General features: G+C 70.3%; 48 protein-coding genes and 2 pseudogenes. 22 read left to right on the forward strand and 28 right to left on the reverse strand.

What is annotated here, in order from left to right; translation table 11 throughout:
• The first annotated feature begins 59 nt into the window (after window positions 1-59).
• Window positions 60-545, forward strand: coding sequence for a MarR family winged helix-turn-helix transcriptional regulator (locus ACFWVC_RS21455; protein ID WP_384288145.1), 486 nt, complete (start codon window positions 60-62; stop codon window positions 543-545).
• 89 nt (window positions 546-634) lie between these two features.
• On the opposite strand, the gene ACFWVC_RS21460 is transcribed toward ACFWVC_RS21455, so the two are convergent.
• The 3 genes from ACFWVC_RS21460 to ACFWVC_RS21470 form a co-directional block, all read right to left on the reverse strand.
• Entirely contained in the window at window positions 635-1,345 is a 711-nt protein-coding gene (locus ACFWVC_RS21460) for a methyltransferase domain-containing protein (RefSeq protein ID WP_384288147.1), read from the reverse strand.
• A 222-nt stretch (window positions 1,346-1,567) separates the two neighbouring features.
• Window positions 1,568-2,287: a DinB family protein gene (locus ACFWVC_RS21465; protein ID WP_384288149.1), complete on the reverse strand. Its 720-nt coding sequence runs from the start codon at window positions 2,285-2,287 to the stop codon at window positions 1,568-1,570.
• A gap of 10 nt (window positions 2,288-2,297) precedes the next feature.
• Window positions 2,298-2,624, reverse strand: a complete 327-nt coding sequence (locus ACFWVC_RS21470; protein ID WP_384288152.1) for a hypothetical protein — start codon at window positions 2,622-2,624, stop codon at window positions 2,298-2,300.
• Between the two features lie 236 nt (window positions 2,625-2,860).
• Between ACFWVC_RS21470 and ACFWVC_RS21475 the strand changes: the two genes are divergently transcribed.
• Window positions 2,861-3,883: an LD-carboxypeptidase gene (locus tag ACFWVC_RS21475; RefSeq protein ID WP_384288154.1), complete on the forward strand. Its 1,023-nt coding sequence runs from the start codon at window positions 2,861-2,863 to the stop codon at window positions 3,881-3,883.
• Window positions 3,884-4,275: 392 nt separating this feature from the next.
• Window positions 4,276-6,882 (forward strand): rifamycin-inactivating phosphotransferase, encoded by a 2,607-nt coding sequence (gene rph, locus ACFWVC_RS21480; RefSeq protein WP_384288156.1) that lies wholly within the window; start codon window positions 4,276-4,278, stop codon window positions 6,880-6,882.
• An 18-nt stretch (window positions 6,883-6,900) separates the two neighbouring features.
• On the opposite strand, the gene ACFWVC_RS21485 is transcribed toward rph, so the two are convergent.
• From ACFWVC_RS21485 to ACFWVC_RS21505, 5 genes are all read right to left on the reverse strand, one after another.
• Window positions 6,901-7,803 carry a Rieske 2Fe-2S domain-containing protein gene (locus ACFWVC_RS21485; protein WP_384288158.1) on the reverse strand — a complete coding sequence of 301 codons (903 nt, stop codon included), beginning with the start codon at window positions 7,801-7,803 and terminating at the stop codon, window positions 6,901-6,903.
• 92 nt (window positions 7,804-7,895) lie between these two features.
• On the reverse strand, window positions 7,896-8,531 hold the full coding sequence (locus ACFWVC_RS21490) for a fasciclin domain-containing protein (protein ID WP_384288160.1): 636 nt from the start codon (window positions 8,529-8,531) through the stop codon (window positions 7,896-7,898).
• 96 nt (window positions 8,532-8,627) lie between these two features.
• The gene (locus ACFWVC_RS21495) at window positions 8,628-10,214 is read right to left on the reverse strand and encodes a molybdopterin-dependent oxidoreductase (protein ID WP_384288163.1); all 1,587 of its coding nucleotides are present in this window, start codon (window positions 10,212-10,214) and stop codon (window positions 8,628-8,630) included.
• A 174-nt stretch (window positions 10,215-10,388) separates the two neighbouring features.
• A complete protein-coding gene (locus ACFWVC_RS21500; RefSeq protein WP_384288290.1) occupies window positions 10,389-12,857 on the reverse strand; it encodes a SpoIIE family protein phosphatase in 2,469 nt (822 codons plus the stop codon).
• A gap of 177 nt (window positions 12,858-13,034) precedes the next feature.
• Complete coding sequence (locus ACFWVC_RS21505; protein ID WP_384288166.1) at window positions 13,035-13,721, reverse strand: nitroreductase; 687 nt, start codon at window positions 13,719-13,721, stop codon at window positions 13,035-13,037.
• A gap of 697 nt (window positions 13,722-14,418) precedes the next feature.
• On the opposite strand from ACFWVC_RS21505, the gene ACFWVC_RS21510 reads away from it, so the two are divergent.
• Window positions 14,419-15,021, forward strand: coding sequence for a TetR/AcrR family transcriptional regulator (locus ACFWVC_RS21510; RefSeq protein WP_384288168.1), 603 nt, complete (start codon window positions 14,419-14,421; stop codon window positions 15,019-15,021).
• Between the two features lie 43 nt (window positions 15,022-15,064).
• On the opposite strand, the pseudogene ACFWVC_RS21515 reads toward ACFWVC_RS21510, so the two are convergent.
• From ACFWVC_RS21515 to ACFWVC_RS21530, 4 genes and pseudogenes are all read right to left on the reverse strand, one after another.
• Window positions 15,065-15,724: pseudogene (locus ACFWVC_RS21515) on the reverse strand (sigma-70 family RNA polymerase sigma factor); the annotation flags it as partial.
• Window positions 15,725-15,801: 77 nt separating this feature from the next.
• Entirely contained in the window at window positions 15,802-17,046 is a 1,245-nt protein-coding gene (locus tag ACFWVC_RS21520; protein ID WP_384288171.1) for an ABC transporter permease, read from the reverse strand.
• A 189-nt stretch (window positions 17,047-17,235) separates the two neighbouring features.
• Entirely contained in the window at window positions 17,236-18,411 is a 1,176-nt protein-coding gene (locus ACFWVC_RS21525; RefSeq protein WP_384288173.1) for a YbhN family protein, read from the reverse strand.
• 349 nt (window positions 18,412-18,760) lie between these two features.
• Window positions 18,761-19,978 carry a serine hydrolase domain-containing protein gene (locus ACFWVC_RS21530; protein ID WP_384288176.1) on the reverse strand — a complete coding sequence of 406 codons (1,218 nt, stop codon included), beginning with the start codon at window positions 19,976-19,978 and terminating at the stop codon, window positions 18,761-18,763.
• A 404-nt stretch (window positions 19,979-20,382) separates the two neighbouring features.
• Between ACFWVC_RS21530 and ACFWVC_RS21535 the strand changes: the two genes are divergently transcribed.
• From ACFWVC_RS21535 to ACFWVC_RS21565, 7 genes are all read left to right on the forward strand, one after another.
• Complete coding sequence (locus ACFWVC_RS21535) at window positions 20,383-20,793, forward strand: cupin domain-containing protein (protein ID WP_384288177.1); 411 nt, start codon at window positions 20,383-20,385, stop codon at window positions 20,791-20,793.
• A 467-nt stretch (window positions 20,794-21,260) separates the two neighbouring features.
• A complete protein-coding gene (locus ACFWVC_RS21540; protein WP_384288180.1) occupies window positions 21,261-22,058 on the forward strand; it encodes an alpha/beta fold hydrolase in 798 nt (265 codons plus the stop codon).
• A gap of 130 nt (window positions 22,059-22,188) precedes the next feature.
• Window positions 22,189-23,286 carry a ketopantoate reductase family protein gene (locus tag ACFWVC_RS21545; protein ID WP_384288182.1) on the forward strand — a complete coding sequence of 366 codons (1,098 nt, stop codon included), beginning with the start codon at window positions 22,189-22,191 and terminating at the stop codon, window positions 23,284-23,286.
• A 101-nt stretch (window positions 23,287-23,387) separates the two neighbouring features.
• A complete protein-coding gene (locus tag ACFWVC_RS21550; protein ID WP_384288184.1) occupies window positions 23,388-24,716 on the forward strand; it encodes a hypothetical protein in 1,329 nt (442 codons plus the stop codon).
• A 177-nt stretch (window positions 24,717-24,893) separates the two neighbouring features.
• On the forward strand, window positions 24,894-25,496 hold the full coding sequence (locus tag ACFWVC_RS21555) for a hypothetical protein (protein ID WP_384288186.1): 603 nt from the start codon (window positions 24,894-24,896) through the stop codon (window positions 25,494-25,496).
• 240 nt (window positions 25,497-25,736) lie between these two features.
• Window positions 25,737-26,294, forward strand: a complete 558-nt coding sequence (locus ACFWVC_RS21560; RefSeq protein WP_384288188.1) for a hypothetical protein — start codon at window positions 25,737-25,739, stop codon at window positions 26,292-26,294.
• A gap of 203 nt (window positions 26,295-26,497) precedes the next feature.
• A complete protein-coding gene (locus ACFWVC_RS21565) occupies window positions 26,498-26,929 on the forward strand; it encodes a VOC family protein (RefSeq protein WP_384288190.1) in 432 nt (143 codons plus the stop codon).
• Window positions 26,930-26,997: 68 nt separating this feature from the next.
• Here the strand turns inward: ACFWVC_RS21565 and ACFWVC_RS21570 are convergent.
• Together ACFWVC_RS21570 and ACFWVC_RS21575 are read right to left on the reverse strand one after the other, a co-directional pair.
• Window positions 26,998-27,408 (reverse strand): annotated as a pseudogene (locus ACFWVC_RS21570) (transposase); the annotation flags it as partial.
• A gap of 82 nt (window positions 27,409-27,490) precedes the next feature.
• The gene (locus tag ACFWVC_RS21575) at window positions 27,491-27,943 is read right to left on the reverse strand and encodes a hypothetical protein (protein WP_384288192.1); all 453 of its coding nucleotides are present in this window, start codon (window positions 27,941-27,943) and stop codon (window positions 27,491-27,493) included.
• A 415-nt stretch (window positions 27,944-28,358) separates the two neighbouring features.
• On the opposite strand from ACFWVC_RS21575, the gene ACFWVC_RS21580 reads away from it, so the two are divergent.
• The 3 genes from ACFWVC_RS21580 (at window position 28,359) to ACFWVC_RS21590 (ending at window position 30,399) form a co-directional block, all read left to right on the forward strand.
• The gene (locus tag ACFWVC_RS21580; RefSeq protein ID WP_384288194.1) at window positions 28,359-28,550 is read left to right on the forward strand and encodes a hypothetical protein; all 192 of its coding nucleotides are present in this window, start codon (window positions 28,359-28,361) and stop codon (window positions 28,548-28,550) included.
• A gap of 392 nt (window positions 28,551-28,942) precedes the next feature.
• A complete protein-coding gene (locus tag ACFWVC_RS21585) occupies window positions 28,943-29,455 on the forward strand; it encodes a hypothetical protein (RefSeq protein WP_384288196.1) in 513 nt (170 codons plus the stop codon).
• Between the two features lie 110 nt (window positions 29,456-29,565).
• Window positions 29,566-30,399, forward strand: coding sequence for an isoprenyl transferase (locus tag ACFWVC_RS21590; protein ID WP_384288198.1), 834 nt, complete (start codon window positions 29,566-29,568; stop codon window positions 30,397-30,399).
• Between the two features lie 121 nt (window positions 30,400-30,520).
• Here ACFWVC_RS21590 and ACFWVC_RS21595 read toward each other — a convergent pair whose 3' ends face one another.
• From ACFWVC_RS21595 to ACFWVC_RS21610, 4 genes are all read right to left on the reverse strand, one after another.
• Window positions 30,521-31,612, reverse strand: coding sequence for a PP2C family protein-serine/threonine phosphatase (locus tag ACFWVC_RS21595; protein WP_384288201.1), 1,092 nt, complete (start codon window positions 31,610-31,612; stop codon window positions 30,521-30,523).
• A 139-nt stretch (window positions 31,613-31,751) separates the two neighbouring features.
• The gene (locus ACFWVC_RS21600) at window positions 31,752-32,114 is read right to left on the reverse strand and encodes an aldo/keto reductase (RefSeq protein WP_384288204.1); all 363 of its coding nucleotides are present in this window, start codon (window positions 32,112-32,114) and stop codon (window positions 31,752-31,754) included.
• Window positions 32,115-32,184: 70 nt separating this feature from the next.
• Window positions 32,185-34,497 (reverse strand): FdhF/YdeP family oxidoreductase, encoded by a 2,313-nt coding sequence (locus ACFWVC_RS21605; RefSeq protein ID WP_384288206.1) that lies wholly within the window; start codon window positions 34,495-34,497, stop codon window positions 32,185-32,187.
• A 35-nt stretch (window positions 34,498-34,532) separates the two neighbouring features.
• A complete protein-coding gene (locus ACFWVC_RS21610) occupies window positions 34,533-35,051 on the reverse strand; it encodes an SRPBCC family protein (RefSeq protein ID WP_384288208.1) in 519 nt (172 codons plus the stop codon).
• A gap of 476 nt (window positions 35,052-35,527) precedes the next feature.
• Between ACFWVC_RS21610 and ACFWVC_RS21615 the strand changes: the two genes are divergently transcribed.
• Window positions 35,528-36,040: a cupin domain-containing protein gene (locus ACFWVC_RS21615; RefSeq protein ID WP_384288210.1), complete on the forward strand. Its 513-nt coding sequence runs from the start codon at window positions 35,528-35,530 to the stop codon at window positions 36,038-36,040.
• A 90-nt stretch (window positions 36,041-36,130) separates the two neighbouring features.
• Here ACFWVC_RS21615 and ACFWVC_RS21620 read toward each other — a convergent pair whose 3' ends face one another.
• From ACFWVC_RS21620 to ACFWVC_RS21655, 8 genes are all read right to left on the reverse strand, one after another.
• Window positions 36,131-37,216: a hypothetical protein gene (locus tag ACFWVC_RS21620; RefSeq protein ID WP_384288212.1), complete on the reverse strand. Its 1,086-nt coding sequence runs from the start codon at window positions 37,214-37,216 to the stop codon at window positions 36,131-36,133.
• Window positions 37,217-37,399: 183 nt separating this feature from the next.
• Complete coding sequence (locus ACFWVC_RS21625) at window positions 37,400-40,444, reverse strand: AAA family ATPase (protein ID WP_384288214.1); 3,045 nt, start codon at window positions 40,442-40,444, stop codon at window positions 37,400-37,402.
• Between the two features lie 143 nt (window positions 40,445-40,587).
• The gene (locus ACFWVC_RS21630; RefSeq protein ID WP_384288218.1) at window positions 40,588-41,826 is read right to left on the reverse strand and encodes an ATP-grasp domain-containing protein; all 1,239 of its coding nucleotides are present in this window, start codon (window positions 41,824-41,826) and stop codon (window positions 40,588-40,590) included.
• Window positions 41,827-41,892: 66 nt separating this feature from the next.
• Window positions 41,893-43,173 (reverse strand): MDR family MFS transporter, encoded by a 1,281-nt coding sequence (locus tag ACFWVC_RS21635; RefSeq protein ID WP_384288220.1) that lies wholly within the window; start codon window positions 43,171-43,173, stop codon window positions 41,893-41,895.
• 271 nt (window positions 43,174-43,444) lie between these two features.
• Entirely contained in the window at window positions 43,445-43,648 is a 204-nt protein-coding gene (locus ACFWVC_RS21640; RefSeq protein ID WP_384288225.1) for a cold-shock protein, read from the reverse strand.
• 197 nt (window positions 43,649-43,845) lie between these two features.
• Window positions 43,846-45,030: a PP2C family protein-serine/threonine phosphatase gene (locus tag ACFWVC_RS21645; protein ID WP_384288229.1), complete on the reverse strand. Its 1,185-nt coding sequence runs from the start codon at window positions 45,028-45,030 to the stop codon at window positions 43,846-43,848.
• 170 nt (window positions 45,031-45,200) lie between these two features.
• Window positions 45,201-46,823 (reverse strand): phytoene desaturase family protein, encoded by a 1,623-nt coding sequence (locus ACFWVC_RS21650; RefSeq protein ID WP_384288235.1) that lies wholly within the window; start codon window positions 46,821-46,823, stop codon window positions 45,201-45,203.
• Window positions 46,824-46,897: 74 nt separating this feature from the next.
• Window positions 46,898-47,353 carry an SRPBCC family protein gene (locus ACFWVC_RS21655; RefSeq protein WP_384288238.1) on the reverse strand — a complete coding sequence of 152 codons (456 nt, stop codon included), beginning with the start codon at window positions 47,351-47,353 and terminating at the stop codon, window positions 46,898-46,900.
• 118 nt (window positions 47,354-47,471) lie between these two features.
• Between ACFWVC_RS21655 and ACFWVC_RS21660 the strand changes: the two genes are divergently transcribed.
• From ACFWVC_RS21660 to ACFWVC_RS21675, 4 genes are all read left to right on the forward strand, one after another.
• On the forward strand, window positions 47,472-48,338 hold the full coding sequence (locus tag ACFWVC_RS21660; RefSeq protein ID WP_384288243.1) for an SDR family oxidoreductase: 867 nt from the start codon (window positions 47,472-47,474) through the stop codon (window positions 48,336-48,338).
• Window positions 48,339-48,464: 126 nt separating this feature from the next.
• Window positions 48,465-49,655: a zinc-dependent alcohol dehydrogenase gene (locus ACFWVC_RS21665; protein ID WP_384288247.1), complete on the forward strand. Its 1,191-nt coding sequence runs from the start codon at window positions 48,465-48,467 to the stop codon at window positions 49,653-49,655.
• Between the two features lie 108 nt (window positions 49,656-49,763).
• Complete coding sequence (locus ACFWVC_RS21670) at window positions 49,764-50,270, forward strand: DUF6328 family protein (protein WP_384288250.1); 507 nt, start codon at window positions 49,764-49,766, stop codon at window positions 50,268-50,270.
• A gap of 89 nt (window positions 50,271-50,359) precedes the next feature.
• Entirely contained in the window at window positions 50,360-50,920 is a 561-nt protein-coding gene (locus ACFWVC_RS21675) for a hemerythrin domain-containing protein (RefSeq protein ID WP_384288254.1), read from the forward strand.
• 89 nt (window positions 50,921-51,009) lie between these two features.
• Here ACFWVC_RS21675 and ACFWVC_RS21680 read toward each other — a convergent pair whose 3' ends face one another.
• Window positions 51,010-51,207 (reverse strand): hypothetical protein, encoded by a 198-nt coding sequence (locus tag ACFWVC_RS21680; protein WP_384288257.1) that lies wholly within the window; start codon window positions 51,205-51,207, stop codon window positions 51,010-51,012.
• Between the two features lie 464 nt (window positions 51,208-51,671).
• Entirely contained in the window at window positions 51,672-52,040 is a 369-nt protein-coding gene (locus tag ACFWVC_RS21685) for a DUF6479 family protein (RefSeq protein ID WP_384288264.1), read from the reverse strand.
• Between the two features lie 287 nt (window positions 52,041-52,327).
• Between ACFWVC_RS21685 and ACFWVC_RS21690 the strand changes: the two genes are divergently transcribed.
• From ACFWVC_RS21690 to ACFWVC_RS21700, 3 genes are all read left to right on the forward strand, one after another.
• Entirely contained in the window at window positions 52,328-53,719 is a 1,392-nt protein-coding gene (locus ACFWVC_RS21690; RefSeq protein WP_384288267.1) for a hypothetical protein, read from the forward strand.
• A 53-nt stretch (window positions 53,720-53,772) separates the two neighbouring features.
• Window positions 53,773-54,336, forward strand: coding sequence for a DUF4232 domain-containing protein (locus ACFWVC_RS21695; RefSeq protein WP_384288270.1), 564 nt, complete (start codon window positions 53,773-53,775; stop codon window positions 54,334-54,336).
• A gap of 700 nt (window positions 54,337-55,036) precedes the next feature.
• Entirely contained in the window at window positions 55,037-56,692 is a 1,656-nt protein-coding gene (locus ACFWVC_RS21700; protein WP_384288275.1) for an alpha-keto acid decarboxylase family protein, read from the forward strand.
• Window positions 56,693-56,743: the final 51 nt, after the last annotated feature.

Genomic DNA, 56,743 nt, shown 5'->3' on the forward strand with positions numbered 1-56,743 from the left:
TAATCCATCTAACTAGATACATCAATCTCGATGCATCTGGTTCGATGTATGTTGGGCGTGTGAACGGAGTCGAGCTGTTCCTCCTGGGACGCACCCTGATGAAAATCGGCGAGGAGGCCCTGCCCGAGCCTCCGGGCGGCGCCGGGCGTTATGCCGGCAGCGCTCGGCTGGTGCTGATCGTGGCGAGTGACATCGCCGCCCATCCCGACACCGCCGTCGGTGAGATCGCCGCCCGCACCGGTCTGCCGCAGAGCCAGGTGTCCTCCGCCATCGCCCGGCTCAAGGAAGCCGGTTCGGTGCAGACGGCTCCGGATCCCGTCGACCGGCGCAGGGTGCTGGTGCGTCAGGCCGCCGAGGTGTCCGAGCGGGTGGCGCAGGTCCGCGCCGCCGGCATCGCGGATGCTCTCACCAACGCACTGGGATCCGATGACCCGCAGCGGCTGAGGGAGGTCTCGCGGGCGCTGGATGTGCTCGCCCGGAACCTCCTGCCGTCGTCAGCGGGACCGGAGTTCCGCCGTGCAGACACCGCCGCACCGTCGGAGTAGGACTGCGGAAGACAACCGTGCCGACAGCCCGGGTGATGTCTCTTGGCGCACCTGGCCGGCCGGACCCCGCCCCGCACAGGGGCCCGCCGTCACGCCTTGCGGGCCAGGACCAGGCGGCAGTACGGGGCACCGTCCGTGCGGCGGCCGAAGTCGGGCAGCACGGCGGTCCGCACGGTGAAGCCCGCCGCGGCCAGCTCTGCGCGTACCGCGCGGAGCGGGAAGGTGCGGTAGTACATGACGAAAGGCGGCCGCCAGACCGCGTTCCGTATCCGCATTGCCGCGTCGAACCCGGCCGGCATCCAGTAGCTCCGGGAGGCGACGCGAGGCGGTGCGAAGACCGGGAAGGCGAAGATCCCACCGGGCCGCAGGGCGCGGTGCACCCCGGTGAAGAGGGCCGGCCGCTCGGTCGCCAGGAAGTGCCCGAAGGCGCCGAAACTCACGGCCACGTCGAACTCCGCGGCGAAGGGCGGCTTCCGCGCGTCCGCGCGTATCCATTCCCCGTCCGGGTGGGCCCGGCGCGCCTCGGCGAGCATGCCCGCGCTGAAGTCCACTCCCGCGACCCGGTCCCGGCACAGTGGCCGCAGGACGCGCAGGCCCGCTCCCGTGCCGCAGCACACGTCCAGCCCGTCACCGAAGGGGCCGAACGGGCGCAGGGCGGCGGCGGTCGCGTCGAGGATCCGGTTCGAGGTGCGGAACGGCGTGTGGTCGAACCTCGGTGCAAGCAGGTCATAGCCGCGCTCGACAGAAGACAGAGCCTGGACGGCCAGCTCGCGCAGCGAGGGCCCTTCGGGTGAGAACACCGTCCCAGGGTAGGGCCGTTGGGCCGGTGAGACTGTCGCCCGACGGTCGGAGCCGGAGATTCCGCGGAATCGGAACACGACGCGAGCGGCGACGGCGACAGTGACGCCCAACTGTCCACGGCCGCCGGCCGGCTCCCCGCGGCAGGCCTTGCGCCCCTCCGAGGCGATACTTCTCGAGTATCCGTCAACGTCCAGCTCTGGGCCCAGCGGCTCGGCACCGCCCTACTCGGCGTCCTGTGCCTCGATCAGGTCAAGGTCGCGGACGCAGAAGCCGTGGTGTTCGAAGGTCTCGTTGAGCACCGTGCCGAGGCACTGCCGCACCGAGCGGCCCCTGGCGTACGGCGGCCAGACATCGTCGTCGGGCACCGGCGCTCGCGCTGCGAGCTGCTCAGCGGTGACCTCGTCGAGCCAGGCCTCGAGCTCGGCGGCCTGTGCGTCACGCACGCTCACGATCTCGTCGAGGGCCGGATCGAGCGAGAGGTCAAGCCCGTGCGCTGCACGGTAGGGCTCGACGGTCGTCCCGATGCCCATCGGCGTGAACAGCTCCGTCGAGCCCAGGCAGCAGCGGCGGAACCACGAGTCGTGGACGAAGACCAGGTGGCGCATCGTCTGCACCGCCGACCACTCGTCGTTCACGCTGCGGCGCTCGATGCCGGGCGTACGGCGGATTCGCTCGATCGTGGCGGCCCAGCCGGCATGGAGCTGACGCGATGCCTCGCGCAGATCGGCTGGGTCCTCGGAACGGATCAGCACCCGCACGGGATGACGCCGGTCGAGCTCTGCCTCGACGTACTCGGTGACCTCGACCCCGTTCACCACGAGGTTGGTGATGAGCCCGTCGATCACGGCATCCTGCATGACGACGCCGATCAGGCGTGCCCCGGTCAGGTCGCACTCGCGGAACTCCGCACCGTTCAGATCCTCGTCAACATACCGCGTCATGCTCCGCATACTAGGTCCGAGCACCGACAACCGCGCTGCCCTTGCAGTCAGGCCCGTCGGCGTAGTCGTATCCGCAGCGTTCGACCGCGTGGCGCCCGATGCCGACCGGCAACTTGACGATCGAGGCCCGGCCAGGCGTGGTGGGTTCGTCGGCCAGAGCGAAGATGAAGGGCAGGCTCGCCGTGGTGCTGGCGTAGACGTCCCCGAGAGCTTCTTCGCGGGTCTCGGCGTCCGGAGGGGTCATGGCCCTCAGCCACGTCGGAACCTCGTCCGCCGGGCCATACGCGTGGTGCATGGACGACCAGTCGATGCCGTCGAGTTCTCGTTCGTCGATCATGGGCGGCACTCCGTGGTGGTGCCGGGCGGCTGGTGGCGCCCGGCGCACCGGGTTGCGCTCTTCGAAGTCTGCCGAGTCAGTGAAGGTGGAAGTCGGCCGGAGCATCTGCGACTTCTGTCCGGCGTGCCCTTCGCCGACTGCACGGTTACGGAGGCCAAACCACTGTCTTGCGCCTGCTGAGCGGTCGATCGGCAAATGCGTAGCGTGTCCGTTGTGCGCGTTGGGACACTGCGTCGATGACCGGTACCGCGCTGCCTCAACTGCTTCGCCCCCGTGCCCTGAGGCCCGGAGATCTCGTCGTTGTCGCATCGCTGTCCGGGCCGCTCCATGCCGCTTACGAGCCCGACCTCAAGCAGGCGGTGGTCGTGCTCGAGCGGATGGGATTCCGCGTGCGTCGGGCACCGCTCCTCGAAGCAGGGCGGCACCATTGGTGGAGCGCGGCTCGGCCGGCGGAGATCGCCGAGGAGTTCAACGGACTACTGCGTGATCCGGAAGTACGCGCGATCATCGCGCATGACGGCGGCCAGACGGCGCTCGGATACCTCGACCTGATCGACTTCGAGGCGATCACTGCCGACCCCAAGCCGATCCTCGGCTACAGCGACATCTCGCTGCTGCATCTGGTGCTCTACGCGCGCACGGGTCTGGTCGGCTTCCATGCCGACTTGGCCACCCCTGGACTCGGCGGGCACTGGCAGGCCGCTCCCGCAGCACGCAGAGCGGAACTTGAAAGGCTCTACTCGACGCTGCTGAGCGGCAACGAGGCGATCGGTGCGCTGCCGACCACCCCGTCGTGGGAGTGCTGGCGCGCCGGCCGCGCCGAAGGACGGCTGATCGGCGGGGTGATCAATCGCATCGTGCTCGCGCAGGCGACGCCTTACGCGCTACCGCTCGAACGGTTCGACGGAGCGGTGCTGTTCTGGGAGGAGATGGGCGGCCAGGCATCATACGTATGGAGCTATCTGCAGGTACTGCGGCACTGCGGCATCCTCGATCGGATCTCCGGCATGGTCGTGGGCGTCCCGTACGCGATCGACGGGCTCGACTCGCCCGGCGCGTCCCCGACGCTGCCCGAGATGGTCCTCGACGTCCTCGGCGACCGTGACATCCCTGTCCTGGGCAACGTCGAGTTCGGACATGCCGGCCCGAATCTGCCGATGCCGGTCGGCATCCGGGTCGCGCTCGATGCGCAGCAGCGGACGTTGTCGCTGCTCGAACCGGCGGTACGGCCGCACGCGATGACGGGACCGGTCGGCTGAGACGGCTTCGGCAGCTCGATCTGCCCGTCCTGCTGGGCGACCGCGCGCACCCATACGCGGCACGCCACCGCTTCGCGGGAAGCCTGCCGGTTTCAGCGGACGGCAATAGGAAAGGCAAGGAGATCGACCTCTCTCCTTGCCACTCTTAACTTATAGCGCACTGGGGGGCTTGCGGCAAGGCCCCGGTCACGGCGCAGAATCGTCGGCCGAGGCCACAACCTGCGGAAATGGGAGCACGGAGTGCGTATGTCGTCGATGCCTGGGGGACGCAGTGACGTCGAACCAGCGGTGGGACCGGCAGTGCGGTCGCAACTGCTCGGCACGCCGCCCGACTGGGCGGATCGGCCGGCCGCCGGGGGGCAATGGAGCACGGCTGAGTCTGAGGTGTCGCAATGATCGAGCAGTACGTGTTGGATCTTCAAGAGGTTGACGAGACGCAGGTCGCGGTCGTCGGCGGCAAGGGCGCGCACTTGGGCGGGCTGTCGCGGATCGACAGTATCCGCGTGCCGGCCGGCTTTTGCGTGACGACGGACGCCTTCCGGCGGATCATGGCGGAAGCGCCGTCGATCGGTGATCTGCTCGATCACCTGTCGCGCCTGAACCCGGACGACCGGGAGTCAGTCCGCACGCTCAGCGCGCAGATTCGCCGGACCATCGAAGGGATCAGCATCCCAGATGATCTCGCGGCGGCGATCACCCGCGCGCTCGGCCGGCTCGGCGAGGAAGCCGCCTACGCCGTCCGATCCAGCGCGACGGCAGAGGACCTGCCGACGGCCTCCTTCGCCGGCCAGCAGGACACGTATCTGAACGTGGTGGGGCCGACGGCGATCCTGCAGCACGTCAGCCGGTGCTGGGCCTCGCTGTTCACCGAGCGGGCCGTGACCTACCGGCAGCGGAACGGCATCGACCACCGTACGGTCCACATGGCCGTGGTCGTGCAGCAGATGGTCTTCCCACATGCGGCCGGCATCCTCTTCACAGCCGACCCCGTCACGGGCAACCGGAAGGTCGCCACCGTGGACGCCGGATTCGGCCTCGGCGAGGCCCTGGTCTCCGGCCTGGTGAACCCGGATGTCTTCAAGGTGCGGGACGGCGAGGTCGTCGCCAAGGCGATCGCCGCCAAACAGCGCGCCGTTCACGCCCTGCCGGCCGGCGGTACGCAGGAAGTGGCGGTCGACGCACAGCGGCAGGAGCAGCCGGCGCTGACGGATGCTCAGGTCGTGCGGCTCGTGCAGCTCGGGCGCCGGATCGAGGCGCACTTCGGCCGTCCGCAGGACATCGAATGGTGCCTCGTCGACGACGGCTTCCGGATCGTTCAGAGCCGGCCGATCACGACGCTCTTCCCGATTCCCGAGGCCGTCGACGAGGAGAATCACGTCTACGTCTCCGTCGGCCATCAGCAGATGATGACCGACCCCATGAAGCCTCTCGGGCTCTCCATGTGGCAGCTGACGGCCATGGTGCCGATGCACGCGGCCGGCGGGAGGCTGTTCGTCGACGCCACCCGGCGCCTGGCCTCGCCCGCGAGCCGCGCCGCTCTCCTGGACGTCATGGGGAGAGGCGATCCGCTGGTCAGGGACGCGCTGGAGACCGTCCTCGACCGCGACGACTTCGTCCCGTCGCTCCCTGACGCGGGTCCCGGCGGGCCGCCGGCAGGCGGTGCGTCCGCCCCGATCGAGCCCGATCCGGCCATCGTCACCGAGCTGACCGAGCGCAGCCAGGCGTCCGTCGCCGCCCTGGAGCGCGACATCCGGACGAAGACCGGCCCGGCCCTCTTCGACTTCCTGCTGGAGGCCTTCGAGGAGCACAAGCGCGCACTCGGTGATCCGCTGAACATGCAGGCGATCATGGCCGGGATGGAGGCCACATGGTGGCTCAACGACAAGCTGCAGGAGTGGCTGGGCGAGAAGAACGCGGCTGACACGCTCACGCTGTCCGCCCCCGACAACATCACGTCGGAGATGGGACTGGCGCTGCTCGACGTCGCGGACGTGATCCGCCCGCGGCCGGAGGTGGTGGCGTTCCTGCAGAGCGTCGCGGACGTCGAGGACGACGCCTTCCTGGACGAACTGGCCAAACTCCCGGGCGGGACCGAAGCGCGCGACGCCATCGAGGCCTACCTCGACCGGTACGGCATGCGCTGCGTCGGGGAGATCGACATCACGAGGCCACGTTGGCGTGAGCGCCCCACCACGCTCGTGCCCGTGATCCTCGACAACGTCAGGAACTTCGAGCCGGGCGCCGCCGGGCGGCGCTTCGAGCAGGGGCGCCAGAAGGCGGAGAAGAAGGAACAGGAGGTGCTGTCCCGCTTGCGGGCCCTGCCGGACGGGGACCGGAAGGCCGACGAGACCAAGCGCATGATCGACCGGGTCAGAAGCTTCATCGGGTACCGGGAGTACCCGAAGTACGGCATCGTCAGCCGCTACTTCGTCTACAAGAAGGCCCTGCTGGAGGAGGCCGAGCGCCTCGTGCGGGCCGGCGTGCTCCCTGAGAAGGAGGACATCTTCCACCTCACGTTCCAGGAACTCCACGGCGTCGTGCGCTCGAACCAGGTGGACGACCGGCTCATCCGGCAGCGCAAGGACGCGTTCCGGTCGTACCAGGCGCTCACACCGCCCCGGGTCCTCACCTCGGACGGTGAGGCCGTCAACGGGTCCTACCGGCGCGACGACGTGCCGGCCGGCGCCCTGATCGGACTGCCGGTCTCCGCGGGGACCGTCGAGGGAAGGGCCCGTGTCATCCTCGACATCGCGGAGGCCGATCTCGAAGCGGGCGACATCCTGGTCACGACCTTCACGGACCCCAGCTGGTCGCCGTTGTTCGTCGGAATCGCGGGCCTGGTGACGGAGGTCGGCGGCCTGATGACCCATGGCGCAGTGATCGCCAGGGAGTACGGATTGCCGGCCGTCGTGGGCGTGCAGCAGGCCACCCGCCTGATCCTGGACGGTCAGCGGATCCGCGTGCACGGAACCGACGGGTACGTCGAGATCCTGTCCTGACCGTCCGCACTGTTCGGCTCAGGTCTGCTCGAGGCGGATCTCGACCTGTCCGTCCGGGGAGATCCGGCAGTCGAACGTGGGTTGCGGCGCGGTCGCGGGGCCCTGGACGTTCACGCCGTCCGAAAGCCGGAAAGCGCTGCCGTGCCAGGGGCATTCGAGGCAGCCCTCGAGGACCTTGCCCTCGTGGAGGGGGCCGTCCATGTGGCTGCAGCGATCGGCCAGGGCGTAGAACCGCCCGTCGTCGGCCCGGACCACGACCACCGCGACCTCGTCGGCCATCCGCCGCACCGGCTCACCGAACGGGAAGTCCTCCGGCACCCCGATCCGGTGCCAGCCGGGCTCCACCAGTACGGACACCGCCTCCGCGTGGTTGACGCCGGCGCCCTGCCGGTAGGCGAGGTGGCCGCCGAGCACACCGCCGACCGTCGCGACGGTCATGCCCCCGAAGCCCAGGGCGCGGCCGAGCATGGGGCGGCCCTTGATCCGGGCCGCCAGGGAGCCGGCGTACACGGTGACGGCCACGAGGTTGGCCGCGGCGTGGACCAGGCCCACCCGGGCCTGCCGGGGGCGCTGCTCCGCCCAGTCCACCCATCCGGCGAGGGCCGCGGGTCCCGCGGCGGCCAGGCCCACCGCCACCAGACGGCGGGCGGCGCGGCTCTCGCCCGGGAACAGGTCGAGAATCCCCGCGCAGGTCCAGGCACCGATCGGCACCTGAACCAGTACCGGGTGCAGGGGGTGGCCGAGCCACAGCCCGCGCAGCACGTCCCGTTTCCGGCCCAGCGGTATCGCGCGCACGGCCTTGCGGACGGCCCCGGCGAGCCCGTCCAGGCGCTCCTGGTCCTCGAGGGCGTCCATCGCTTTGGGCAGCGCGCCGCTGAGGACGGGGTTCTGCGATTCGCTCGTCAGATTCGTCAGCCTCATGTGGAACGGCTCTCCCTTCCAGCGATGGACAAACCCGTCATCTTTCGCGAAGCCGGCCCGCCGCTTGCTGGGCCCGGACAGGGAGAGCTCGTCTACTTGGGCATGAGGACGGTGTCGACGATGTAGACGGTGGCGTTGGAGGTGGTCACGTTGCCGCACACCACGTGCGAGGAGTCGTTGACCGTGTAGTCCGCACCGGAACCGGCCGTGGTGAGCTTGCCCTTCTCCAGCGTGCTGAACGAACCGTTCGCCAGCTGCGCGGGCGTCAGCCGCTGCCCCACCACGTGGTACGTGAGGATCTTGGTGAGGGTGGCCTTGTCGTTCAGGACCTTGTCCAGATCGGCCTTCGGGATCTTCGCGAACGCGTCGTTCGTCGGCGCGAACACCGTGATGTTCTGGGCGCCGTTGAGGGTGTCGACCAGACCGGCCTTCTTCACCGCGGCCACCAGCGTGGACAGCACCGGGTTGTTCGACGCCGCCGTCGCCACCGGGTCCTGAGCCATCCCGTCGAAACTGCCCGACCCGTCCTTGGGCACCGCCGAACACGCCGCACCGAACGGCCCGTTCATCGCCATCGCATCCCCCGGACCCTGGCCCGCGGACGGTGTCGTGGACGAGGCGTCAGAAGCCTTGTCCTTGCCGTCGTCGCCGCAGGCGGTCAGCGCGAGGGGCAGGACCGCGGCGGTGGCGACGGCGACAGCGGCACGGCGAAAACGCAGGGTCTTCATCAGGGAGTCTCCTTGATTGCTTCTCTTCGAGGGAAGGCCGGCTCGGGGAGCCATGCCTTGCGATGCGCTGGTTCGGGGTCCGGGCGGCGGGCCGGGTCAGTCCACGGTGATCACCACCGAGTGCCGGCCGCTGGCGCCGTCGGGGATGGTCCGTGTACGCCGGGCGGTCTGGACCGCGCCGGTGCCGTCGGTGGCCCGTACGGTCAGGGTGTGCGGCCCGGGGGTGGCCTCCCAGGGCAAGGACCACTGGCGCCAAGTGTCGGTGCCGGCCTGGACCGCGAGGTCGGCGTCCCGCCACGGGCCGTCGTCGACGCGCACCTCGACCCGTTCGATCCCCCGGTGCTGGGCCCACGCGACGCCCGCGATCATCACGGTCCCGGCCTTCGGGCGGGCGAAGGGCTTGGGCGTGTCGATGCGGGACTGCGTCTTGATCGGTGCCTGGCGTGCCCACTTGCGTCGGACCCAGTACGGGTCGTAGGCGTCGAAGGTCGTGAGCTCGAGGTCCTCGATCCACTTGCAGGCCGAGACGTAGCCGTACAGGCCGGGGACGACCATGCGTACCGGGAAACCGTGCTCCAGCGGCAAGGGCTCGCCGTTCATACCGACCGCGAGCAGCGCGTCCCGCCCGTCCATGACCTCCTCCACGGGCGTCCCGAGCGTCATGCCGTCCACGGACCGGGAGACCAGCTGGTCCGCCGGACCGCCCCGTGAGGGCGGCCGTACGCCGGCCTCGCGCAACACGTCGGCGAGACGCACACCCAGCCAGCGGGCATTGCCCGCGTAGGGGCCGCCGACCTCGTTGGAGACGCAGGTCAGGGTGATGTCCCGCTCGATCAGCTCACGGCGCAGCAGATCCTGGAAGCCGAGGTCCAACGGGCGGGTGACGCCGCGTCCGTGGACGCGCAGCCGCCACCGTGTCGCGTCGATCTTCGGGACCACCAGGGCGGTGTCCACCCGGTAGAAGTCGGCGTTCGACGTGACGAAGGGGCTGATCTCGGCGACGCGCAGGGCCGCACCGCGCGGCACGGGCCGTGCGGGCGACCCCGGCAGCGGCAGCCGGACGGCGGCCCGGGACGCCACCGCCTCCTTGCCGGCGGAGGAGGTGAGCGCACGTCCCAGTGCCCCGGCCGCGGCGGACGCGGCGGCAGCCGAGGCGGCAGCGGCCAGGAAGCCGCGGCGGTCCCAGGCCGAATCCGACTCGGACTCGGACTCGGCGCTGGGCGCGCCGGCGGGCGTCAGGCGCCCGGCCAGAATCCACAGCAAGGCCGCGCCGGCAAGGGCGCCCACCAGGGACGGCAGCGCGTCGAGGACACCGGCGGAGTCCGGCCTGCTCAGCGCGGCCGCCGCTCCCACCGCGCCGAAGACGAGCACGCCCGCCGCCCCGGTGCGACGGTGCCGCAGGGCCAGCAGCCCCAGCGCGACCGCCAGCATGCCCAGCACGACGAGAATGCCAAGTTGCAGCACCAGCTTGTCGTTCGTGCCGAACGAGCGGATCGCCCAGTCCTTGACGGCCGCCGGTGTCCGGTCGATCGCCGCACCGCCCACCGCGACCACCGGGCCGGCCTGCGGCCGTACCGCCCCCGCCGCCGACTCGGCGGCCGCCAGAGCGGCACCGGCGGCAAGCAGTCCGGACAACGCCCCCAAGGCGCCGCGCGTCAGTTGGTGCCTGTCGAAGTTGCTCACACCGGTGATTCGTCGCCCCGGCGGGCACCGATGGGTGGCTCACCCGATCGAGTGGCATGCCCTGGTGTCGACGCATAGAACGCCGCTCACGGGGCATTGCAGGATGCCCGCAACCAAGTGCCGCGCCACACCGGGCCGGCCGGCTCCCAGCGGTGCCCCGGGGCGGCACCGAGGTCATCGGACGCGGCGTGGCGCATCGCGGGCGCGTGCGGGTGCGGCAGGCAGTGCTTGCTCGGCCCAGACGACCTTTCCTTCAGGGATCAGGCGGTATCCCCACCTGCGGGACATCTGGGCGACCAGGAAGAGGCCGCGGCCGTTCTCGTCGGCGGTGCGTGCGCGGCGCAGATGCGGGGAGAAGGCGTCGCTGTCGGACACTTCGCAGGTCAGGGCTGCGTGCCGGATCAGGCGCAGGCCGATGGGCCCGGTGCCGTGGCGGACGGCGTTGGTGACCAGTTCGCTGACGATCAGCTTCGTGGGGTCCTGAAGACCTTCCAGGCCCCATTGCGTCAGTTGACCGGCGACCAGGTCCCGGGCAGTGCCGACGGCGGTCTGATCGCCGGGCAGTGTCCAGGAGGCGACCTGGGTGGGCTTGAGGGAGCGGGTGCGCACGAGGAGCAGGGTGACGTCGTCGCACGGCGACTGTGCCGGGAAGGACGCCGTCGCGAGGTCGCAGAGCTCTTCCAGGGACCGGCCCGGTTGTGCCAGGGCGGCACCGAGGCGGCGCATGCCTTCCTCGATGTCCTGGTCGCGGGTCTCGATCAGGCCGTCGGTGTACAGGGCGAGGAGACTTCCCTCGGGCAGCTCCATCTCCACGGACTCGAAGGGTTCCCCCAGGCCGATGCCGAGGGGGGTCCCGGTGGGGAGGTCGGGGAAGGTGACCCGGCCCTGAGGGTCGATGATCGCGGGCGGGGGGTGCCCGGCCCCTGCCATGGTGCACCGGCGGGTGAGGGGGTCGTAGACGGCGTACAGGCAGGTGGCGCCCTCGACCGCGAGTGTCTGTTCCGCGGTGTCGGAGTCTTCCTCGGCCAGTCGCTGGACCGTGTCGTCGAGATGGGCCAGCAGTTCGTCGGGGGGCATTTCCAGGTCGGCGAGCGTGCGCACGGCGGTGCGCAGCCGGCCCATGCCCGCCGCCGCGTTGATGCCGTGTCCCACCACGTCGCCGACGACGAGGGCCACGCGGCCGCCGGAGAGCGGGATCACGTCGAACCAGTCGCCGCCGACTCCGTGCTCCATGTCGGCGGGCAGATAGCGAGAGGCCGTCTCGACCGCCGCTCCGCCCCGCAAACGACGGGGAAGCAGATTGCGCTGGAGTGCGAGGGCCGCGGCGTGCCGGCGGGCGTACTGGCGCGCGTTGTCCAGCGACAGCGCGGCACGGCTGACGAGTTCTTCCGCCAGCAGCAGATCGCTCTCCTGGAACGGCACCGGGTGCTTCGTGCGGACGAACACCGCGATGCCGAGCAGGGTGTGGCGCGCACGGATGGGAACGATCATCAGGGAGTGCATGCCGTTCTCGTGGATCTTCCGCGCTCGAGCCGGGTCGTGGTCGGTCCATGTGCCCGGAGCGGGGTCGAGGGTCCGCTCGATGTGGGCCCATCCCGTCCGCAGCACGTGGGCGAAGGGTGAGGCGGGCGACACGGGAACCGGCTCGCCGTGCAACCACGCGGATTCCGGGACGCCTTGGCGGACCGAGGCCAGGCCGGCACGTCGCAGCCGGGGCAGGCGCTCCCCCGCCGAGCCGATACGGACCGGCGGCCCCTCGCCGAACGGAACCGACTGCTCAAGATCCACGGCCACGAAGTCCGCGAGCAAGGGCACGCCGAGGTCGGCCAGTTCCTGACCGGCCTGCATGACGTCCAGGGTGCTGCCGAGGCGCGTACTGGCCTCGCTCAAGAGGGCGAGGCGCTCGCGGGCCTGCCGGCTCTCCGACACATCGACGCTGATGGTGCAGACCCCCACCGGCCGGCCGTCGGCGTCCTTGAGGCAGAAGAACGAAACCGCGAGTGTGCGCTCCCGGCGCGGGTTCGTCGGCAGCCAGACCCGGTGCTCACGGACCCTGGCGGTGCCGCTCCGCAGCACCTGCCGCATCACCGCCTCGACTGCCTCGGTCTCGAAACCGGGCTGCGTGTCGATGGGGCGACGTCCGAGCCGTCGCGTGCGGGAAAGGCCGTCGTGGCTCTCCATCGCGTCGTTCACCCAGGTGCAACGCAGCTGCCGGTCCCGCACGGCGATGCCGACCGGCGCGCGGGTGACAAGCGAATCCCGCGGCCGGCCGCTCACCGCGTGCCTGGCAGGCGGATCGATGATGTCGGTCACGGACACAAGCCATCGGACCGCACCGTGCCGCCCTCGCAACATCGAGATCCGCCGGCTGACGTGGAGAATGCGGCCGTCCCGGCTGCGCACCGCCGTCGTGCCCGACCGTCCGTTCCGGGTACGGCAACGTTCGACGTAGGCCGAGATCGTCGGCGCTTCCTCGGAGGGCGGCACCACCAGGGCTGCGGAGCGGCCCACCACGTCCTGCGCGGAGTAACCGATGAGGCGCTCCGCAGCCTGCGTCCATCCGACCACCGTTCCGTGGTCGTCGAGCATCGCGATCGCAGAGTCCGTGATCTCACGCGCGTTCACATGCCCGCTCAAGGCCATTTCTCCGGTACTGGGCATTCGACTCTGGTCCTCCAACGAAGGCGATCTGTCTGCGGCAAGCGACGGGGGTCCGAGCCGAGCCGTGGTGGCACTCGGCCCCACACGGCAGTCACATAGTGCTTCTGCCTCGATACACACAGCCATGCCTGTCGGGCACGGCCCGGTCCGCTTGCCGGCTCACGCGGCTGCCGCGGCTTGCTCGTCCTGGACGAAGGTCACCGTCTCCCTGAGCGGCGCCCGCCCGGTACGGGGGTGACCCGCTGTGGCGTCGTCGAATCCGATCGCCATGCCGCAGAAGAGGATCAGCTCGTCCGGGGGTTTCAGGATCTCCGCGACGGTCGTGCGGTACTTCGCCCACGCCATCTGCGCGCAGCTGTGCAGCCCTTCGGCACGCAGCAGCAGCATGACGGTCTGCAGATACATTCCGACGTCGGACCACTGGGCCGGGCCCATGTCGCGGTCGATGTAGCAGAAGAGGGCGACGGGGGCGCCGAAGCAGTCCCAGTTGGCGGCGGCGGCCCTCTGGCGGGCCTCCAGGTCCCCGCGGGGGATTCCGAGTGCGCCGTACCGCTGCTCGCCGAAGGCGGCTCGGCGCTCGTAGTACGGCGACTTCAGTGCCGCCGGGTACTGCGTGTACTCGGGTTCGTCCCAGGGGTCACCCGAGGCCACCCGTTCGCCGGCGCGCTTCTTGAGCTCGGCCAGCGGCCCGCCGGTCAGCACGAAGACGTGCCACGGCTGGAGGTTCGACGCGGACGGCGCCCGGGCCGCGCCGCACAGCACACGCTCCAGTACCTCGCAGGGGACCTGCCGGTCGGTGAACGCGCGCACTGCCCGTCGGCTTGCGACTGCCTCATAGATGTCCACAACGGCCCACCTCCATTTGTTCTCGCATAGTCGACAGCAAATGGGGGCTATTTGTGACAAGCCGCCACCACCTCGCAGCGAGAGATCCGTACCGGCCGCGCCCGCGGCACGGCCTTCAGGCGGTTACGCGGCGTCGGTCTGCGGGGTCAGCGCCCCTCGGGATGGAGCCGCTCGACCCGGTCGCGCCGGGTGTACAGGCCCCAGTGGCACTCGGCGAGGTGGTCCGGGCGCGAGCTGCGCGGCAAAGGCGTCCAGCCGCTCCTTGACCCAGGGGTCGAGGTGATCCCGCCGGGTGATGCGACCATGGAGGCCGGCACTCGCGGACCAGGAGGAACCATCGGATGCGGGCCGACGCGCAACGAAACGCGGACAAGCTGCGGGCCGCGGCGGCCGAAGTCCCGGCGTCGCCTTCCTGCTCGACGGCCTGCGCACCGAGGCCGCCCGACGGGCGTCCACCGCAGGCCCGCTGACACCACATCAGATCCATGAAGTGCCGGACGGGCTCACCGGCACGGCGGAGCGGGTCACGCGCCATGGGTGGAACGTCCGTCGCGCGCCGGCGACGCGATCGAGGACTGCGCAGGCCGGCCGCCGATGGCCGCCGACACAGCACTCACGGGGAGCAGAACAGGCCCGGTTGAGAGCTCGGCGTGCTAAATTAACATGAAGGTTCGTTTTTTTGCGAATAGGACGGTCCATGCCCAAGGTCACCCATGAGTACATGGAGGCCCGCCGTGAGCAGATCTTGGACGCGGCGCGCCGATGCTTCCTGCGCGACGGATTCCACTCGACGTCCATGCAGGATCTGTTCGCCGAGTCGGGCCTCTCGGCCGGCGCGGTGTACCGGCACTTCGCCAGCAAGAACGAGATGATCACGGCGATCGTCGAGGAGAGCATGCGTGACGTCCTCGCGATGGTCCACACCGTCGCCAGGAATCGGCCCAGCAGGTCGATCGGGGCTCTCATGGCCGACGTCCTCGAAATCGTGAAGACCAAGACATCCGAGCAGAACATCGCCGGACTGTCCGTGCTCGCCTGGTCCGAATCCCTGCGGAACCCCTCGCTGGCCGAGCAGTTCGACGACCTGATGGCGCAGATGCGCTCCGCTCTCGCCGATGTCATCCGGGAGCACCAGGAGAGCGGCAGGCTCACGCGCGAGGTGTCCCCCGAGGCGATCGCCGCCACATTCATGTGCATCCTGCCGGGCTACATCCTCCAATTGGCCATGGGCGACTCCAAGAAGCTGGAGGGGGTTCCCGACTCCCTGCGAGCGCTGTGGCCCGATTCGACCACGCCCTGACGCAGGTTGGCGGCAGGATGACCGCGGCCCCGACGGGGAACTACGAAGCCCGCACGACGCTTCGAGGGTCGGAGCCGGATACCACGTCTTCCATGAAGACCTTTTCCAGTACGGCCACGTTCCCGCCCTGGGCGGCCGCCACGAATGCCGTCAGGAGCCGCCGGTGGTCGGCGGCCGTGACCCGGGCACGTTTCTCCGCCGCCAAGTGCTTGCGGGCCCGGCTGACGAGTTGCCGCGCGTTGGCCTGGGACTGGCCGATGATCTCGGCGATCTCCTTGTACGAGTAGTCGAACGCCTCCCGGAGTACGTACGCCGCCCGCTCCGCCGGCGTGAGTCTTTCCATGAGCATCAGCACCGCGACCTCCAGTGCCTCCCCGTTCATGGCGCCCAGCGCGGGGTCGCTCATGGTGTCGACCTGCTCCGGCAGCCACGGGCCGACGTAGGTCTCCCGGCGGACTCTCGCGGACTGCAGGACGTTGATCGCAAGCCTGCTCACCATCGTCGTGAGGAAGGCCTGTGGGTTCTTCACCTGTGCCCGGTCGCAGGTCTGCCAGCGGATCCAGGCTTCCTGGAGGACGTCGTCGGCCTCGCCGACGCTGCCGAGCATCCGGTAGGCGATCCCGAACATGAGGCTGCGGGCGTCATGGAACGTCGCCTCGGCTTCCCGGAGGTCCTCGGTGTGCTCCGCGGACTTCGACGGCATGGTTCTCGTTCCTTGCTGGCGCTACGTCGGCCGGACACCGCGGCCTCATGGGTGGGACACGAGGAGGAACCTCTGGGTCATTCGTGGGCCGCGTGCCGGGCGTGCGCGTGCGGGCGGTTCACCGCCGGCGAGAACGTCAGGGCCGTCGCGGTCTCGTTGACGGCCGGAGATTCCGTGCTCGTGCCGTCGTCCCCGGCGACGTCCTGCGCGGAGGGGCCGTCCACGACGGCGGGAGACCGGCGGCCGAGGACGATGGTCGTCAGCCCCAGCGCGCTCCACAGGACGAGAACGGCGACATGGCTTCCGGATCCGTTGCCTTCGAAGTAGGCGGTGCTGCGCAGAAGGTTCGCGCCGGCGCCGGGCGGCAGCCACTGGCCGATGTCGGCAACCGCCTTGGGCAGCAGTTCAGGTGCGGACGTGCTGCCGGAGAACGGGTTTCCCACGAACACCATGAGCACCGCGCTGAGTCCGAGCCCGGCGTTGCCGAGGAGTGTGATCAGACCGACGCTGGTGGCGCTGATGGCGAGCATGGTGAGGGACAGTGCGGCCCAGGTGGCCACGTGCTCGTGCGGCAGGGCGCCGAGGAGGCCCTGAGCGATCAGGTAGGCGGCGAGCCCTGTCACGGCGCACGCGGCGAACAGGTCGATCAGCCGTCGCCACACCGGGATCCGGCCACCCGACAGGGCGATGAGCGCCGCGATGGCGATGCTGCACATGGTGAGAGGGAGAAGCGCCGAACTGAAGACGACTCCCCGCGGGTCGTTCGCCGAGATCGGGACGACGTCGAAGGTCTTGAACTTGACCTTGGCCGCCTTTTTGGCGGCCGCCTTCCGCGCCGCGGCCTTCTTGGCGGCGGCCTTCGAGGTGGTGTCCTTCGAGGTGGTGGACCCACCGTGTGTACTGAGCGACGGCCCGGCGTCCTGCGATGACAACTTCGCCGCCTGGGCGGCGAGACGCTGTCCGGAGGTGGTCAGCAACTGGGCCACCGACGTACTGGCCGCAGTGGTCTCCAGCACGGTGACCGTGCCGGGGGTGACGACGAAGGCGCCGTAGATCTCCCGGGACTTGATCGCGGAACGCGCCGACGCCTGGTCGGGATACAGGTGGAAGTCGAATCCGCCCGGCTTGCCGTGATCCAGAGCCTCGACCGCCTTCTGGCTGGCCGCGCTCGTGCCCACGACCCCTACGGACAGATCACGTGGCGCGATACGCGATGCGGGCCATGCGTACGCCATCACGGCCAGCGAGATCACCAGCGGCAACGCCACTGTCGCGATGACGGTCCGATGCCATGACCGGAGTCCGGCCGGCGAGTTCTCCACGATCTCTCCTCGTAAAGACGAATGTTCGTTTTGTTGAGTCTACACACGAACAAGAACGTTCGTTTTTTCCTTGCCGGCCCCGGCGTGAATGTCCGCGCCGACGCCAGGCGGCGGCCCAGGCGCTTGCGCCCGCAGATGGGCTCCGGTCCAGCCGAGGTGGCGGCGCCGGGCCGACCCGGTCGCGTCTGCCTATGTCTTCCCGGTGGCCGTACGTGTTCCCGCGGTCACGCTGGGAATCGCCGCCACCGTACTGTCGCCGGAGCCTGAGTCGTGTGGACGCCGGGGGCGGGCCGACTGCCGGCGTTGCCGGAGCAGCAGGACCCATCCGGCGACGCTGACCAGCCCCGGGGTGATCGTCCGGTAGAGGAGATCGGCGGCCGTGGCGACACTCGCGGGTACCCCGCCATGATGCAGGGTGAGCACCACGGCCGCGTCCAGGGATCCGATCCCCGCGGGCAGCAGTGGCATCGCCGACACGGCCGTCATCCCGGCGACGTAAGCGAACACCGCTGTGCCCAACGCGGGCCGGGCCCCGACCGCATGGCACACGGCGAGCAGGCACGCGAAGTCGGCACCCCAATTGCACAGGGCCAGGCCGAGTCCCCTCCCCCAGAATCGGCGTGATGGGCGCATGGCACACAACTCGTCGAGCAGTCGGTCGGCCGACCCCTGCTCCACGGCGCCCCGGCGCAGCCGGTGCGTCAGGCGGAAAAGGGCACGCACGGGCCGGCGCAGCACGGCGGGGTGGCGGACCAGGGCGAGCACGACGCTGACGAAGGCACAGATCGCACCGACCTGGACGACGATCGGGAGCAGCTCCGTGGCGTCCCCTGTGAGAACGTGACCGAAGCCGGCGAGCACGGCGAGCGCGATCGTGCTCAGAACACCGGTCGCCACATGGGCGAAACCGATCTGGGACACGCTGGCACCCCAGGAACGCATGCGGCGAGTCCGGTAGGTGACAGCGAGCAGGCTCCCGCCGGGCAAGGTCGCACCGACAGCGTTGCCGGCGAACACCGTGGCGACGGCAGAGCCGAGCCTGACGCGCAGGCCGCCGGTGCCGAGCGCGTGCCGTTGCAGGCGCGCGAACATCACCATCGAGACCATCTCGCCGGCAAGCGCCAGCAGAAGCCACCTGAAGTGGGCATGGGCCAGGTGCCCTTCCGCCCGGTGCACGTAGGGCGCGATCACCACCGATTCGGCGCCCAGCACCACCACGACGACGCCTGCGATCAGCGCGGTACGTGGGCGCAATCGCAGCCGGGCCGTCAACCCGCCGGTCCGGTGGATGTGCTCCGTCCGGCCGTCCGCGCCCGCGCCCGGATCGGATGTCCTGCCGGCCTCGGGCCCGCGTGAACCGCTCACCGCGGCATCGGCCGGTCCGGCGGTAGGCGTACCGGGCCTTCGATGTGGACCCGGCATCGCGCCACGGTCTCGGGCGGCGCGGACTTTGCCGGTCCTCGGCTCTGCACGGTTCCCATACCGCCCCCTCCCCTTCCGGGAACGACCATTCTCTTTCGCGAGGGCCCATCCTGCGGTATGGGTCGACCTACGTCAAGACGAACATTCGTTTTCTGAACGCCCCACGATCACCACGCCACCCGGCTGCCACCCGGGGGCCAAGCGCCGTCGCGCACCTACCGGGAGAAATGCCGGTGCGCGACGGCGAGGCTGGTCGACCGGAGCGGGAGCGTGTGACTACCGGACTACCGGACTACCGGCTGGAACGGACGACCTGCGGGGCGATGTCCTCGGTGAACGTCTCGCCCTCGGAGGACTTGGCCAGGCCTGCCTTGGCGCCTCCGGTGCCGCAGAAGGCGGCCTCCAGCGTGCCGCCGAGGACGGTGTTGACCGTTCCGTTGTTGGAGGTGTTCGCCATGGACGTCATGCTGCGCTTGCCGTCGGCCGTGGTGAACGCATAGGTGTAGTAGCCCTGGACCGTGCCCGTGTGGCCGTACACCGTCACACCGCACGAGAGCTTCCTGGCCCGCAGGCCCAGCCCGTAGAACTGCGTGCCGTCCGCGTTGACCGGAACCATCGTCATCATCTGCTCGAGCTGCGCCTGGGGGACGAGCCTGCCGGAGACCAGCGCGGAGAAGAAGCGGTTCAGGTCCGCCGCGTTGGAGATGACCGCGCCGGCGGACTGCGCCCACGAGACGGTCTGCTCGGTGGAGTCCACCAGCGGCAGCGTGGTGTCGTCCTGGCGCAGGTAACCGCGGGCGTAGGAGCCGGAGATGGCGGTGGTCGGGTGCACGTAGGAGGTGTTCTTCAGGTTGAGCGGCCGGAAGATCCGCTCCTGGTACTGGGTGGCCATGGGCACACCGGTGAGGTGCTCGATCAGCTCCCCCAGCACCACGAAGTTGGTGTTGGAGTAGCTGTAGGCCGCGCCCGGCGCATTGGTCGGCGCGTGGGCCGTCGACAGGTCGATGAGCTCCTGGTAGCTGAACACCTTGTTCCGGACGGACTCGAAGCCCGGAACGGTGTAGTAGAACATGTCGTTGGTGTAGTCCCACAGGCCGCTGCGGTGGCTGAGCAGGTGCCGCACGGTGATGCGGTCGTCCGGCAGCGGCTGAGGCAGGTAGGTGTTGGCCGGGGCGTCGAGGTCGATGCGCCCCTCGGCGACGAGCTGCATCAGCACCACGGTGGTGAAGGACTTGCTGACGCTGCCGACGCGGAACCGGCGGTCCGCGTCCATGGCGGTGCCTGCGGCGGTGTCCGCCTGCCCCCTGGAGATGCGGTAGGACACGTTGCCGGAGTCGAAGCGGGTGAGTGCGCCCGGGGCGCCTTCCGCCATGGCCTGCTTCTGTACGGCGAGAATGCCCGCGATGTCCGGTGTGGGCAGCGACGGTGTCGCGGCGACGGCCGGGCTTGCGGCCAGGGTGGCGACCACGGCGGTGCTCGCGAGCATCGTGCTCGCTATGGTGAGGCGCATTCGGTTCTCTCTGTTGTCATCTGGTCGGGGAGCATGAGAGGAGCGACACACGGGCGGAGGGCCCGCGGTGCGCACTGCTCCGCTGCGATCGACCGGGCCCCTCCCCGTTCTGTGACACGCCCGGAAGACCGGCCGAAGCCCGCGCCGAGGTCGGGCACCGGGATGCACTCTCTCCGTCAGACCGCCTCGTATGACGCGCTTTTGCCAGCGCCAGACGTTAGCGCGGCACGGGGGCCCTGTCGGGGCTGGAGGTCGCGACCGACGCGAGCAAGCCACGGAGTTGACCTGAACTCATACCCCGGGTGAGGCGGTCCGGCCCTGAGCAGTTCGCCGTCGCCCAGGGCTGTCACAAACGAGAAGGCCGTCTTGTCCTCACTCTGGACAACCCCTGTTTGGAGGAATGGATGAGCGCTCAGCACACGCACCTGCCCCCAGGCGTCGAGATGATCGCGACACTGCCGGAGGCCGCGGCCCGGATCCCGGCCGGCGCCGAGGCAAGGACCATTCGCGTCACCCTGCAGCCCGGTGACCCCGGCGCTCCGCCGCACCGCCACCCCGGTCCGCTCTTCGGCTACGTGACGCAGGGTGAGATCCTCTTCGAGCTGGAGGGGCAGCCGCCCCGGGTACTCAAGGCCGGTGACGCCCTGTTCGAGCCCGGGGGCGACGTGATCCACTACCAGGGCGCCAACAACCTGCCGGACGCGCAGTCGCAGCTGGTGGTGACCATGTTCGCGGCGCCGGGCACCCCGATTCTGACCGTGGTCAGCGCGGAGGAGCTGGCCGCACGACGACACCTGCGGGCCCCCCGGCCATGACGGCTTCCGGCATTCCGGCCCCATCTTCCCGCCCGGGCCGAGTGACGTCGGTCCGCCACCGGGCGGGCCACTGAGGTACTTGGTCCGGGTGACGTCCTGATGGTGCCGGGACGAGTCCGGGCCTCGGCGATGATTTCGTCGAGCAGGGGTGGAAGTTCGGCGGATCCTCCACCCCTGACCTGACCTGACTGACCTGACCTGACCTGTCCTGCCCGGTCCGGCAGGTGCCCTGGTGGGCGCGAGACGTCACGTTTGACGGAGCGTCAGACGCGTCTGGTGTGACGGCAGGCCACATTCACGCGCCACTCCCCCGGATGCCTTCGAACCGCCTTCGTGCGGCAGAGCACTGCCGCCCCCACTGCCTGTCCTCGCGCCGGGACACGGCTGAACACCCATCACTTACTTCGAAAGGGCTTGTTGTGACTCGTCATTTCCCGTACCGGAACCTCCGGACCCCGCTCTCCCTCATGGCCACGGTGACCGTTGCCGCCGGTCTCCTCGCCGTGGCGGTGGCTCCGGCGGGCGCCACCAAGGGCGCGAGCTCCTCGCACGACCGCAAGCCGACCGTGGTCCTCGTCCACGGTGCGTTCGCCGACTCCTCCAGCTGGAACGACGTCATCAAGAAGCTGCAGCGGGACGGCTACCCCGTGGTGGCCGCGGCGAACCCGCTGCGCGGACTGGCCAGTGACGCCGCCTCCGTCAAGAGCCTGCTGGCGAGCATCGACGGGCCGGTGATCCTCGTCGGACATTCCTACGGCGGGTCGGTGATCACCAATGCCGCCTACGGTTCCGACAACGTCAAGGCGCTGGTGTACATCGCGGCCTTCATGCCGGACAAGGGTGAGAGCGCCATCGAGCTGTCGGGCAAGTTCCCGGGCAGTTCGCTCGGCGACGCGCTGCGGCCTGTGCCGTTCACCCTGCCCGACGGCTCCCAGGGCGTCGACCTCTACATCGACCAGGAGAAGTTCCACCACCAGTTCGCCGCCGACGTCCACCCCTACACCACTCACCTCATGGCGGCCACCCAGCGCCCCGTCGCCGCCGCCGCGCTCGAGGAGGCTTCCGGCGAGCCCGCGTGGCGGACGATCCCCTCCTGGGCCCTGGTGACCGGGGAGGACCTCAACATCCCCCGTGCGGCCCAGCTCTTCATGGCCGAACGCGCCCAGTCCCACGTGGTCGAGCTCCACTCGTCCCACGCCCCGAGCGTGTCCCACCCGGGTGACGTCGCCGACATCATCGAGAAGGCGGCGCGCTCGGTCCGCTGAGCGGACGTTCCGCGGCGGGGTGCCTGGGACGAGGCAGGTACTGGCGTTACCTGGAAGACCAGGCACTGCCACGGGCCGGCGAAACGACGTTTGCTGGGGACGGCCCATCCCCGACCCCGAGAAAGCGATCATGAAGCACACCACTCTTCGAGATCTGGACGGCTCCCACACCGGCGCAGGCCGCGGTACGCGCTACATCATCATCGGCGCGGGAGCGATCGGCGGTTCCATCGGGGCGCGGCTGGCTGAGGCGGGGCACGAGGTGGTCCTGGTCGCGCGGGGCGAGCACCGTGCCGCGCTGGAGGCGTCCGGACTGCGCTTCCGCACGCCGGACGGCGAACGCGTCCACCGGCTGTCTGTCGTCGAAGGCCCGGACGCGCTGGGCGAGTTGCGCGCGGACGACGTGCTCGTGCTGGCCGTCAAGACACAGGACTGCCAGGCGGCGCTGGACACCTGGGGCCTGGCGCCCGTGGCGGGCGGCGGCACGGCCGGGGAACGGCTGCCGGTGGTGTGCGCGCAGAACGGCGTGGAGAGCCAGCGGATCGCCCTGCGCCGCTTCCGCCGTGTGTACGGCGTCTGCGTCTGGCTGCCGTCCACCTTCGTCGAACCGGGTGTCGTCTCCGCGTCCGGCGCGCCGCTCACCGGCATCCTGCACCTCGGGCGCCACCCCCACGGCGTGGACGACACCGCCCGCCGGATCGCCGCCGACCTGGAGACCGCCCGCTTCGAGGCTCCGGTGGTTCCGGACGTGGCGCGCTGGCAGTACGCCAAGCTGCTGGGCAACCTCGGCAACGCGATCAACGCGTTGAGCTGGCCGGTCGCCGGGCAGCAGGCGTGGCGGCTGTACGAGCGGGTGCGCGCGGAGGGCGAGTCGGTGCTCAGGGCCGCCGGGATCCCGTACACAAGCGCACAAGAACAGCAGGAGGTGCGCGGCGACAAGGTGCGATGGAACGACGGGGGCGGTGGATCCTCCTGGCAGTCCCTCACCCGCGGCACGGGCACGATCGAGGCCGACTACCTCAACGGCGAGATCGCCCTGCTCGGCCGGCTGCACGGCGTCCCGACCCCGCTGAACGAGCTGCTGCAACGGCTCGCCACCACCTTCGCGCGCGAGCGGCGGCCGGCCGGGTCACTGCCCCTGGCCGAGCTGCTGCGACTCGCCGACGAGGCGATGGCGGCAGCCGAAGACGGTGGCGGCGCGTTGGCCCAGGAGGATCGCCGGGCGTAGGACTCCTCGCTGACCGGGCCCGATCGGCGCAGCAGAACCTGCGGGCCGGGGGGAATCGGGGTGACGCTGCGATTGCGCTGCTCGCCCCCCTGAGGTGCCCGATGCCGGAAGTCCGCAACAAATCCGTTCTCCGCCTGACCGGCGCCGTCGTGCTGCTGGCGCTGCTCGTGCCCGCGGCCGGAACGGCGTCGGAGGCCGATGGAGCGCGACCGGTCGCGATGCGGAAGCCTGCACGCGAGGGGATGGCGCCCTGGCGATCGCCGCACCGGGTGACGGGCGCCGCCGCCTACCCCCAGAAGGGCGATACGGCGCACTCGACGCGGGAGGTGACGTGTCCGTGGGACACGAGCCCGGCCATCCCCGCGAAGGAGGTGACGCCCCTACCCGGGGGCAAGGCGAACTGGGTGGTCTCCGTCGGGTACATGGATCTGGCGTCGAGGAACGACCACCGCAACTGGGTACGGCTCGGGTACTACGTCTTCAGAACGAACGGCACGGTGACCAGCAGCCACTGGACGTGGCACCAGCGGGACCAACCGACGCGGGTGGCTGCGATGACCGCTGACTGCGGCGGTGATGTTCCCACGTGCGCCGTACGGACGGTCGACGGGTTCGCCGGTGACCCGCCGGGCTGCCTCCAGGGCAACTTCGGCTACACGGACGACGGACGGCTCGCCGTGACCTGGGCCAAGGACGCCACCGGGACCCCGCTCGCACAGCCGCTCACCGAGTACTGGAACCTGCGGACCGGACTTGTCGGCGGGAGAGCGGCCCGTATCACCAGCCCGACGTACTACGGGGCCTACGGAAACGACGTGGAGATCCCCGCCCCTGGCACCTTCTCCAGCTACACGGCCAACTTTGGCATCGGTTATGGCAGCAACGCATCGCTGGAAGGCACGAGCCGGGCCACGATGAACCAGCTGGTCACCGATCCGCGCTACAACGCGCAGCCGTACAGGGGCGCCTTCGTCGTGGCCAAGGCGTCATCGGCCGACCCGGACACCCGGACGGGCATCGTGGGACGTGAGGGATCGGGTGGCGCCTGGCTTTTCGGTGCCGCCTCGAACCCGTGGAGGCTCTGCGCCGGCAGCCCGTGCATGGGATGGCTCCAGCGCGACACCAGCTGCGCCGGCACGGACAAGGACCGAGTGCGCTACATCGGGGAGCTGGGCGGGGGGCGACGCAACACGGAGGAGTACTGGTGCCGGTATCTGGCTCAGGGTCAGCCCTGCTACAGGTACAACTCACACCCCCGCCCGATGCTTCAGGTCATCGACGACCACGGCGACTTCCAGGGTTGGGTGGATGTCGAGGCCTTCACCCACGTGCGCACCCGAACGGGGCTGCCGGACGGCAACTGGGCCTCCGGCTACTGGGGCATCTTCGACACCGTCTCAGCCGCACTCCAGCCCAAGTCGGCAGGCTGACTCCCCTACGGACCTGGGGGTGGCCGATCGCGTGGCCGGGCGACGCGGATCGCCAGGACGTTTTGGAGAACCACGGGGTCTGACAACTGATCCGTGACAGATGGTGGTCTGGGGGTGTGGAGGGGCGCGATACGCCTCCCGTGCTGGACATCGACCTGACTGCGAGGAACCTCCACGATGACCCGAACGAAGAAGTACCTGGCCGCCACGGTGGCGGCGGCGGCACTGATAGGGGCGCCGACCATGGCACACGCGCTGACGCCCACTCAGGCTTCGGTCAAGGCACCGACCAAGGCACCGGCCAAGGCGGCTCACACCAGCGTCACCGCCCACGCTCTCGCCACCAAGCCCGCGACCGCCCGGATCGTCAGGCCCGGTGAGCGGATTCAGGCAGCGCCCGGTGTGGAGCTGTGGCTGACCAAGGACGGTAAGCACTGGACCACGCCTGATATGCCCGAGGGCCAGTTCCGCAGCGTGGTGGACGGCAACATCGATCTCAGCGAGCCCAACGTGTCGCTGCAGGCCGAAACGGTGGGCGACCAGTACTTCCTGTCCGGGGTGTACGTCGGCCCGAACAGCGCGGCCACGGTCAAGGTCGTCACCGACGACGGCACGGTCACCGGCACCGTCGTGCGGCTGCCGGGACATCCGGGCTGGGGCGCCTGGTACGCCACGACCTCCGTTCCCCGGCCCCTCCCGGTGCCGCCCCACTCCTACTTCCACAGCGTCACCCTCCTCGACGCCCACCAACACCCCCTCGCCACCCTGACCATGCCGTAACGGTCCCAGGCTCAGCGGGGACCTGGCAGCACCGGGTCCCCGCGCATGCGATCCAACGGAAGCCGTCGCGGTACCTGAGCCGGACACCGCGCGGGTGCCCTTGTCACAGCCGGCCGTGCCCGCGCCGGATGTCTGCGGCCGGTGCTGGAGCGTGTCACTTGGAAGTGCGGTGCGCGGGGTGCTGCACGCCAGATCGATAACCTGTGTCGGCGCCGGCTGCATGGTGCGAAACTTCGGGTCATGGCCTCACCCGAGCTCAGCGACCTGGACTATCTCCGGGAGATCGAGCGCCTCGCCAACCGCGTCAGCGTGGAAGCATCCAACGAAGGATGGCTCTCGTTCCAGTCGGACCCGGAAGAGGCGACACCACTCCAGCGCAGCGTGAACGCGCTAGCTCGGGCTCTACGCCGTTACCACTTCGAGGGCGATGGCTGCTTGGAGGAGGACCGGCCTCGGGTCCGCCTCGTCGGAGCCTCGGTGTTGAAGCCCGGGGCCATGCCCGCCGGGATGGACGAAGCGTACGAGGACGTGTGTGCACGGATCGGCGTCGAACCCAGGTCGGAGGGCTGGGCACTGTGGAACACCTGGGGCAACGGGGACCTGAAGGTGACCATGGTGGTGTCAGCCGTCGAGACGACCGAGGGGCTGTTTGAGAACTGGGCCCGCGGGAGGGCAATCGACCCGGTGTCACCGCTGCCCTCCCAGGTCGCCCTCGTCCGCCAGGGATGGCTGGGACCGATGACGTTCTCGCCTCGCGGCGTCGGACGGACGGGCCTTGGTGGTCTGCCGCTGTCCTAAGGGTTGTCCCGTAACTGATCTTTGGCAGCACGAGAGTGGCTGGCCGGGATCGCATCCCAGATCCCCCGTTTTGGGGGAGGCACCGGCCTTGGTTCACCCCTGGGACCGCACGACACAGCAGCGGACAGCGGGGGCCCTCCTCCCGACAACGTGCGGACCTACCCACCCAGGGAGATGAGCAGGGCCTCTGTTATCGTGCGCCGATGTCAACGATCAAACAGTTCCAAGTGACCTTCGACTGCGCGGAACCTGCGCGCCTCGCCGCTTTCTGGTGCGAGGTGCTGGGGTACGTCGTACCGACGGTCCCGGAGGGCTTTGCCACGTGGGAGGAGTACCACCGCTCGCTGCCGCCTGAGGATGAGATCTACTTCGCGTGCACTGATCCCTCCGGTGTGGGTCCACGCCTGCTCTTCCAGCGAGTTCCCGAAGGCAAGGTCGTCAAGAACCGGGTGCATCTCTGTGTGCGGGCCGGCGCCGGGCTCGTGGGTGACGAGCGCCTGGCCACACTCGAGGCCGAATGCGCACGGCTGATGGCTCTCGGCGCGAAACACGTGCTGACGCAGCGCGCCGATGGCGTCAACGAGTCGTGCATCACGATGCAGGACATCGAGGGCAACGAGTTCTGCCTCGCCTGAATCTCCTCCAGGCTGCGACGTGGGGAGCCGTCGCCCGTGGACCTCTCAGGTCCCATATGCGGCAGGAGCTATCCCGTGAGAGCAAGGTTGTGTAGGCGGGCGATACCGAGCATGGCGTGGTGGACGCCGTCGCCGCGCAGGCGGCAGTCGCGGAGGATCTTCCACGTCTTCATGCGGGCGAAGCAGTGCTCGACGCGGGCGCGGACCTGCTTGTGCGATTTGTTGTGGGCCTGCTTCCAGTCGGGAAGCGCCTCGCCCGGGCGGCGGCGGTGCGGCATCACCAGGCCGGTGCCCGCGTAGCCGCCGTCGGCGATCGTGGTGGTGTTGCCGACGGCGGCCTTGGCGCCGGACTCGGCCCAGGCCCGGCTGTCGTGCCGGTTGCCCGGCAGCGGTCGGCCAACCGCGACAACCAGGCGGCTGCCGGCGTCGATGACGACCTGGTGGTTGGTGGAGTAGCGGTAGTTCTTGGACTGTTCGGCCGGGCGGGCAACCACCGGCGCGACCTCGCCGCAGTCGGTGACCGAACTGGTCGGCAGGCTGCGGGTGTTGTGGTGCTCCAAATCAGAGTGCACGGCGTTCCAGCAGACGACGCGGCCCGAGCCAGCGGCTTGCCTGACAGCGGTCACCACCGAGCGCGTGACGTCCAACCCGACATCGCGAGCCGTCCGCGCCTGGACCGTGGCAGAGCTTCAGTGCGTCAGGAGCCACCGCCGGTCGGCTGACACCCGAGGATGTCGCGGGGCCGGGTAGGCATGGCATCGTGGCGCCCGGAATCATGACGGGCTCGACATTCAGCCGCCGGGCGACCACTTCTCCGGGCCGGGGAATGCCGCGGTCGTCATCGGAGATGATGTAGACCGCCGGAATGTCGGGACCGGTAAGTGACGGCAGGTCGTGCGGATCCAGAATGCAGTGCCCGGGCCGAGGGACCAACAGATCGCTCACCGGATTCTGCGGCTCCTCGGAGGCATCGTGCACGGGGATCTGCCGCACCATCTCCAAGGGGAAGGGCACGGAGAAATCCGGCGAGCCGCGAGAGCATTGACGTAGATTCTTTCTGGAGAGGCGGCCGGCTAGTCGGTGGGCCGCACCCGTCACGGGATATCCGCCCCAACTGTGCGCCGCCGGGGTCACGTTGTTAAGGGTCGCGCCTGACGATCTCGTCGACGATGTGACGGACCGCGTCGGCCATCCGGAAGGTTGACGGCTCGCCGCACCCGTCCAGTCCGGGCGGTGTCAGAGGCAGTGCGTGGCGCCCCGCGGCACGCAGCCGTCGCGCCATTGGATGCCAGGCCCACCCGCCGTGCCACGCGGTCCACCCTTACTGATCTTCCGGCTCTCCGTCGTTCCGGTGCCGATCATACACGCTGTCGAACATGGTGTACGGTTGACGCATTCCGGAACCTCGGAAAACCTGAAGGGGTAACGCGTGCAATACAGCCAACTCGGCTCCACCGGTGTATTCGTCTCCCGTGTCGCTCTCGATACCATGACCTTCGGCGGTGCCGGAAAACCGCCGTGGAGCTTCCTCGGGGGTCTCGGCTATAAGGAATCCGAGAAACTGATCGGACTCGCCCTGGACAGCGAGCCAAATCTGATCGACACACCAAAGATGATCTGAGGGAGCTCGACGAGGTCGGCAAACCGACCGTGGCTCCCTGCCCGAACTGGCAGCAGCCGCTGTACCTCACAGCACAACGGCTGCCGCAGGGGTGGCCCAGGGGCGCGGAGGCCAACCGCGACGGTTCACCGTCCCGCCTCAACCCGACACGCGCCGTGCTTGTCACGGCGGACCCGGCGGTGCGCGTGAGGCGGGTGACGATCGAAGACACCTCATCACCGGAGAAGAGCCCCATGCCCACGGACACTCCCGCAGCGGACCCGGCACCCGCGGCTGCCAGCAACCACGAACCCGTGGACACAACGCGGAGCGCCGCGCCTCACCGGCCGCCTGGAACCGTCACCCGGGCAGCACGAACCGTCACCAACGTTCTACAGCCCCGCAATGTGCTGATGGTCGGCATGGTCGCGGTCAGCCAGGCCGCCGCCGGCAATTGGACGGGAATCCCGTGGGGCCTGCTCGGGGGACTGTGTGCGGGCATCATCCCTGCCTCGTACGTCGAGTGGCACCGCAAGCGGGGCACCTGGGGCGACCGGCACGTCGTGGACCGTACGCAACGCGCGCCGATCTTCTTCGTGATCCTCAGCTCGATCGGCGTGGGAATCATCGTGATGTCACTCGGCCACGCACCGCCCGACGTCATCACGGCCATGATCGCCGCATGGGCCATGACGGTCGTCCTCCTGGCCGTCAACACCGTCTGGAAGATCAGCGTGGACGCGGCGGTGGCCTCCTCGGTCGTGGCGATCCTCTCGGTCGTGCACTCGCCATGGTGGACATGCGCCTACCTCCTCGTAGCCGCGGTGTGCTGGTCCCGGGTCGTGCTGACCTACCACACCACCGCCCAGACGCTCGCCGGCGCAACCCTGGGCGCGGCCACCGCACTGGCCTTCCTCATCCCCTGAAGTACGTCCTCCACCGACCGCACCCGGCCGGCCGCGCCCACGCCCACGCCGCTCAACACCCAGACCCGCAGCGCAGCAGCAGCAGACAACACAGCAAGGATCGACAGACAATGGCACCAACACCCCGCGGGATCACGGCCCGTAACCGAACCTCGTACCGGACTCCGGACCCCCACCCGTCGGGCTCCCGGGCACCGAAACTTCCCGGCGAGCTCATCCCCAAGCACGTCGCGATCGTGATGGACGGCAACGGCCGTTGGGCCAAGGAGCGGAACCTGCCCCGCACCGAGGGGCACAAGGTCGGCGAGGGCGTGGTGTTGGACGTCCTCAAGGGCTGCCTGGAGATCGGCGTCAAGAACCTCTCGCTCTACGCGTTCTCGACCGAGAACTGGAAGCGGTCGCCGGACGAGGTGCGCTTCCTGATGAACTTCAACCGGGACGTCATCCACCGCCGCCGCGACGAGATGAACGAACTGGGCATCCGGATCCGCTGGGTCGGGCGGATGCCGAAGATGTGGAAGTCAGTCGTGCAGGAGCTCCAGATCGCCCAGGAGCAGACGGTCGACAACGACGCCATGACGCTGTACTTCTGCGTCAACTACGGCGGCCGGGCCGAGATCGCCGACGCCGCCCAGGCACTGGCCCGGGACATCGCGGCCGGCAAACTCGACCCGGACAAGGTCAACGAGAAGACCTTCGCCAAGTACCTGTACTACCCGGACATGCCGGACGTCGACCTCTTCCTGCGGCCCAGCGGCGAGCAGCGCACCTCCAACTACCTCCTCTGGCAGAGCAGTTACGCCGAGATGGTGTTCCAGGACGTGTTGTGGCCGGACTTCGACCGCCGCGACCTGTGGCGGGCCTGCATGGAGTACGTCTCCCGCGACCGCCGCTTCGGCGGCGCGATCCCCAACGAGGAACAAATGCTGAGCGGCAGGCTCTGACGCCGCGCCAGTCAGCGGCACGCTGCCGGCTGAAGGCCCACCGCCACGGCTGCCCGGTGACCGACACCCGTCACCAGGCAGCCGCGGCAACGCGCGAGTGGCCGGCTGCGGAGGGTCTGGGTCATGAATTGTTGGGCGCATGGGTGATGACCAGTAGCGCCGTGTCATCTGCCCTCTGGCCGCCGGTGTGCCTGCTGTGGTCGGCAAGGAGAGCATCAAGAAGATCATCCGGGCCGTCGTAGCGGTGTTCGGTGCACGTGCTGGTGGGGTCGTAGAAGGTGCCCGTCTCGTCCCGTGCTTCGGTGAGTCCATCGGTGTAGAGCAGCAGAGTGGCCCCGTCGGGGAACGTCATCGAATCGATGCACCCAGAGCCGGCGTCGAGTGCCCCCAAGCCCAGGGGTAAACCTCGTCTACTGGGCTCGACGTACTGCACCGTGTCTCCCAGGATCAGCAACGGCGCTGGGTGGCCGCGGTTGATCAACCGCACTTCGTTGCTCCGCCAAGGGAACTCGACCAGTACGCATGTGATGAACCCCTCGAGCTCCGTCAGGTTCCCCGACTGCTGAGCCTCCAGGACGACGGCTTGCTCCAGCCGTTCCAGAAGACCGGACAGGGTGGGCTCGTGCCGGGCCGCCTCTCGAAAAGTCCCGATGCCGACCGTCACCGCCCTGACCGCCCCCATCCCCTTGCCACGGACGTCACCGATCACGCAGCGCACGCCGAACGGAGTATCGACCACTGCGTAGAGGTCCCCGCCGATCTGCGCATCCAGCCGAGCAGCCTCGTAGCGTGCGGCAAAGCGCAGAGGGCCGATTCTGTCCGGAGGGCGTGGCAGGACAGCACGCTGGACTGCCGCCGCAATGTCACGTGCGGACTCCAGCTGCATTTTCCGGTGGTACAAAACGCGATTGAGGAAGCCCGCGATCACGGTCACTGTCGCAACCATGATCAGCTCACTGATCGCGATGGCACTCCAGCGATAGCCGAAATACCGGAACATCATCCAGTCGACGAAGAGCGCAAACACCCCGGTGAGAACAGTGCCTCGCAGAGACAGCAGAGGAGCGGCCGACAAGATCGCAGCCGCATAGAGAGCCGCAGCGCTGACGGTGGGGGGTGTACTGAGGTCGATCAACGCGGCGAGCAGAAGCAGGACGGCAGGCAGCAGGCGGCTCCACTTCCCCACCGACTTCCACGCTCCCAGCCTCGCCACGTATAGCTCCTGATGTCGCCGGGCTCCTGGTCAGCTCAGGCTAACGGCCCCCTCTCCGCCCCGCTCTCCGCGTCACCCGACTCGCTTACGCCGTATTCCACCCATTCACGGCGAGGAATGGGCGGACCGGGACACCGGGCTACCGGACGCCGGCGAGCAGCTTCTCCACCTGCGCGAACTCGTCCGAGGTCAGCGGGCCATGGGCGAGGGCCGCCGCGTTCTCCTCGACCTGGGCGACGGTCCGCAAACCGGGGATCGGGATCGTCGCCCGGCTGCGCGCCCACAGCCAGGCCAGCGCGCCCTGGGAGAGGGTACGGCCGCCGCTGGTGAGGACATCGCGGATACCGTCGATGGCGGCGAGCCACTCAGGGCTGCCCACGAGCGCATCGGCCTGCTCTACGACATCTCGACCAGCAGCAGCACCTGCACGGGAAGATCCGGTGGTACGAGTCGCAGGCGCAGGCGGACGGCGAGCTGGACGACGTTGCCGCTGGGACGCCATGAGCCGCGACCCGCTTGACGGTTCGGCGTCGGGCGACGCTCGACGTCCGCCCTGGCCGAACCGCGCCGGATCACTGTGGTGAGGGGGCCGGGCGGAGGCCGGCGGGCTCCAGACGGACGACGATGCTCTTCGAGGTCGGCTGGTTGCTGAACTCGGCCACGCTTTCCAGCGGGACCAGGACCTGGGTTTCGGGATAGTACGCGGCGGCGCAGCCCAGCGACGTGGGATAGGGGACCACCTGGAAGCCCTCGGCGCGGCGCACCACGTCGTCGGCCCACACGCTGACGAGGTCGACCGACTGCCCTTCGGCAAGTCCGAGTTCGGTCAGGTCCGCGGGGTTGACCAGCACCACCCGACGGCTTCCATGGATTCCCCGGTAGCGGTCGTTGTCCGTGTAGGGGATGGTGTTCCACTGGTCGTGGGAGCGCAACGTCTGCAGCAGCAGGTGACCCTCGGGGGCCCGGGGCATGTCCCAGGCGTTGCTGGTGAACATGGCCTTGCCGGTGGCGGTGGCGAAGACCCCCTCGTTGACCGGGTTCGGCAGCCTGATGCCGCCCGGGCGGACCACTCGCCGGTTGAAGTCGTGCAGTCCCGGCAGGATGTGCGCGATCCGGTGCCGGATGGTCCCGTAGTCGGTCTCGAACTGCTTCCACGGGATGTCACCCTTGCCGTCGAGGGTGCGGCGGGCGAGCCGGCACAGGATGGCGATCTCGCTGAGCAGCAGTTTGGAGGCCGGTTCCAGACGCCCGCGGGAGGTGTGCACCTCACTCATCGAGTTCTCGACGGTGACGAACTGCTCGCCGCAGGGCTGGACGTCCCGTTCGGTGCGGCCCAGGGTCGGCAGGATCAGTGCCGTCCGGCCGCAGACCGCATGGGACCTGTTGAGTTTGGTGGAGATATGGACGGTGAGGCGGCATCGCCGCATGGCGTCCTCGGTGACCGCGCTGTCCGGCGCCGCCCGGACGAAGTTGCCTGCGAGAGCGAGGAAGACCTTGATGCGGCCTTCCCGCATGGCCTTGATCGTGTTCACCGAGTCCAGGCCGTGGGCACGCGGCGGGTCGAAACCGAACTCCTTCTGCAGCGCGTCCAGGAACGAGTCCGGCATCTTCTCCCAGATGCCCATCGTGCGGTCGCCCTGCACATTGCTGTGCCCGCGCACCGGGCAGGCGCCGGCTCCGGCCCTGCCGAGGTTGCCGCGCAGCATCAGGAAGTTGACGATCTCCCGGATGGTGGGGACGGCGTGCCGATGCTGCGTCACTCCCATGGCCCAGCAGACGATGACGCGCTTGCTGCGCAAAACCTCGTCCCGGACGTCCTCGATCTCCTCGCGGGTCAGTCCGGTGGCGCTGAGGACCTGCTCCCAGGTGACGGTGCGGGCGTGCCGGGAGAACTCCTCGAATCCGCTGGTGCTGGAGCGGATGAAGTCGTGGTCGAGTACGCGGCCCGGCTGGGCGTCCTCCGCCTCCAGCAGCAGCCGGTTCAGGCCCTGGAACAGGGCGAGGTCGCCGCCGCTGCGGATGTGCAGGAACCGGTCGGCGATCTGGGTGCCGCGTCCGATCACGCCGCTTGGCTTCTGCGGGTTCTTGAACCGCAGCAATCCGGCTTCCGGCAGCGTGTTCACCGCGATGATGCGGGCGTCGTTGCGCTTGGCCTCCTCCAGTGCGGAGAGCTGCCGCGGATGGTTGGTTGCCGGATTCTGCCCCACCAGGAAGATCAGATCGGCGTGGTGCAGGTCGTCCAGGCTCACCGTTCCCTTGCCCGTGCCGAGGGTCTCGTGCAGGGCGGTGCCGCTGGACTCGTGGCACATGTTGCTGCAGTCGGGCAGGTTGTTGGTGCCGAAGGCCCTGGCGAAGAGCTGCAGGACGAAGGCGGCCTCGTTGCTGGCCCGGCCCGAGGTGTAGAAGGCCGCCTCGTCGGGCGAGTCGAGCGACTTGAGCTCCGTGGCGACCAGCTCGAAGGCGTCCCGCCAGCTGATCGGTTCGTAGTAGTCCGAATCCGGTCGCTTGACCATCGGTTCGGTGAGCCGGCCCTGCTGGTTCAGCCACAGATCCGACCGCCGTCCCAGCTCGGAGACCGAATGCTCGCGGAAGAAGCCGGCGGTGATGCGGCGCTTGGTCGCCTCGTCGTTGATGTGCTTGGCGCCGTTCTCGCAGTACTCGTTGCGGTGCCTGTGGCCGGGAGCCGGGTCCGCCCAGGCGCATCCGGGGCAATCGATACCGTCCACCTGGTTCATGGTCAGCAGCGTCACCCCGGTACGTGCGACGGAGGTCTCCTCGAGGGAGTACTCCAGCGCGTGCCGCACCGCGGGCAGCCCCGCGGCCCATTTCTTGGGCGGCGTGACACTGAGCTGTTCATCCGGCTCTTCCCGGGGTGCCTTCTTCATGACGTGCGTCTCTCGTTCTCTCGTACGCGGATCACTCAACCGACGGGCCACCGAGGGACCCGGCTCCGCGGGGGTTCCGATTCGACCGGCTGGACATGCCCGTTGTGGATGGACGCCCGCCAGGCCCCGCTCTCCTCCCCCACGCCCTCGATGTACTCCTTGAAGTTGCGGAGCTCAGTGCGCAGGACACGACGGGTGACGCCGAAGGCATCCGTGACGGTGTCCGTGAGCCCGCGCCGCGCGGCCTGGATCCGCACGGTCACTTCGGTACGGTCCGGCGCCATGGAGCGGAACGACACTTTGCCCCGGTGGTAGGGGCTGCGCTCCAGGCTCTGCCAGACCAGGTGCGAGTCCGGCTCCTGCTCCACGATCTCCGCCTTGAATTCGCGGCGCACCGGGCCCAACCCGATGACCCAGCGGGTGACCGCGGGATTGATCTGCTCGACCCGCTTCACCACCGGCATGAACCGCGGAAAGCTCTTGAACTGCGTCCACTGGTTGTACGCGGTACGCACCGGGACCGCGATCTCGATGACTTCTTCGACGGTTGTCATGGCCCACCCTCTTCAGGCGCTGCTTTCCCCAGTCTCACCGCCCTGCCAGTACGCCGCCACGCGGATCGGCGCAGCCCGCAGCAAGCAAGGCGCCGGCCCGATGCGCTCGTCCCCGACCTCGCCTTGCCGACCACTTACCGAACCGATCCGGTCACCAACAGGGTTCGGCTGATCAACCGGCGCCTCGCCGGCCAGGGCCGAGGGCGTCTGGTGGCCGGTCGGCAGATCGGCGCCCCTTGATGCGCCGAATGGGCGACGGATCGATGCACTACGCGATCACCGCCCCGTGATCCACCGCTTCAAGGAGCCGCTGCCCGTAGTTCGGCCTGCCGCGGGCGAGCCGGCCGGACCGCGCGTCAGCGGACAAGAAGCGTGCGCTGCCATGAAAGACGTCTCCGGCGGGTTGGCCCAGAGTGGACGCTGTGCAGACAGGCGGCCCGTACGCAGGTCAACGGTAATCTCTATGAGTAGGTGCCATGACGTTCGAAATTACGCAGAGCCCGTCAAGTGACGCCAAGGCGGGCGGGATACACGTGCCGTCCGCGGACGGCGTCGTCAAGTGGTTCTCGGGGGATGTGTATTCGATAAAACTGACGGCCGATCAAACTGCCGGTTCCTTGGGAGTGGTTGAGGCTTGGGTTCCGCCAGGCGGTGGACCGGTGGCTCACACCCACGCCGACCAGGACGAGACGTTCTTCCTCATCTCCGGCGAACTTGAATTTCTCAATGGGGACAGCGTCTTCACCGCAGGTCCCGGCGACCTGGTCCATTGCCCGCGGGAGACGCGTCACCGATTCAAGAACACTGGTTTCCATACGGCCCATATGCTGTTCTTCTACACTCCGGGTGGCTCCGAAGGGCTGTTCCTGGAGGGCGGCGACATCCCTGAGCCGGGCATCCAGGTGCCGGCATGGGGACCGGAGCGCTTCCAGGGCCCGATGCTCGACCTCTTCAAGAAGTACGGCCTGGCGGCTCTGCCCGAAGCCTGACGGCCACGCGGGGAATTGACTCGGGCGGATACCGCACGTTCCTGCCGCCATCAGTCGGCGGCAGCAACCCCTTCACCGGCGGCCCACGCCTCACGCCGTCTCGGCGTACCGCTCCCCCGCGTACGCCCGCAGCACCGGCACGACCGCTTCCATGCCCCCCGGCAGCCGGTCCAGCCGGTCCAGGACGTAGGCGCGGTGGCCGTCGGACAGGTGGCTGGGATGGTCGCCGGCGTGCGTGCCCGGCAGCGGCCACACCGTGAGGCGGGGCTGAAGGCCCGGGCTGAGCGGCTGCCGCCGGACCGTGACGTCGGCTATGTGCGCCCACTGGAAGTACCGCTCCTCACCGGCCACCTCGCGCATGCCGATGCCTGCGGCCCCGATCCTCAGCCGCAAGGGCTTGCGCCAGCGGACGTAGGAGGAACGCGCCTGGATCCAGAAGACCACCGCGGCAAGCACCAACACCGTGAGGGGGATCCCCGTTCCGGCTTCGTAGTCGGCCTTCTCGGGATGGGAGAGCAGGTACACGTAGAGTGACGTGAACACGGCGCTGCACAGCAGCGCAAGCATCGTCCACACGGCCATTCGCCGGCCGGCGCCCTCGTCGGCCGTGAAGGTACGCTCCCCGCCGGGGAAGCTCGATTCGGGCCCGGCGACGGTCACCGGGATCGGCAGCCGTACGGCGCGCGGCGCGGTCTCGAAGCGGGCGCCGGCATGGTCGGCGAGCGCGGCTGTGAGCTGCGGGACACCTTGGTCCAGGTCCGCGCAGTCCACGAGGGTGTAGCGGTTCCGGCCGTCGTAGGTGCGTTCCTGTTTGCGCGGCAGCATCACGCCCGGCGCCGTCCAGAGCACCAGCCGCGGCGCGGGCGGCGTGGTGTCGCTGTCCACCGCGGCGTGCCACAGGGCGACCGCGTCGATCTGCTCCCAGGACAGTGCGGCGTCGTGCAGCGTGATCCCGTACCTGTCGATCCGCAGCCGGAACGGCCGCCGCGCCTTGTGGAGTTCCCTCCACCCGTGCCAGACCGCCCACGCGGATACCGCCGCCACCCCCGCCGGGCCGGAGACGTCGCCGCCCAGGGACCCGATGAGCCACACGAGCGCGCCCGTCAGCGCGACAAGGCCCCAGCCCATCCACCACGTCCCGCGTCTCCTCAATGACCGCTCGACCGTGAACTCCATTGCGTCCCCCCTTTGCCGTCCCCTCCGGCACCATGATGCGGACCCTCACCCGGCCGCCCCGGCCTCGCCGACGCGGCGGTTGCCCAACCGTGACGCCCGTGGGACACGAGCCCCCTGCCGTCACACCCCCACCCCTGCCCGTCACTGCCCTGCCGCCCCGCGGTCGGTTCGCGGACGGGGCCCTCAGGGGTCGACGAAGCCGACGCGGTGGGCGAGGGCGGCGGCCTCGGTGCGGCTCGTGACGCCGAGCTTGGCGAGGATGTTCGACACGTGCGTGCTCACGGTCTTCGCCGAGATGAACAGGGTCTCCGCGATACGGCCGTTGCTGTAGCCGCGGGCGACCAGCCGCAGGACCTCCGCCTCCCGGGCCGTGAGTCCCTCCAGACCGGTGGCCGGTGCGGCATCGGTGCCGGGTGAGGCGGCGGCGGGACTCGCGGTATCCGGCGGCCCCTCGCCCCGCTGCAGCGTGATGCCGGCGCGTCCGGCCAGGGCCTCGATGTCGCCCAGCAGATGCCGGGCACCCAGTGACCGGGCGCTCTCCCACGCCTGGTCCAGTACGGGTACGACGTTCGGGCGCGGGGTGCGGACGGCCAGCGCGCGGGCGGCCCACCGGCTGCGGGCCACGGCGAGTTCGTACGGGCGCTCCAGACCGGCCAGCGCCTCCAGGGCCCGCGCCCAGGCCTCGGGGCCCGCGTCTCCCGCGGCCCGGGCGAGTTCGGCCTCGATCATGAGCCGGTGGGCCCGCCACACCGGGACCCTCGGGGGAATCGCGTCCGTCTGCGCGCGGAGGGCGGCCAGGACCCGATCGCGTTCGGCGTCCGTGCCCGGCGCCCAGGCGTCCGCCTCGGCGGCGGCCGCGACGTACAGCAGCCGCAGGGAGTACCGCTCGGTGGCGGGCGGAAGGCCGCCGGACAGCACGGTGAACAGCTCCCGCCGGACATCGGCCAATCGGCCTTCCCTGGCGGCGATGCGGACAGCCACGGTGGCCAGTCCGATCACCAGTTGCGGCTGCGGGTCCTGCGTGCCGAACAGCTCGCGCGCGGCCGCCAGTTGGCACGACGCCGACCCGAGGTCGCCGGACACGGACCCCAGCTCCGCCCTGAGCGCCGCGACCAGTCCGCGGGCCTTGCGGGACCGGGCCAGCCGCGCCGCCTCGTCGGTCGCGGCCGCCGCTTCGGGCCAGCGTCCGAGCGAGAACAGCGACAGCGCGCGGTTGCTGTGCACCCACGCCTCGACGTTGGTCAGGCCCAGACCGCGGCAGAGCCGAGCGCTCTCGTCCCCCGCGGCCAGCGCCTCAACGGACCGGCCCAGCCCCTCCAGCACCGACGGCAGCATGATGCACGCCCGGCCGATCACCGCGACATCGCCCAGTTCCCGCGCCCGGCGCAGCACGTGGCACAGTTCGGTGACGCTCTCCTCGAACCGGTCGGTGCCGGTGAGCAGCCAGGCGCGTGTGACCCGGGCATCGAGTTCGCCGTACGCGTCGCCGACCTCCTGGGCGTAGCCGACCGCGCGTTCCGCGGCCCGCATGCTGTCCGGGCCCGGCTGATGCCGCGCCCCCCAGGCGGCGATGCTGCCCAGGATCTCGGCGTGCACGGCGGACGGCGGCAGATCCCGCACCAGGTCCTGGGCACGGTCGAGTTCGCTCTTGCCGTCGCCGAGCCCGAGGTCCTGTACGAGCTGGGCCCGCTCGGTCCAGAACCAGGCGCGGCGCAGGGGGTCGACCTGCGGGCCGGGAAGGGCTCCCGCCTCCTTGCAGATGGCCATCGCCCGCTCGCGGTCACCGCCGAGCCGTGCGGCCACCGCCGCCTCGGCCAGCAGATCGGCGTAGACGTAACCGCTCGCCCCGGCGGCGACCGCGGGGTTCTGCGTGAACGGGGTTCCGGGGATCCGCAGGGTGTCCCTGGCCTCCGGCGGAACCGTCTGCCACAGCTCCATCGCCCGGGTGAGCAGGCGCAGTTGCTCCGAGTAGGCGTAGCGCCCCCTGGCCTCGGCGGCCGCTGTCACGTAGTGGGTGAACGCCCTCGCCGGCTCGTGCGCCCCGGCCCAGCAGCCCGCGAGGCGGGCGCTGTACTCCTCCGGCGGCACCAGTGAGGGATCGGCCTCCAGGACCTCGGCGCAGCGGCGGTTCCAGCGGACGCGTTCGCCGGGCAGCACCTCGTCGGTCACCGCCTCACGCACCAGGGCATGGCGGAACCGGTAGCCGTCCGCCGTGGGCTGGAAGAGCTGGGCGTCGACGGCCACGCGCACCACCTCGATCAGCTCCTCCTCCGGCAGTCCGGCGACGGCCGCCAGCAGCGCGTGCGGCACGGCACCGCCGCCGACCGCGGCGATCCGCACGACCTCCTGCGCCGCGTCCGGCAGCGCGTGCACCCGGTCGAGCAGCAGATCCCGCAGGGACTCGCTCAGCCGGGGGCCCGGCCCCGTCTGCGCGGCGTGCACGAGTTCCTCCACGAAGAAGGCGTTGCCGTCCGACCGCTCGAAGATCCGGTCCACCACCGGCGGATCCGCCGGCGCGCCCTGGAGCGCCGCCACCAGTGCGCTCACCTCGTTCCGCGTGAAGGCCGGCAGGTCGATGCGGATCAGGTGGCGCAGCCGAGCGGCCTCGGCGAGGAACGGGCGCAGCGGGTGGCGGCGGTGCACGTCGTCGGAGCGGTAGGTGCCGACGATCAGCACCCGGCCGGACCGCAGCGACCGGAACAGATACAGCAGCAGCTGCCGGGTCGAGGCGTCCGCCCACTGCAGGTCCTCCAGGATCAGGACCAGAACGCGTTCCGCCGACAGCCGCTCCAGCAGCCCGAGCGCGAGCTCGAACAGCCGGACAGCGCCGTGCGGCGCTGGGGGCGGCGCGCCGCCGTCGTGCCCGCGCGGGACCCCTGACCCCAGTTCGGGAAAGATCCCGGACAGTTCGGCCGGCAGGTCGGCCGGCGGGAACGCGCCGCCCTCGTCGGCGGGCCCCCCGGACGCCTGGCGCAGTGCGGACCGCAGCGCCGCCAGAGGCGCGGCGAACGGCACCTCCTCCGCGTCCATCTCCATGCAGCCGCCCACCGCGACGAGGGCCCCGCGGCTCCGGGCCGCCTCCCCCAGTTCGTCGGCCAGCCGTGACTTCCCCACCCCGGCCTCACCGCCGATGAGCACCATCCGGGGCTCGCCCGCGGCCGCGTCGACGAGCGCCCGCGTGAGCGTGGCCATCTCCTCGTCGCGACCGATGAAAACGGGGCTGACCATGACATCCTTCACACAATCGATCATCGCACGGGGCATGGGGCGGGCCCGGTGACCCACCGATGGCGCGGCAGGATCCCTTGCGGCCCGCGCGGCCCGCGCGGCCTGCTCGTGTGGCCAGGTGGCGGCCTGGTGGCGGCCGATCCTCAGGCGGTGCCTCCCCCGGTCTCCATCCGCACCCGGATCTTGCCCGCGGCCGACCACGCGTGGTGCAGGGCCAGTTCGGCCGTCTCCCCCTCGGCCAGGACGATGGAGACCAGCCCGCGCTGGTCGGCGGTCGTCGCGATCCGCGCCCCCCGGTCCTGGACGGGGTACAGCTGGGGGCTCCCGGGGTGGCTCGCCAGGGTCGCCGCCCCCTCGACGGACGCGACGACACCGGGCTCCGGTGCGTACAGGGCCACGGCCGCCGCGCCGGTGGGCGGCGACGGGACCAGGTCCATGAGGGCGGGGCGCTCGCCCAGCGCCATCTCCACGAGCGCCTGGTGGACGTCCAGTCCGGCGGCGCGGCGCATGAGTTCCCCGATCACCACGCCGCCGAGACGGGGGTTGACCTCCACGATCTCCACTCCGCCGGCGGTCCTGATGAACTCCGTGTGGGTGAAACCGTGCCCGTAGCCCACCGAGGCCAGCACCCGCGACACGTGGTCCCTGATCTCCGCCTCCAGCGCGTCCGGCAGTGCGACGGGGAACGAGCCCGACTCCTCACGGAAGTGGGGCTCAGGGGACAGCGTGCGACTGCTGACACCGAGCAGGCGCGTCTGCCCGTCCCAGGTCAGGGTCTCCGCGCTGTACATGGGGCCGATCAGGTACGTCTCGGCCATCAGATGCCGGCCGCCCAGGGACGTGGACCGCCGGGCCGCCGCCAGCACGTCGGTGAGCTCCTCCTTGTCCCGGACCAGCCACACATCGCGGCTGCCGGCCCCCGCCACGTCCTTCACGACGCACGGGAAGTCCAGCGACGGGACCAGGTCGTCCGTCGTCGCCGTGGCAGGGTCGAAGACGTGGCTGCGCGCCCGGGTCAGGCCGTGGCGGCGCAGATGGTCGCGGAAGCCGCCCTTGTCGCGCAGCAGCGCCACCGCGGCGGGGTCGGAGTGCGGCAGCCCGAGTTGGCGTGCGACCTGTATCGCCTGGTCGCTGACGGTGTCCACCATCCGCAGCACCCCGGCCACGCCGGGCATGGCGCGGAGCTCCGCCAGCACGCGGCCGGCGTCCTCGGTGTCCACGTCGACCACCGTGACCGTGCCCGGCTCGGCCTGTGCCAGCTCGTGCAGATAGCGGGACCGGTCGGCGGTGAGCAGTACCAGTTCATGGCCGCGGCGCCGGGCGGCCGCGGCCAGGTGGTCGAGACCGAAGTTGAGCGCTTCGACGGCGGCGATGATCGACAAGGGAACCTCCAGGGGGATGGAACGAGGACGGAGCAGGAATGGGGCGCGCGGCCGCGCGTGCCCGGCTCAGGTGCCGACGGTGCCGCGCAGGCGGGTCGCCCGTGGACGCCCGGCGTCGTCCTCCGGGCGCGCCTGACGGCTCCCGGGACCGCCGCCGAGCCTGAGCACGAGGAAGGCGCAGCCCGCCAGCAGACCGACGGCCGCACAACCCGCCCAGAGCACCGTGCCGCCGGCGCGGTCGAGCACGATGCCGCCCGCGATCGGCGCGACGAAGGACGCGGCAGCCGTTCCGAAGCCGAAGACGCCTTGATAGCGGCCTCTGAGATGCGACGGGGACATGTCGGCGACCGCGGCCGCGGAGGTGGGCGCGAACACCATCTCGCCGACCGTCCAGACCACCACACCGGGCCCGTAGACCAGTGCGGCTTCCCCGGCGAAGGCCGTCACCCCGAACCCGGCGGCGAACAGGAGGGCGGCCCCGGCGAGCAGCCGGCCGGGGCGCCGGCCACGCAGCCACCGCGTCAGCGGGATCTGCAGCAGCACGACCACCAGGCCGTTGAGGCTGATCACCAGGCCGTACGTGCGGGTGCTGAGCCCCTGGGCCTCCATGGCCACCGGCAGGGTGGTCACACCCTGGTGGAACAACGTCCACAGTGCGAAGGCCACGGCGGTCAGGGCGAGCAGCCGCCCATCGCGGAGGGCCGGGGCGAGGCCGCGCCCGGCAGCGGTTCCGCCCGCCGGCGCCGAGCCCGCATCGTCCGCCGGCGCCGCCCCCGCGTCCTTCGCCGCCGGACGCGTCTCCGGCAGCAGCAGCCACGCCATGAGTCCGCAGGCCAGCGTCGTCGCCGCGTCGCCGATGAAGATCCACACGAAGTCGGCCCGCACGAGGAACCCGGCCATCACGGAGGACAGACCGAAGCCGATGTTCACCGCCCAGTAGTTCAGCGAGAAGGCACGCTGCCGGTCCTCCGGGCCCACGAGGTCCGAGATCATGGCCGAGAGCGCGGGGCGCGGTGCGGAGCTGCCGGCGCCGAAGAGGAACGTCAGCACGGCGATGGCGGCCACCTGCGTGGTCACGGCCAGCGCGGCCGTGACGGCCGCGGTCACGACGTAGGACCCGGCCATGGTCGCCCGCCGTCCCAGCCGGTCGCTCAGCTCGCCGCCGGCCAGCGAGCCCGCGACCGAGCCCAGGCCGAAGCACGAGACGACCAGTCCGGCCGCGGTGGCGGAGAAGCCACGGTCGAGCGTGAGGTAGAGGGTCAGGAACGGATAGACGAAGGTGCCCAGCCGGTTCACGAGCGTGCTCGACCACAGCCACCAGAAGCCCCGGGGCAACCCGCCGAACATGGCCCTTCCCGTCCACCGCGCGACCGCCACCGTCCCACCACTCCCACCGCTGCTCACCGACCGGCTTTTCCGGTCATTCAGAGAGCGTGGGTCACGAGCCGGGTCACCTCATCGGGAGAAAGCCCCATCCTGAGGCGGCACGTACCTGAGACCGCGGCCCGAGGGCGGCAGGGCCCGGCGTGACACCGTGAGACGCGACGGGGTCGCTCCCTACCGAAGGGAGCGACCCCGCTTGAAACGGTCCCTGCCGGTGCGGCAGGCCGGCCGGAGATCAGCCGCGGACGATGTTCTCCGCCTGCGGGCCCTTCTGGCCCTGCGTCACCTCGAAGGTGACGTGCTCACCCTCCTGGAGCTCGCGGTAGCCGTTGCCGGAAATGTTGGAGTAGTGGGCGAACACGTCCGGCCCTCCCCCGTCCTGAGCGATGAAGCCGAAGCCCTTTTCCGAGTTGAACCACTTCACAACGCCAGATGCCACTGTGTTCGTCCTTCACATGCTGCTGCTGCGGCGCGCCACCGGCGCGCCGGCAAACCCCCGATTCCGGGTTGCCGCCCCTTGCATACCCGATGATCCGATGCCTTGGCCAGCGAATACCCCTACGTCGGTGCAGATGTCTCGTTCGTGTCGTCTGTCCAGGTGCCCGGCAGCGAGGGCGTGCCGCCCCCTGATCGGTGTCACCGCGCGCGGCGCTCTCCCGTGCACGGTCCCCGCCAGTCCAGGCACACGATCGTGGCGTCGTCCTGCAGATGCCCGAGGCACGCCTCGAACACCGCGGCGGTGGCCGCGCGGACCACTTCGCGGGGGTGCTCCGAGGCGGTTTCACGGATCAGGGCCGCCAAGTCCACGGCGCCGGCCCGGCGTTCCTGCATGCCGTCGGTGTAGAGGATCAATCGGTCACCGGCCCGCAGGTCCATCGGCTGGACGCGGAAGGGCGTGCGCGAGGGGACGCCGAAGGGCAGGTGGACGTCGACGCGGACCTCCTCGACCGCGCCGCCGCGCAGGCGCAGCGGCCACGGGTGGCCGGCGTTGACGACCTGGATGCCGGCTCCGTCCATGCCGATACGCATGAGCTGACCGGTGGTGAAGCCGTTGCGGCCGTGGTCCAGGAGCGTCCTGTGCACCCGGTGCGCCTGCTCGGCCAGATCGCAGCCGGCCCGGCGGGCGCCGCGGGAGGCGTTGACCGTGAGAGTGGCCAGCAGGGCGGAATCGACGTCGTGCCCCATCGCGTCGGTGATGGACAGGTGCAAGGTGTCGTCGTCGACCGCGTAGTCGTAGGTGTCTCCCCCGATGGAGTCCGCGGGCACGAGCGCACCGGCCAGCGTGAACCGCTCCCCTTCGCAAGTGGCGGCCGAAGGGAGCAGTCCACGCTGGATCTCGGCGGCGAGGCTGACGGACGTGGTGCGCTCGACCCAGTGGTAGAGGTCGGTGAAACGCCGGTCCGTGACGATGAGGTACGCGAGCGCGTGGGCGGCCTCGCCGACCTGCTCCAGGACTTCTCGCGTGGCTTCGGGAAGGGTCAGTTCCAGCAGGCCGATGGCGTCGCCCCGATTGGCGACCGGCACGATCACCCGCAGGCCTTGCCCGGCGTCCGGCTCCTGTACGAGCCGCTGGCCGCGCAACGCCTCCTCGTACAAGGTGCCGGCCAACGGGATCTGTTCCAGGCCGTGGCCCGCACGCGACATGCCTTGATCACCGATCCGCACCACCTTCTGACCGATGACGTCGGCGGTGAGGAACGACACGGAGCTCGCCCCGAACCGGTCCCGCAGATTGCGGGCGATGACCGCGACGGACTCCACCGGCCCGGCCGCCTCGGCCGCCGCGAGAACCTCGCCGAGTCGGAGCTGCTCGTGGGCCACAACGCTCTCCCTGCTGTCGGCGCCCCCTGCCCCGTACCTGCCAGGGCTGTCGGCCACCCGACCCGGCGTTCCTGCCTCGGTCCACCGCCTACGGCCCATGCTGGCACGGCACCGGCGTCCACGCCGACACGAAGGTGCGGCCGCCGTCTCCGCGGCGGCACGCCCGCGTCTCAGGTGCGTTCCCCGAAGCGATTGCGGCGGGTGAGGGCACGCTGCGCGCCGCTGAGGAGCCGGCTCGGTGACCGGGAGCGCAGCGCGGCATGGGCCGCGTTGGCGCCCGGCGCCCCGTGGACGCCACCACCGGGATGAGCCGCCGCGGAGGCCAGGAAGAGCCCGGCGACCGGCGTTTCCGGGCGCCCGGTGCCCGGAACGGGCCTGAACACCAGCTGCTGGTGCAAGGCGGCGGTGCCGCCGTTGATCGCGCCGTCGTGCAGATTGGCATCGGCCGCTTCGATGTCGGGTGGGGCCAGGGCACGACGGGCGCGGATCAGGGCACGGAATCCGGGGGCGTACCGCTCGACCTGTTCCTCGACACGGTCGGCCATCCGCTCCCGGTCGCCCGTGTGCCACGCCCCCGTGATTCCTCCCTCGCCCGCGTCGCCGCGGATCTGGTGGGGCAGGTGGGTGTAGGCCCAGGCCGACTCCGTTCCGGACGGTGAACGCGTGCCGTCGGCCGTGGTCATCTGCCCGAACAGTAGGAAGGGCCGCTCGGGCACCTCGCCCATGGCGATCTGCGCGGCGAAGCGCGTCAGTCCGTCGACGCCCTCCGCGAGGTGGACCGTGCCCGCGCGCCGCGCGGCGTCGGCGGACCACGGCACCGGGCCGTCGAGCGCCCAGTCGACCTTGAAGGTCGCGAAGTCCCACTGGAATCGCCGCAGGTCCTCCAGGACGCGCTCCGGCAGGTCGGCCGGGTCCAGCAGCCGCGTGTAGAGCGCGGGCGCGGACACGTCGGCCAGGACGGCGCGGCCCGCGGGGACGACCTCGCCGTCCGCCAAACGGACACCGACGGCCCGCCCGGAGCGGACCACCACCGACGTGGCACGGGCCCCACAGCGCACCGTCCCGCCGTTGCGCCGCAGCCGGTCCACCAGGGCGGTGACCAAGGACTGCGCGCCGCCCACGGGGACCGGAAACCCGTACGCCTGCCCGAGCATCGCCATGAGCCAGCCGAATCCACCGCTGCCGGCGGCCTCGGGTGCCAGGTCGGCGTGCAGGGCGTTGCCGGCCAGAAGCAGGGGGCCCAGCGCGCCGCGGAACTCCTCCTCCCCCAGCCTGCGCACCGGCAGGACCAAGGTGCGGGCCAGGCGAAGTCCCCCCGCGGCGCGCAGCCGGGCGGCCAGGCGGAGTCCGGCCCGCACCGGCGGAAAGGGCGTGAACAGCGCCTCGACGATGTCGTCCCCGACCCGGTCCCACAGAGCGCACAGCCGCAGCCAGGCCTCACCGTCGCCCGGGGCGTCCTGGTCGAGGAGTGCGGCGGTGTCGCCCGGGTTCCGGTGGAGCACGGCGCAGCGGCCGTCGAGCAGCGGATGCGCGACCACGGCCGGGGCGTGGCACCAGCGCAGGCCTTCTCGTTCCAGTTCGAGCCGGCGGATGACCGGCGAGGCAGCGGCCAGCGGATAGAAGGAGCTGAACAGGTCGTGGACGAAGTCGGGGTGGACGGCCCGGTCGGAGCGGACCCCGCCGCCGGGCTCGTCCTGGGCCTCGAGGACCTCCACGGCCCATCCGGCGTCGGCCAAGAGGTTCGCGGCGACAAGGCCGTTGGGGCCCGCGCCGATCACCACCGCGTCCGGCATGCGACCGCCTCCCGCGTGGACTTGTGGACCCGTGAACCGGTGAACCCGTGGACCCGTGTACTCGTTGACACCGCTCATGCACGGGGCACGGTCCGGTCCGCGCCCTCCTCGACCATGTGCGCCAGTCTGTTGAGCATGCTGCGATGCCGCAGTTGCAGGAACGCGTCGAGCAGGGAGTTGTGCAGCATGCCGCCCGGACCGCGCAGCGGATGCTCGTCGACGATGACGAGGGTGTCCTCGGCCCAGGGCCGCAGCTCGAGGGCGATGCGGGCGCTGCCGAGCCATCCGCTCATGGCTTCGAGTTCGAGTTGCCGCCCGGGCCGGCAGATCCGTACGACGGTGGTTCCCTTGAGCTTCAACGGCCCGAGGTCCACGGTGTACCGGATGCTGGAGCCGACCTGGGGCCAGTCGCCGTCGCCCCGCTCGGACCCCGACGGCCCCACGACCCATTGCCCGTAGCGGTCGACGTCGGCGAGCACGGCCCACACATCCTCCGGCGCGCCGGCCACCAGCCGGTGTCTGACGGCCATACGCCCTCCCGGTCCCGGGCCGGTGCGTCGGCACTCGCCGATATCAGAAGGCCGGCCCGCCACTTATGTCACTATCGTCACTTTCATCGCATTTATCATCCGGAAGGGGATGGTGCTGATGGCAGGCTCCGGATCGGTTCTGGCGGGCCGCACCGCCGTGGTGACCGGCGCCGCACGCGGCATCGGGCAGGCCGTGGCCCACGCCCTGATGGCTCGCGGGATGAACGTCGCGCTGCTGGGACTCGAGCGGGACGCACTGACAGCCGCAGCGGCGGCCGGTACGGGCTCGGGTGAGGCATGGCACGTCGATGTCACGGACGAGTCGGCCCTACGGCGTGCGGCCGACCGGGTGACGCGGCGGTTCGGCCCGGCGTCCGTGGTCGTGGCCAATGCCGGTGTGGCCACGGTGGGACCGTTCGAGGAGTCGGACATGGCGGTCTGGCGGCGGGTCGTGGAGGTCAACCTCATCGGAAGCGCGCTGACCGCGCGCGCCTTCCTCCCCGGACTCATCGCGACCCGCGGCTACTACCTGCAGATCTCGTCCTTGGCCGCCCTCGGCGCCGCCCCGCTGATGTCCGCGTACTGCGCGTCCAAATCGGGGGTGGAGACGCTTGCCCACGGCCTGCGCACCGAGGTCGCGGGCCGAGGGGTGGGCGTAGGAGTCGCCTACCTCAGCTGGACGGACACGGCGATGATCCAGGACGCCTGGCGCCACGGAGCGCTGCGCGAGGTGCGGGCGCTGATGCCATGGCCGGCCAACCGCACCCATGCGGTCGAGCCCACGGCGGAGCGCCTGGTGCGCGGCATCGAACGGCGCTCCTCCTCCGTGTACGTCCAGCCCTGGGTACGCGGCGTGCAGGCCGCCCGCTCCCTTCTGCCCGGTCTGGTCGCCCGGCGGGCCGGGCGGATCCTGGGGAGCGAGGGGCCCCGTCCCGAGAACACCTCCCCAGGGCTCCTCGGCCCGGGCGGCCGCGCCGCCGGCTGAGGGGGCACCCTGACTCTGTGCCCCACATTCCGGGGGCGGCGGTCCGCCGGTGGTTCACCGGCCGCCCATCGGGTACCCGAGTCTTCTGTCCTGCCGGACGTTCACGTTCGAAAGGAGTGATCGGTCATGCGCGCGACCGTGTGGCACGGAAAGCGTGACGTGAGGGTCGAGACGGTGCCCGACCCGCGGATCGAGAAGCCGACGGATGCGGTGGTGCGGATCACCTCGACCGGCCTGTGCGGCTCCGACCTGCACCTGTACGAGGTTCTGGCGCCGTACATGACGCCCGGGGACATTCTCGGTCACGAGCCGATGGGCATCGTGGAGGAGACCGGTTCCGAGGTCGGCGATCTCTCCCCCGGCGACCGCGTCGTGGTGCCGTTCCAGATCTCGTGCGGCACCTGTTACATGTGCCGGGAGGGACTGCCCACCCAGTGCGAGACCACGCAGGTCACCGAATTCGGCTCCGGTGCCGCGCTGTTCGGCTACACCAAGCTGTACGGCCGGGTCCCCGGCGCCCAGGCCGAGTATCTGCGGGTGCCGCAGGCCCAGTTCGGGCCGATCAAGGTGCCCGAGGGCCCGCCGGACGACAGGTTCGTCTACCTCTCGGACGTGTTGCCCACGGCCTGGCAGGCCGTGAAGTACGCCGCTGTCCCCGCGGGCGGTACGGTCGCCGTCCTCGGTCTCGGGCCGATCGGCGCCATGAGCTGCCGGGTGGCGCGCCATCTGGGAGCCGGTCGCGTGATCGGCGTCGACCACGTGCCCGAGCGGCTGACCCGGGCACGGCAGGACGGGGTCGAGGTCCACGACCTGGACGAGTTCGACGACGCGGACGGCCTGATCGCCGCCGTCCGGGACGCCACGGGCGGCCGGGGCCCGGACGCGGTGATCGACGCCGTTGGCACCGAGGCCCACGGCAGCACGCTGGGCCGGGTCGCCCAGCAGGCCGCCGGCGTGCTCCCGCGGCAGTGGGCCGCCAAGCTCATGGAGTACGCGGGCGTCGACCGCCTGGGCGCCCTGCACCTGGCCATCGACATGGTCAGGCGCGGCGGCACCGTGTCGGTGAGCGGCGTCTACGGCGGCATGACGGACCCCATGCCGATGATGACCATGTTCGACAAGCAGATCCAACTGCGCATGGGACAGGCCAACGTCCACCGCTGGAGCGACGAGATCCTGCCGCTGCTCACCGACGACGACCCCTTGGGCGTGGACTCCTTCGCCACCCACCACGTATCGCTTGAACAGGCGGCGCAGGCCTACGAGATGTTCCAGAAAAAGGCCGACGGCGCCATCAAGGTGCTGATGCGCCCCTGACCGACGCGCCCCGCCCGACGGCGCGGGGCCGTGCCGCCGAGCGGTATCCGGCCGTATCCGGGTACACGCACCGGACAGGGGCGGCATCGGTCACTCGGGAGGGGCGGCATGGGTTCCGACGGCAAGGGCACTTCCCCAGAGGCTTCCGGGCGCGGGCGCGACGAGACCCACGACGAACGCGCGGACCGTCAGTGGGGGGAGCTCATCCAGGAGGTACGCGTCGCGCAGACGGGTGTGCAGATCCTCTTCGGCTTCCTGCTGACCGTCGTGTTCACCCCCCACTACCCGCAGCTCGGGAGCACCGAGAAAGCGATCTACATCGTCACGGTCGTGCTGGGCGCGTGCGCGACCGGCGCGCTGATCGGCCCGGTGTCCTTCCACCGCCTGGTGTCGGGACGGCGCATCAAGCCCGAGGCGGTCCGCTGGGCCGCCCGGCTCACCTTCGCGGGGCTCGTCCTGCTGCTGGCCACCATGACCTCGGCGCTGCTGCTGGTGCTCCGCGTGGCGACCCATGACCGCTACGTGCCCTATCTGGTGTCCGCGGTCCTCGTCTGGTACCTGCTGTGCTGGTTCGTGCTCCCTCTGTGGGCCCGCATCCGGTTCTCCGAGGACTGAGCCGGCCGCGCGACGCACGCGTGACCCCGGCAGGACCGGGAAGCCGACTCATGAAGAGAGTTCATCTTCGCTCGGAAAAGGAGACCCTCATGGGACACGGCGGCAACGTCATCGCGGAGCTCATGGCCGACCACCGCGAGGTCGAGGAGTACTTCGCCCGCCTCCAAGCTCTCCCCGCGGGCGACAAGCGACGACGCGACGTCCTGGACGACGTGACCATCGAGCTCGTGCGGCACTCGGTGGCCGAGGAGATGTACCTCTACCCGGCCGTGCGCGAGCACGTCCCCGGCGGTGGCCCCCTCGCCGACAAGGAGATCCAGGAACACGCCGAGGTCGAACAGGTCCTCAAGGACCTGGAGAGCGTCGACGTGGACGACGCGCAGTTCGACATCCTCGTGCAGAAGCTGGTCACCGACGTCACGGAGCACCTCCGGGAGGAGGAGCAGTTGCTCTTCCCCAGCCTGGCGCAGGCCTGCTCGCCCGAGCGGCTCATGGAGCTTGGTGACCAGGTCCGCCGGGCCAAGAAGGTCGCCCCGACCCGCCCGCACCCCAGCGCGCCGGACACCCCTCCCGGCAACAAGCTCCTCGCCCCCGGTACCGGCCTCGTCGACCGGGCCCGGGACCTCATCACGGGACGCGGCAGGTCCTGAACGGGGCGACAGCGGCTGCGGGGGCCGGGCACGTCTGCCCGGCCCCCGCTGCCGTCCGCCGGCCGCGCACGCGGCCAGGGGCGGCATCGTCAGGACAGGCTGCCGGCCACCACACGCAGGTCGGCCACCAGCCCCTGGTACATCGCCTCCCGGTCCTCGCCGGCGCGCAGCACGGCCGAGGGATGGATGGTCGCGAGCACGTGGGCGCCGTCGAGTGGCGTCCCCGGTGTCAGCAGCTTCCCGCGCCGCCGGGTCACCCGGAATTCCGGCACGGTACCGGCCGACACATCGCCCTTCCCGAACACGGTCTGTGTGGCGTCGGCGTACAACGGGCAGGCGCGGCCGACCGCGCCCGCCCCTGTGACGTCCGCCGACGGCTTCCGCGCGCACGGCCGACTGGCACGTGCCCACCACGGAGTCACCTCGCACGCGCGCCCGCGTTGAAGCGGGTGATCCTCCCCGGTACGCACTCCCCGGTGAAAACCTGAACCGGGGCGTACTCAACTACCTCCGCAGCGGTGCCGAGTGGGGGATGGCGACCACCGACGTCGTTGCCGCCTGGGCGGCTCTGAACCTTTGATCACGCGAAGTGGGGCCCTACCGGGCATCCGGTAGGGCCCCACTTCGCGTGCCCGCGACGAGGAACCGGGGACGGTCGCAGACGCAGCCTCTTGACGGAAATGCCCGACCGGCATGTCCGTCACCGCGAAGTGGCCGGCTCCCGCGCGACCGCATCCGTCCGTGTCCGGGCTCATGGCCGGTCGGCCGGGCCCCCGACACCGTGCGAGCCGAAGTTGCCGAAGCCCTTCATGGAGTGCGGACGACGGCGAGTCCCCTGCTCGGACCACTCGTCCGGCTCGCGTCGCCGGCTGCTGCCATGGCTGACGCCGTCCTGGTGCCCGGGACCGTGATCGGACGGCAGGTCCACTCCGTACTCGTCGCGTGTCTGCCACGCCCCGGCGCGGGGTTGCGACGTCTGTACGGGCGCCGGCTGTCGGGCGCGGTGCCGGCGGCCGACGACGACGGCCCCTACCAGGATCACCACGACGATCACGCCGACGGTCAGCGGCACGACGCCGACCAGGAAGTCGTGGGCAACGGCAAGCTGGACTTCGTTCATTGATCCCATGGGGCTCGGCTACCCGCCGCGCATCGTTCAACGCCGCTGCCCCGCCCGGGCCTTGCGCAGCGCGCCCGGTCCGGTGCCTCGCCGTGTGTCTCGCGATCCGGCGATCTTCCGCGCGAATTCTCAGCGACCAAGAACTTCCGGCGCCCCCGGTGCATCGCAAGAGCAACAGGTGCCCCAGGTCGGGCAGCTGTATCGCACCGGGCCGTTCGGCCCGGCCAGGAGTGGAGAGGATTCACGAACGCGTGAGCAGATTCATGTCGCGAGGCCGAATCGCGCGTATGAGACCGAAGTTGTCGCACCGCGTCGTCAAGGCCTCGGCGGTGGCCGCGGCCGCCGTAGCGCTGACCGCCGCAGCCCTGCAACCCGGACTCGCCGCGGCCTCGTCGCCGTCCCCCTCCCCGTCGCCGTCCCCGGCGGCCACGGGGAGCGCGCCGTCGAGCGCCCGCGCCAACAGCGGTGAGAGTGTTGCCGCACTGCGCCAGGCGGTGAGCAGCGGACGGTTGCTGGACTCGCACGGTGTGCGCTCGGTGTGCCCGCAGTGCCACTCCGAGGTGGTCACGGAACACAAGGGCAGCACCTCGCCGCTGCGTTCACCGCTGCCCGCCGGCTACGGACCCGCCGATCTCGGCAAGGCGTACGGACTGCCTCGCACCTCGGCCGGCAAGGGCATCATCGCCGTCATCAACGCCGGCGTCGACCCCGCCCTGGAGCGCGACTTGGCGGCCTACCGGCGGACGTACGGCCTGCCGCCCTGCACGACGGCATCCGGCTGCCTGCAACTGCTGGACTACACAGGCGGTGCGCAGCCGGCCCCGCAGAAGGACGCCCACGGCGCGTTCGTGGAGGAGGAGGTGGCGCTGGAGACCTCGCTCGACCTCGACATGGCCTCGGCGGCCTGCCCGTCCTGCCGGCTGATGGAGATATCGGTGCCGTGGCAGGACGCCGAGGACAACAACGACGTCTCCACCGGTGACTTCGCCCGGGCGGTGAACACCGCTGTGGCCCACCACGCTTCGGCGGTCAGCATCAGCTACGGCTACTCCGCCGACGTGACGAACACCAGCGGCCGCATCCTTGCCGCGCTCCGCCACAAGGGGGTGGCGATCACCGCGTCCACCGGGGACGCCGGCTTCAACGGCGGCATCCACCAGGACTGGCCCTCCAACCTCCCCTCGGTGATCAGCGTCGGCGGGGTCACGCTGCCGGCTTCCGGCCCGGCGACCGCCTGGTGGGCCGCGGGAAGCGGGTGCGAGACACGATTCCCCGCCGCCGACGGACAGCCGTCCTCGGTGACCGCGGCCTGCGGTCACCACCGTGCCGCAGCGGACGTGTCGGCCGATGCCGACGCCGCCACAGGGGTTGCGGTCTACGACACCTACGCTCCCAGCACCGGCGAGCCCTACAACTGGGTCATCGCCGGCGGTACCAGCGCCTCCGCCCCGTACATCGCGGGCCTGTTCGTCCGAGCGGGCCATCTGGCCTCGGTGGACGGACCCCGAACCCTCTACCGCGCCCCGGCCGCCGCCTTCACCGACATCACCGCCGGAAACAACGAGGCGTACCACGTGTGCGGCGACTACCCCGGGCTCAGTGCCTCGGTCTGCAACGCGCGTCCCGGCTGGGACGGGCCGACCGGCCTCGGCATGCCGCACGGCCTCGCCGCCTTCTGAGCACCCCTTCTCCCCTTATCTCCTTCTCTCCTTCTCCGCTTCCAAGGATCCCCATGCGTCGAATGACTCTGGTCGCAGCGGGCGTGGCAACGATCGCCGCGGCAGTGCTGACCGCTCCCGGCATCGCGACCGCCAAAGCCACTGCCACAGCCACCGCCAAGACCACAGCCAAGGCCACCGGTACGGCACCGCGCCCCTGCCGCGCCAGTGACATCTCCTTCTACTTCGGCGGCCTCACCTCGGGCCTCAGCCGTCGCACCTTCGACATCACCCTGCTGGCGCACGACGGCATCGCCTGCACCCTCAGCGACACCCCCCAGGTGTCCCTGAGCGGGCCCCCCGACCAGACCGCGTCCATACCGCTGACCGTCAACGGACGGGGCGGCAAACTCGTGCTGCGCCCGGACTCCCCGCTGCACGCCACCGTCCGGTACAGCAAGCCGGACCTGCCGGAGCACACGCTCAAGGTCACCACCCTCACGCTGGCGATGCCGGACCACAGCTCGCTCTCCACGAACTTCTACGTCCCCGGGGAGACCGACATCAGTCAGGGCGGCGTGCTGATCACGTCCTGGACGACCGGAATCGGTCTGGGTCAGGGCGAGCAGTTCCTGTAAACCCCCTCGGCGGGTGAGGGGAACGAAGTGCCCCGGGCGCCGAGGCCGGTACGTCGACTTCCGCGTCCGGGGCGCTTCGTACCCAACCTCACCGAGATCGCCAACAGCGGCACAACTGCCGCGACACCCTCTGCGCGGACCGCAAGGCGGAGTTCACGGAGCGCACTCGCCCAGTGTCGACGAGAGCACGACGACCACGCTCGTCAAAACCGACACGGTCTGCAGTGGTGAGCGCATCGGTGCCGACAACCTGCCCCTGGGACCCGACGAACGCCGCACGGCCTCCCGTGCATCCGGGCGGGTCGTGAGGCAGGGCGAACAGCGCCGAGTGCCGAGCGGTGAAGTCCCCGGCCAGGCTCACGCAACCCTCTTGTGAGTCAAGTTGTCTCAAACGGTGGAGATTCGTTTGCACAGCTCAGGGGTGAGTTCGCTCCGGTTGCGCGCTGTACGGGATGCAGACAGCATGTTCCGGTAGTAAACATCCGGTTTGTTCCATGTGTGGTGTGACGGCAGAGCAAGCTCCACCCAAAGGTTCGTCCGGTTCATCGGTGCGAACTCTTCGCACGGCCGGCTCCGCGAAGGCGCCCTCGTAGAGCCCGCACCCACCGATCACTCACGGATGGGCTATCGGCACCGATTCCGCCGGGCATCCCGGCGCCCTGGATCGGTGGTGCCGTCGCAAAGGAAAGGAACTTCCTCAATGTCCACCACCGTGATCCAGCACGTCCTGAATCGGCTGCGGGACATCGGGGTACGCCACGTCTTCGGCGTCCCCGGCGACTTCGCGTTCCCCGTCGACGACGCCATCGCCCAGCACCCGGACATCCAGTGGATCGGCAGCTGCAACGAGCTCAACGCCGCCTACAGCGCCGACGGCTACGCCCGCGTGCACGGCATCGGCGCCGTGTGCACCACCTACGGCGTCGGGGAACTCAGCGCGATCAACGGCATCGCCGGCGCCTACACCGAGCACCTTCCGGTGTTCCACCTGGTCGGCATGCCCAAGATGCCCGTCCAGGCCCACCACTCGCTCGTCCACCACACCCTGGGCAACGGCGAGTTCGACCTCTTCAAGAAGATGTCCGACTCCGTGGTGTGCGCGAGCGCCATCATGACGCCGCAGAACGCGGCGGCCGAGACCGAGCGCCTCATCGCGGCGGCGCTCTACCACCGCCGCCCGGTCTACATGGCCTTCCCCGCCGACCTCGCGGAGATGCCGGTGGTCGGCACGGCCCAGCCGATCCCCGCCCCGGCCAGCGACCCCGCACAGGTGGAAGCCGCCGTCCAGGCCATCGCGGACATGCTCGGCCGCGCGGACAGCGCCTGCGTCCTGCCGGGCATCCTCACCGCCCGCTCCGGTCTCGGCAAGGAGCTCCAGCAGTTCCTCGACAAGACCGGGCTGCCGTTCGCCACGATGATGGCCGACAAGGGCGTCCTGGACGAGGACCAGTCCTCGTACGCCGGCATGTACGACGGCAAGCTCATGAACGAGAGTGTCCGCCGCTTCGTCGAGGACTCGGATGTCGTCATCCTGGTCGGCGCGCTGATGCACGACTTCAACACCGGCGCGTTCACCGCCAACCTCGACCCCGGCCGCACGATCGACATCCGCCACCACCACGTCAGTGTCGACGGCATGACCTACCAGAGCGTCGAGATGAAGGACCTCCTCGGCGCCCTCGCCCGGAAGCTCTCCCGCAAGCAGTGGCCGCACCCGTCGGCCGAGGTGACCCGCATGTCCCCGGCGGGCGGCGTCACCAGCGACTCCATCACCGCGGAGAACCTCTACCCCCGCTGGGAGGACTTCCTCAAGCCCGACGACATCCTCGTGGCGGAGACCGGAACCGTCTCCATGGGCATGGCCTTCGCCCGGCTGCCCCGCGGCGCCACGTTCCAGAACCAGTCCCTGTGGGGCTCGATCGGCTGGGCCACCCCCGCCGCGGTCGGCGCGGCCGTCGCCGCCGCCGAGGACAGCCGACGGGTCGTTCTGGTCACCGGCGAGGGGTCCCACCAGCTCACCGCCCAGGAGATCAGCCAGTTCGGGCGGTACGGCCTGCGCCCAGTGGTGTTCGTCCTGAACAACCACGGCTACCTGATCGAGCGCCTGCTCTGCAAGGACCCGGACATCGCCTACAACGACCTGGCCAACTGGCAGTACTCCGAACTGCCGAAGGCCCTGGGCTGCGAGGACTGGTACACCGCCCGGGTCTCCACCCTCGCCGAGCTCGACCAGGCCATGAAGACGGCGGCGAAGGCGAAGACCGGCTGCTACATCGAGGTCATGACCGACACCTACACGGCACCGCCGCTGGCCAACCAGCTCCACGAGAACATCGACGCGCTCTACTCCGCGTAAAGCGCCCGGCACCCACAGCCGGCCGCCGACGACGCCCCGCCGGAACGGGGC

Source organism: Streptomyces sp. NPDC058691, from assembly GCF_042714775.1.
Taxonomy (GTDB): Bacteria; Actinomycetota; Actinomycetes; order Streptomycetales; family Streptomycetaceae; genus Actinacidiphila.

Excerpts from the sequence above, each read along its gene's own strand:
- ACFWVC_RS21465 (WP_384288149.1), bottom strand. The coding sequence starts at position 2,287 with ATGACGCGGTATGTTGACGAGGATCTGAACGGTGCGGAGTTCCGCGAG.
- ACFWVC_RS21565 (WP_384288190.1), top strand. The coding sequence starts at position 26,498 with ATGTCAACGATCAAACAGTTCCAAGTGACCTTCGACTGCGCGGAACCT.
- ACFWVC_RS21555 (WP_384288186.1), top strand. The coding sequence starts at position 24,894 with ATGACCCGAACGAAGAAGTACCTGGCCGCCACGGTGGCGGCGGCGGCA.
- ACFWVC_RS21610 (WP_384288208.1), bottom strand. The coding sequence starts at position 35,051 with ATGACAACCGTCGAAGAAGTCATCGAGATCGCGGTCCCGGTGCGTACC.
- ACFWVC_RS21545 (WP_384288182.1), top strand. The coding sequence starts at position 22,189 with ATGAAGCACACCACTCTTCGAGATCTGGACGGCTCCCACACCGGCGCA.
- ACFWVC_RS21625 (WP_384288214.1), bottom strand. The coding sequence starts at position 40,444 with ATGGTCAGCCCCGTTTTCATCGGTCGCGACGAGGAGATGGCCACGCTC.
- ACFWVC_RS21530 (WP_384288176.1), bottom strand. The coding sequence starts at position 19,978 with ATGCGCCTCACCATAGCGAGCACGATGCTCGCGAGCACCGCCGTGGTC.
- ACFWVC_RS21670 (WP_384288250.1), top strand. The coding sequence starts at position 49,764 with ATGGGTTCCGACGGCAAGGGCACTTCCCCAGAGGCTTCCGGGCGCGGG.
- ACFWVC_RS21475 (WP_384288154.1), top strand. The coding sequence starts at position 2,861 with ATGACCGGTACCGCGCTGCCTCAACTGCTTCGCCCCCGTGCCCTGAGG.
- ACFWVC_RS21550 (WP_384288184.1), top strand. The coding sequence starts at position 23,388 with ATGCCGGAAGTCCGCAACAAATCCGTTCTCCGCCTGACCGGCGCCGTC.
- ACFWVC_RS21685 (WP_384288264.1), bottom strand. The coding sequence starts at position 52,040 with ATGAACGAAGTCCAGCTTGCCGTTGCCCACGACTTCCTGGTCGGCGTC.
- ACFWVC_RS21660 (WP_384288243.1), top strand. The coding sequence starts at position 47,472 with ATGGCAGGCTCCGGATCGGTTCTGGCGGGCCGCACCGCCGTGGTGACC.
- ACFWVC_RS21695 (WP_384288270.1), top strand. The coding sequence starts at position 53,773 with ATGCGTCGAATGACTCTGGTCGCAGCGGGCGTGGCAACGATCGCCGCG.
- ACFWVC_RS21650 (WP_384288235.1), bottom strand. The coding sequence starts at position 46,823 with ATGCCGGACGCGGTGGTGATCGGCGCGGGCCCCAACGGCCTTGTCGCC.
- ACFWVC_RS21490 (WP_384288160.1), bottom strand. The coding sequence starts at position 8,531 with ATGAAGACCCTGCGTTTTCGCCGTGCCGCTGTCGCCGTCGCCACCGCC.
- rph (WP_384288156.1), top strand. The coding sequence starts at position 4,276 with ATGATCGAGCAGTACGTGTTGGATCTTCAAGAGGTTGACGAGACGCAG.
- ACFWVC_RS21655 (WP_384288238.1), bottom strand. The coding sequence starts at position 47,353 with ATGGCCGTCAGACACCGGCTGGTGGCCGGCGCGCCGGAGGATGTGTGG.
- ACFWVC_RS21675 (WP_384288254.1), top strand. The coding sequence starts at position 50,360 with ATGGGACACGGCGGCAACGTCATCGCGGAGCTCATGGCCGACCACCGC.
- ACFWVC_RS21635 (WP_384288220.1), bottom strand. The coding sequence starts at position 43,173 with ATGTTCGGCGGGTTGCCCCGGGGCTTCTGGTGGCTGTGGTCGAGCACG.
- ACFWVC_RS21485 (WP_384288158.1), bottom strand. The coding sequence starts at position 7,803 with ATGAGGCTGACGAATCTGACGAGCGAATCGCAGAACCCCGTCCTCAGC.
- ACFWVC_RS21600 (WP_384288204.1), bottom strand. The coding sequence starts at position 32,114 with ATGGCGTCCCAGCGGCAACGTCGTCCAGCTCGCCGTCCGCCTGCGCCT.
- ACFWVC_RS21620 (WP_384288212.1), bottom strand. The coding sequence starts at position 37,216 with ATGGAGTTCACGGTCGAGCGGTCATTGAGGAGACGCGGGACGTGGTGG.
- ACFWVC_RS21510 (WP_384288168.1), top strand. The coding sequence starts at position 14,419 with ATGCCCAAGGTCACCCATGAGTACATGGAGGCCCGCCGTGAGCAGATC.
- ACFWVC_RS21540 (WP_384288180.1), top strand. The coding sequence starts at position 21,261 with ATGGCCACGGTGACCGTTGCCGCCGGTCTCCTCGCCGTGGCGGTGGCT.
- ACFWVC_RS21535 (WP_384288177.1), top strand. The coding sequence starts at position 20,383 with ATGAGCGCTCAGCACACGCACCTGCCCCCAGGCGTCGAGATGATCGCG.
- ACFWVC_RS21585 (WP_384288196.1), top strand. The coding sequence starts at position 28,943 with ATGGTCGGCATGGTCGCGGTCAGCCAGGCCGCCGCCGGCAATTGGACG.
- ACFWVC_RS21590 (WP_384288198.1), top strand. The coding sequence starts at position 29,566 with ATGGCACCAACACCCCGCGGGATCACGGCCCGTAACCGAACCTCGTAC.
- ACFWVC_RS21665 (WP_384288247.1), top strand. The coding sequence starts at position 48,465 with ATGCGCGCGACCGTGTGGCACGGAAAGCGTGACGTGAGGGTCGAGACG.
- ACFWVC_RS21470 (WP_384288152.1), bottom strand. The coding sequence starts at position 2,624 with ATGATCGACGAACGAGAACTCGACGGCATCGACTGGTCGTCCATGCAC.
- ACFWVC_RS21700 (WP_384288275.1), top strand. The coding sequence starts at position 55,037 with ATGTCCACCACCGTGATCCAGCACGTCCTGAATCGGCTGCGGGACATC.
- ACFWVC_RS21560 (WP_384288188.1), top strand. The coding sequence starts at position 25,737 with ATGGCCTCACCCGAGCTCAGCGACCTGGACTATCTCCGGGAGATCGAG.
- ACFWVC_RS21615 (WP_384288210.1), top strand. The coding sequence starts at position 35,528 with ATGACGTTCGAAATTACGCAGAGCCCGTCAAGTGACGCCAAGGCGGGC.
- ACFWVC_RS21605 (WP_384288206.1), bottom strand. The coding sequence starts at position 34,497 with ATGAAGAAGGCACCCCGGGAAGAGCCGGATGAACAGCTCAGTGTCACG.
- ACFWVC_RS21500 (WP_384288290.1), bottom strand. The coding sequence starts at position 12,857 with ATGGCCTTGAGCGGGCATGTGAACGCGCGTGAGATCACGGACTCTGCG.
- ACFWVC_RS21690 (WP_384288267.1), top strand. The coding sequence starts at position 52,328 with ATGAGACCGAAGTTGTCGCACCGCGTCGTCAAGGCCTCGGCGGTGGCC.